This is a genomic window from Halobacillus ihumii, from assembly GCF_902726645.1.
GTDB classification, from domain to species: domain Bacteria; phylum Bacillota; class Bacilli; order Bacillales; family Halobacillaceae; genus Halobacillus_A; species Halobacillus_A ihumii.
On sequence record NZ_CACVAO010000001.1, the window covers coordinates 3,798,602 to 3,856,272 of the forward strand.

The following is a 57,671-nucleotide window of genomic DNA, read 5'->3' on the forward strand; positions in this document are numbered from 1 at the left end:
ATGCGGCCATGATTTTCATATGACGATTGCTCTCGCTGCTTTAGAGTCGTTAGCTCATCAGCCTGCGGACAATCATATCGTCTTTATGTTTCAGCCGGCAGAGGAGGGCCCTGGCGGCGCTGAGCCGATGCTGCGCTCAGAACCGATGAAACGATTTAAGCCAGACGTTATATTCGCTTTGCACATCGCTCCAGAATTGCCGGCAGGAGTCGTTTCGTCCCGGCCTGGATTGCTGTTTGCCAACACGAGTGAATTATTTATTGACTTAAAAGGCCAAGGCGGACATGCGGCTTACCCGCATTTAACGAAGGATATGATCGTGGCTGGAAGCTTTCTCGTGACACAGCTGCAGCAAATTGTCGCCCGCAGAGTTGATCCGCTTGATAGTGCTGTGATTACAGTCGGCAAGATTACCAGCGGCAGTGTGCAAAATATAATTGCCGAACAGGCCAGGCTTGAGGGAACGATTCGGACGATGTCACCGCAAGCCATGGATCGTGTGAAAGTTGAAATTGAAAAGATCGTTGCGGGCATAGAAATAGCTCATGATTGTTCCGCCACAATTGATTATGGTTCGAACTATTATCAAGTCGAGAACAACCCTGATTACGTTGATAAATTTGCAGCGATCGCAAAGGATTCAGGCGTAACTTATCGAGAAGCAAGTGCAGCGATGACTGGGGAAGATTTCGGATACTTATTAAAGGAGATTCCAGGTTTCATGTTCTGGCTTGGAGTGGATTCGCAGTCAGGACTTCACACGTCACACTTGGCTCCTAAGGAAGAAGCGTTAGCGATTGGAGCACGTCTTGTAGTCAATGGACTGCGTCAATTGTAACCCTCATGCATAATCACGGTTCTTTTGGCAATAATAACCACGTGATTCTTATAAATGAGGAGGATTTCGCGTGAAAAAAGTAGCCATTGAAGAAAATTTAAGCGACATTCGTGCTGCACTGCAGCAAAAAGGGTATGACCTTGTGACCTTACAAAACAGTCAAGATGCTGAAGGCTGTGATTGCTGCGTGATCTCTGGACAAGACCGCGACGTTATGGGAATCCAGAACGCTGCTACGAATGGTGTGGTCATTGATGCCCGCGGCCGTACAGCCGATGATGTGTGTCAGGAAGTAGACAACTGTTTTTCATCTTGACTATAGAGGGGAGGCCCCTCTATACATAGCAAACCCCGGACTCCTAAAAGTCCGGGGTTTTTAAATTAATTTGCTTTTGGCTGCTTGTCCACGTTGACCTGATGTGGATACGGAATATCAATGCCAGCTGCATCGAGTGCTTCCTTAATTGCTTTCCTCATATCTCGTTCAACGCCCCACTGTTCCATGTTGGCCGTCTTGCCTAAGATTCTAATAACGATATCAGATGTGCCAATGCTCTGAACGCCAAGTACGCTAGGACCTTCTTTAAAACGAGGATCCTCCGCAAAGTCTTCGGCCACTTTTGAGAGAACTTCAATGGCTTCATCCATGTCGTCTTCATAGCCAATGCCAATGTCAACTAGTGCGCGCATATTTCCGCGAGAATGGTTGCTGACTCCTGCGATATTGCGATTAGGAATGTAATGAAGGGTTCCATCAAAGCCTCGTAGTTTTGTCGTGCGAATTCCGACTTCTTCTACGATTCCATCATACCCCGCAGCGGTTACATAATCATCCACTTCGATTTGACGTTCTAATAGAATGAAAAAGCCTGTAACGATGTCTGACACTAGCCCTTGAGCTCCAAACCCAATCGCCAGACCAACAATTCCAGCACCAGCCAGAAGCGGTCCGATGTTAATGTTTATGGCACTTAATATCATTACGATTAAGACAAATAACAGCGCATAACTGAAAAGGTTCACCGAAATCTTCTCCAGTGTTTTCGTACGTGCTTCACTTAGTTTACGCTGTTTTCCCATTCTGCCAATCGCTGCTTCGATCGCTTTTTTCCCTAAAGGACTGATGATAGCAAATGCGATCAGAATAACTAGTATTTGCAACCCGCCTGTGATCAGCCATTCCACGACCACAGAAGGATTGAATTCAAATCCTTCTTCAAACAAATTCATAAGCAAACTCCTTTCATGGTCATCATGTTCTTTTTATATGATAGCGGAAAGTCACTAGCTGTTTCAATGATTTCCGTTTTTTATATGAGATTTTGTCGAAATGCTAGATAAGCTTATTATTTTACTTTCCTCAACAAATCATGTTTAATGAGAACTGGGAAGGCACATGTTAGTAATATATGTCTTTTTATTGGAGTTCTAAACTAGTTTAGATTTATTATTACTTTAGATTGACTCTAATAAAATATCTCGTTATACTATATTATGTGCTAGTTAGCAGAACATTTATATCAATGCTATAAAACATTTTGGAGGGATTTATAATGGCAGAACGCATGGTAGCAAAACAAGCACCTCGCTTTGAAATGGATGCAGTACTACCGAATAAGGAATTTGGAAAAGTTTCACTAGAAGAAAACATGAAGAACGATAAGTGGACGGTTCTATTTTTCTATCCAATGGACTTCACATTCGTGTGCCCGACAGAAATTACAGCTGTTTCTGATCGCTTCGATGAATTCGAAGATCTTGATGCAGAAGTAGTGGGTGTTTCCACAGATACAATCCACACTCACCTAGCATGGATTAACACGTCCCGTGAAGACAATGGTCTTGGCGATCTAGAGTATTCTCTAGCAGCGGATACAAATCATCAGGTTGCGAAAGACTACGGAGTACTTATCGAAGAAGAAGGGGTTGCACTTCGCGGTCTATTCATCATCAGCCCTGAAGGCGAACTTCAGTACCAAGTGGTGAACCACAACAACATCGGCCGTGACGTTGATGAAACACTTCGCGTCCTGCAGGCTCTTCAAACTGGTGGACTTTGCCCAGCAAACTGGAAGCCAGGTCAAGAAACTCTTTAAGTTGAAATAAGGTCCCAAAGGTCTAACTTAAGTGTTAGACCTTTTTCGATAAAAGTATAGATAGGAGGAAGAACAAATGCGTTTAAGAACACCAATGCCTGATCTTCCTGAAGCAACAGAGTGGTTTAACAGTGATGCTCTTTCTAAGGAAGACTTGACAGGTGATAAACCGACATTGATTCACTTCTGGTCTGTTAGCTGCGGACTATGTAAAGAAGCAATGCCTAATGTGAATGAATTTAGAGATGAATACAGTGATGATTTAAATGTGGTAGCTGTTCATATGCCTCGTTCTGAGAAAGATTTAGATCTTGAACAGATTAAAGAGGTCGCTGAAGAACATGGCATCACGCAGCCGATCTACGTGGATAATCAACACGCCTTAACAGATGCTTTCGAGAATCAATATGTACCAGCTTATTACGTGTTTGATGAAGAAGGTAACTTGAGACACTTTCAAGCAGGCGGTGGCGGCATGAAAATGCTCCGCAAGCGTGTGAATCGTGTACTTGGCGTCAATCAGAAATAACTGTCATAATGAGCAATTCCCTTCGTAAAATGGGGGAGTTGCTTTTTTTTATTGAGTTCTAAGTGGGTACGGTTTGGCCCGAGCGCACGTGAGCTCTTCCCCAAGTGAGTGCTATTCGGCCCAAACGCACGTGAGCTCTTCCCCAAGTGAGTGCTATTCGGCCAAACGCACGTGAGCTCTCCCCCAAGTGAGCGCGATTATGCCCAAACGCTCATGTAATCTCCCTCAAGCAAGTGAGATTCAGCCTAAACAAACATCACTCTTCCAGCTGGACAAAAAAATAAATTTGAAGAAATTTTCAAAAATTATCTCAAATAGGTGGAAATTTATTTCGATTGCCGATATATTATTAATTACGTAAAAAGAAAGGGAGGGACATTATGGAAACATTTAAAAAATTAAAGCAATTTTATTGGCCGTTTAAATCCTTCTTTTTATGGTCATTATTTGCCCTTCTATTTGTCACTGGTATAACCGTTGTTTACCCAATTGTACTGCAAATTACAATTGATGAAGTGGTACGAGGAGAAAGGTACAATCTTATCCCGTATATCGGGGCTGCTTTTATTTTACTAATGATTGTAAAAGGGGTCGCGACATACTTTCATCAGTACCTTGGTGATTACTTCGGGATCCGGTCCGTTTATACGATGCGTGATGAACTTTATAAAAAATTGCAGAGATTGTCGTTTAAATACTATGACAACGCGAAGACAGGTGACATCATGTCACGGTTAACAGCAGACGTAGAAGGATTTCGATTCTTTCTATCGGTCGGATTTTCCGAGCTTATCCGCATTGTGTTATTGATTTTAATCAGTCTAACTGTCATGTTTTATTACTCTGTTCCACTGGCTTTGGTCACGATGGCTGCCATGCCGTTCCTGACGGTGGTAGTGTTTAAGTTTGATAAGCAAGTCCACCCCGCTTTTCGTAAAATTAGAAAGTCATTTGGTAAGCTCAACACACGTGTTCAGGAAAACATTAGTGGTATGAATACGGTGAAATCGCTATCGAGAGAAGAGTTCGAAGTGGGACGTTTCTTAAACCGCAGCGATGATTATCGGAAGAAATACATTGATACGTCTAACATCTGGTCTCGTTACTTTCCGCTTATGGAATTTATCGGCAACGTGAGTGTTGTGGCGCTGCTGGCCTATGGCGGCTATCTCGTCGTTAATGGAGCCTTGCAATTAGGGGAGCTTGTCGCTTTCTTCAGCCTGGTTTGGTATATTTTAGGGCCGTTAATGAATTTTGGCTTCGTCATTAACCTTTTTTCTCAATCAAAAGCCTCTGGAGAACGTTTGCTCGAGATTTTAGAAGCGAAGGAAGACATTACAGAGAGAGATCAACCTCTTGTACTCGATCGATTAAAGGGACATGTGACGTTCGATGATGTCACTCTTACGTACACTGAAGATGATGATTCGGCTTTGAAAAATATTAGCTTCGATGCCCCTCCAGGTAAGACAATCGGACTTATTGGGGCAACTGGTTCAGGGAAAACGAGCATTACCCAGTTGATTACTCGCTTTTATGAACCGGAACAGGGAAGCGTACTAGTTGATGGAAAACCAGTCGCTGATTATGGATTAAAAACGCTACGCAAAAATATCGGTTTCGTTTTGCAAGAATCATTCTTATTTTCTACTTCCATTAAGGAAAACATATCATACGGTAACCCTGATGCGACCCTCGAGGACGTAATCGCTGCAGCTAAAAGGGCGCAGGCCCATGAGTTTATTATGGATATGCCAGAAGGGTATGACACCTTGCTTGGTGAAAGAGGAATGGGCTTATCCGGCGGTCAGAAACAGCGGATTGCCATTGCCCGGGCAATATTAATCGATCCTGCCATTCTCGTCCTTGATGATGCGACCTCGGCCGTTGATATGGAAACAGAATTTAAGATTCAACAAGCATTGCGTGAGGTGATGGAAGGCCGCACGACATTCATCATTGCACATCGAATCTCCTCGCTGAAACATGCTGATGAAATCATCGTGCTGGAAGACGGCTTCGTCAAAGAACGCGGCGTTCACGAGGACCTCCTCCTTAATGGCGGACCATATCAACGAATTTACGATATTCAGTATCAAGATAAAGAGAGAATCTTAAATTCATCCATTTCATAGTCTTCTTTCTAGAATGTAAAGATCTGTACTGTAATACTTTTCAAAAGGAGGGGAAAGCATGGCTCGCAAACCCAAGCATAGACCTGAAACGAATAAACATTTAAACCGGTTTAAATACACCCAAGACCAGGCGATTGAAAAACCGTTCAACTGGACGCAAATGCTTCGTTTACTCTCGTATGTTAAGCCGTACACAAGGCGTCTGCTGCCGATCTCGATTATAGCGATGTTAATTTCGACGATTGTACGGCTAGTGGTTCCTATTTTAATTGGTAAAGTCGCGATCGATATTGCAATTGCAGAAAACAATGTAAATTTACTTATTCAACTCGTAGTCGGCATTGCCATTATGTACCTGCTAAGTTATATCGGTAATGCGTTACGAATTAAATATGTTAATATTTTGGGGCAAAATGTGATTTATGACTTGCGCCAGCACTTATTTTCGCATGTGCAGCGTCTTTCTCATAAGTTTTTTGACTCTAGATCAGCTGGTTCGATTCTTGTACGGATTATGAATGATATTAATTCCTTACAAGAGCTTTTTACCAATGGGATTATTAATCTTTTAATGGATGTTGTCATGTTGACAGGAATTATCGTCATCCTGTTTGCACTGAGTCCGAAGCTTGCCCTTGCGATACTAGTGATCATGCCAATCATGTTCTATATTTCAACGAAGCTGCGGCGGAATATTCGCCGCTCATGGCAGCAGGTCCGTATTCAACAATCGAGGCTGAACTCCCATTTAAATGAAAGTCTTCAAGGCGTGCGGATTACACAATCCTTTTCACAGGAAAATGAAAATGCCGAATACTTCAATGGAGTCAACACTGACAATTTTCAGTCATGGAATACCGCAACACGAAAAAGTGCGATGTTCCGCCCGTTCGTAGAAATGAGTAATGCAGTTGGAACGGTCATCCTCGTGGCATACGGGGCACACCTTATTTTACAAGGCGACATTGAAATTGGAACATTCGTATCGTTCGCTTTTTTCCTAGGTATGTTCTGGGAGCCGATTTCCCGTCTTGGCCAGATGTATAACCAGCTTCTGATGGCGATGGCTGCCTCAGAGCGCATTTTCGAATTTCTCGATGAACAGCCAAATGTACAGGAGAAACAAAATGCCCACGAGCTTACGGATATGAAGGGGCACATCGAATTTGATCACGTTCAATTTGCCTATGATGAAAAGCGAATCGCCTTGCATGATATTTCGCTTGAGATGAAACAGGGAGAAACGGTAGCCTTAGTCGGGCATACAGGGTCGGGCAAATCAACGATTGCTAACTTGATCAGCCGTTTTTACGACCCTACTAAAGGGGCTGTGAAGATCGATGGAACGGACTTGCGCGATGCCACTATTGATAGTGTCCGCCAGCAGATCAGTGTTGTTCTGCAAGACACATTTATTTTCTCTGGTACGATCATGGAAAATATTCGATTTGGCCGCCCAACCGCTTCTGATCAAGAGGTGATGGATGCAGCTAAAGTTGTTGGAGCAGATGATTTCATCCAGCGCTTGAGTGATGGATATGCAACAGAAGTAGAGGAACGCGGCAATATTTTATCAGCCGGTGAACGGCAGCTGCTGTCCTTCGCGAGGGCTCTTCTTGCCAATCCGAAAATCTTGATTCTTGATGAAGCGACTGCAAGTATTGATACGGAAACCGAAATGAAAATCCAGCAAGCCTTGCAACGATTGTTGAAAGGCAGAACTGCTATTATCATTGCTCACAGACTGTCGACGATTCGGGAAGCGGATACGATTTATGTGCTCGAACATGGTAAGATTCTTGAGCATGGGTCCCATGATCAATTAATGGATCAAAAAGGCGAGTACTTTGAATTAGTGAAAGCACAGTTTCAAATGCTTGACGCCATCTGATTTTGTTAAGGTAGACAGCTATTTCCCATCACAGCCAAGCGGCCGTGATGGGTTTTTTGTGCTTCACTCATAAATCTTCGTCGATTAGGATTGACTGAGCCACAATAGGGTAATGTATAGGAGAATACGTCTACATAAAAGGAATTATTTTATGAAGGATTTTTAGAAAAGGAAAGTTTGTGAAGTTCGTCACAAAATCTTCATCAACCATCTACACAGGAACCGTTTGCACGATTTATAATTAAAGTAAGAATAAGTAACATTCACATTATTTTCGTTAGGGGGAAATCGCATATGTTCTTTGAAGACAGCGTCCTGATGAGCCGGCTGCTTACCTTCCTAACCCTCGGATTTCATGTCATCTTTGCAACTGTTGGTGTTGGGATTCCGATCATGATTTCGATCGCTGAGGGGATCGGTATCAAGAAGAAAGATCCGCATTACACCTTATTAGCGAGGCGGTGGACAAGAGGATTGACCATCACGGTAGCTGTTGGTGTCGTGACTGGAACGGCGATCGGTTTGCAGCTTTCCTTGTTATGGCCCAGTTTTATGAAACTAGCGGGAAATGTAATCAGTCTTCCATTATTTATGGAAGTTTTCGCCTTTTTCTTTGAAGCTATTTTTCTTGGGGCTTATTTATATACGTGGGATCGTTTTAAGAATCCGATTTATCACTGGCTGCTGTCGATCCCAGTCGTCATCGGGTCTACTTTATCTGCCTTCTTTATTACAACCGTCAATGCGTTTATGAATGCCCCGCAGGGATTTGAAACGGAAGGAGACAAGCTGATCGCTGTCGATCCGTTTGCGGCGATGTTCAACCCGGCCACACCGACGAAAGTAGCTCATGTGATCAGCTCGTCTTATTTAACGTCAGCTGCTATTTTAGCTACGATTGCTGCGTTTATTATGCTCGTTCGGAAAAGTACGATTTATCATAAAAAAGCGTTAAAACTAACCGTTGCGGCTACATTTATTTTCGCTGTTGCGACAGCCGTGGCTGGAGATTCGTCTGCTAAATACCTTGCCGAATACCAGCCGGAAAAACTGGCGGCCGGCGAGTGGCATTTTGAAACAGAGAAGAATGCCGATCTTATTATATTTGGTACGTTAAATGAAAATAATGAAGTGGAGAATGCGATCCGTATTCCCGGGGCTTTGAGCTTTCTGGCGCATGGAGATTTTAATGCTCCTGTGGAAGGATTGAATGAAACACCGGAAGATGAGCGGCCGCCGCTTTGGATTCATTACATGTTCGACTTTATGGTAATGATTGGGTTCTATTTAGTCGGCATCTCATTTCTATTCTTGATTTTCTGGAAAATGAAACGCTGGAATGAGTATAATAGGTGGCTACTAACAGGTCTTGCTGCCGTAGGGCCGTTAGCGATGCTCGCTATAGAGTTTGGCTGGATCTTTGCTGAAGTCGGACGCCAGCCGTGGATTTTACGAGGATTTATGACCGTGGCTGAAGGGGCCACCACTTCACCGCACGTAGGCTTAATGTTTTTACTATTTCTAGGGCTGTATATCGTCTTAGGTACGGGGTGTTTAGTTGTTCTCAGGAAAATATTTAAGAACAATCCAGCAGAACTTGAATTGGAAAGTCGCTACCCTCATGTAAAGGAGAGTGACAAGGAATGAGCTATGAATATATTGGAATCACAGTTCTTTGGTTGTTCTTATACGGATACTTGATTGTTGCTTCAATCGATTTCGGAGCTGGATTTTTTGCTTATTATGCTAAACTGACGAAGCAGGATCATATTATAAATAAACTGATTTCAAGGTACCTTTCGCCCGTCTGGGAAGTGACCAACGTCTTCTTCGTCTTTTTCTTCGTCGGTCTTGTCGGGTTCTTCCCGGACACCGCTTATTACTTTGGTCAATCCCTGCTCGTGCCGGGCAGTATTGCGATCGTCCTGCTTGCGATCCGGGGTTCCTTCTATGCGTTTGAAAGTTACGGGTCAAAAGATAACCACGTGTATATGTTTCTATATGGTGCCACAGGGTTATTAATTCCCGCTTCGCTGGCTACAGCGATGACCATCTCAGAAGGCGGGTTTATTGAGGAAACAGCCAATGGGGTTCACCTGATGATTGGCAAATTGCTGACCAGTCCGTACTCCTGGAGTGTCGTTCTGCTAGCGATTGTATCGGTTTTATATATAAGTTCGACATTTCTTACCTATTATGCACACCGTGCGGATGACGAGCCAGCACTGGACATCGTTCGCAAATACGCCTTGTTCTGGAGTTCGCCGACCATTATTGCCAGCTTAACGACCTTCATCGCGCTGAGTCAGCATAACTTTGACCATTTTCAAAAAGCGATTGAGCTTTGGTGGGTATTTGGGCTTTCGGTCGCCTTCTTTATGATCGGCTTATTTCTCATCTATCAAGGGAAATATTACGGATGGGCTTTCATTGCCGTCATGTTCCAGTTTTTCTTTGCCTTCTTCGGTTATGGGGCCTCCCATTTACCTTATATTATCAAGCCGTTTGTAACGATTACGAGCGGTGCTACGAATGAAACGATGGGCATCACCTTGATTATTGCTTTTATAGGCGGACTGTTGTTGTTAGTCCCATCACTAATCATGCTCATGCGCATGTTTTTATTCGATGCAGATTATGTTCAGGGGAAAAAATAGCATCTGGAAGGATCGTTTTTACATCGAAAAGAATTCGCTCTGTTCTTATCGATAAATTATGATAAAATATGGATACATTGAACTGAAAAGTTGGAGGATGAAGAATGAAAAAGGACTATGCAGTCGTAGGGCTGGGCCGCTTCGGCGGCAGTATCTGCCGTGAACTCAATAATGAAGGCATGGAAGTATTAGCCCTGGACTTGGATGAAGATAAAGTAAATGAGTATAGAGATATTGCTGCACATGCTGTTATAGCAGACTCGACAGATGAAAGTGTTTTAAAAGAACTCGGATTAGGTAACTTTGACCACGTGATTGTTGCGATTGGTGACAACATTTTATCCAGTATTCTAACGACGGTGATTCTTAAGGAACTAGGAATTGCCACTGTTACTGTCAAAGCACAAAATGATTATCATGAGAAAATTTTACGAAAAATAGGGGCGGACCATGTGGTTCATCCTGAACGTGATATGGGTAAAAGAATTGCCCATAACATCATCTCCAATAACATTCTTGATTACATTGAATTATCAGATGACCACAGTGTCGTAGAGGTAAAAGCTGGCGAAAGAATGAGTGGACAAACACTCGTTGACCTCGATATCCGCGCTGAATACGGCTGTAACGTTGTAGCAATCAAACGTGACAAAGACGTGATCGTTTCGCCAATGGCTACTGAGGAAATCCAGCATAGAGATGTATTAATTGTTATTGGTGCCGATAAGGATATCAGCCGATTTGAGAAAAATTTAGTTGTAGAAGATGAATGAGGGAATCTGCTTCAAATAACGTAGAGAAATAAGCATGAGGAAATCGAGTATGAATTCGCACAGATTTTATACTCGATTTTTTTATGGACAAAAATGGAGGGGTACATAGCTTTGGTGAGGTGAGCACACACTATAACCCTGGGAACTTCATCAGGATTTACTCGAAACTTTACAAAAAGGGTTAGTTATTTCAGAATCGCCCTCGTTATTTTAGAATCACCGGGCGATATTTAAGAAACACGAGTCGTTATTTAAGAATCACTCCTGGTTATTTCAGAATCTAAGGTGTGAGGAGCTTTCTGAAATACATAGAAGGGAAGGAATCAGCCTTTTTACAAAAGGTGGTTGCGAAAACAGAGCACCTATGGTTTACCCGCCGGTATTTTAGGATAAAGTGAGGTATAGCCTAACTTGGGAAGGATGATAGAATGTCTGCGCAACGAACAGGTCAAACATTAGTAGAACAACTCATAGACTGGGAAGTCAATCATGTATATGGTCTTCCTGGTGACTCAATAAACGAATTCATAGACGATCTAAGAAAAGAACAGGACCGAATCAAATTCTTTCAAGTACGGCATGAAGAAACAGGTGCCCTTGCAGCTTCGGCTTATGCGAAATTAACGGGTAAACTGGGAGTTTGTTTGTCCATTGCTGGTCCAGGCGGGATTCATCTTCTAAATGGTCTATATGACGCTAAAGGTGACGGTGCCCCTGTGTTGGCCATAGTTGGACAGGTAAGTAGTGAAGCAGTGGGAACGGGTGCCTTTCAAGAAGTGAACTTGGAGCGGCTGTTTGATGATGTAGCTGTCTTCAATGAACGCGCTGAAACAGAAACTCAGCTGCCTGATCTATTAAACCAGGCCATTCGTGAAGCCTACGCCAAAAAAGGGGTGGCTGTGTTAGTCGTGCCAGATGATATTTTCTCGAGAAAGCAGAAGAGCGAAGAAAGGCTGACGGCACAAGACTATTATAAGCCGACAATTACTCCAAGGGATGAGCAGCTCAAGGAGGCTCGACAATTGATCGAGCAGTCTGAGAATCCGGTGATTTTAGCTGGGAAGGGAACGAGTGCGGCGCAAACCGAACTTATCGAATTTGCTGAAACGATTAAAGCTCCAATTGTCCTAAGCTTACTTGCAAAGGGAATCATTCCTGATCACCATCCCTATTGTTTGGGACACCATGGACAAATTGGCACAAAACCAGCCTATAAAGCGATTAAAGAATGTGATCTGCTTTTATTAATAGGTACACAGTTTCCATATAGAGATTTCCTGCCAGATCATGTGCAGGCGATCCAAATTGATAACGAGCCCGAACATCTTGGGAAATATTATCCGATTGAACTCGGAATTGCAGGTGATGCCAAACAGACGCTCAGCCGTCTCACTAAATTGATGTCACCAAGAAATGATACTTCGAACCTTGAAAGGTATCAGGACATGATGAATCAGTGGAGAGTTTCTTTGCAAAAAGAAAAGCGATCTGAAGAAGATCCGCTGCATGCACCACAAGTTATGTTTGAATTGGAAAAACATATGAAGTCACAAGCTATCGTATCGGCAGATGTGGGGAATGTAACGGTGTGGGCATCACGGTTCCTGCCATTAGTTGATCAGAAATTCTTAATTTCAGGCTGGCTGGCAACGATGGGAGTTGGATTACCGGGAGCCCTTGCCGCTCAAATTGCTCATCCTGATCGTCAAGTTATCGGAATTTGCGGCGATGGAGGTTTCTCCATGGGAATGCAGGATTTTGTAACAGCTGTCAAGTATGAGTTACCGATTAAGATGGTCGTCCTAAATAATAGTAAAATTGGGATGATCAAATATGAGCAAGCTCAAATGGGCCACCTTACGTATGAAACATCGCTTGGCGAGATGGATTTTGCTAAATTTGCGGAAGCCTGCGGCGGGGAAGGTTATCGAATTGAGTCTTATGAGGATTTATCGACCCGGATGGAACAAGCATTTTTATCAGATAAACCGGCGATTATTGATGTGGCGATTGAAGAACAAGCTCCACTGCCAGGTCATATTGACTATCAATCAGCTGTTAACTACTCGAAATATGTGATTAAACATTTCTTCGAGACAGGTGACATGGACTTGCCTGACATGAGTAAATCCTGGGAACGTTTAAAATAAGTATATAAAAAGGTCCGCTAACTAGGTTAGCGGACCTTTTTTTGTTAAGTTGGCTAGCTGCAGCACCCAGACACTCGAGGTCTTATCCTATTCGTGTCTGCCAGGGCGCTTTCACTTATCGTGCCATCAAACTTCCATAATAATCGGAAGGATCATTGGACGGCGTTTCGTTTTCTCAAATAAGAATGGTGCAATCGTGTCAGTGATTTCATTCTTAATCTCAGACCACTGAGTAGTGCGGCGGTCCATAACTTTTTCTACATGTGTACTTACAAGCTTTTGTGCTTCTTTAATCAAGTCTTCTGATTCTCTCATATAAACGAAGCCACGAGAGATAATGTCAGGACCAGAGGCGATCTTGAATTCTTTCATGTTAATGCTAACGACTACAATAACGAGTCCTTCTTCGGAAAGAATACGGCGGTCACGCAGCACGATATTCCCAATATCTCCGATGCCGCTGCCATCTACATAAACGGACCCGGATGGGATTTTTCCGGCAACCATTGCTTCGTCTTTGCCAAGGGCCAGTACATCGCCATTGTCCATTACGAAGCAGTTGCTTGGATCGATGCCGCATTCTTCGCTTAACTTCACGTGTTCTTTTAACATCCGATATTCACCATGAATCGGCATGAAGAACTTAGGTTGAATTAAACGCAGCATAAGCTTCATTTCTTCCTGGCTTCCGTGACCGGACGTATGAATGTTATTTAATGGGCCGTGAATGACTTCGGCACCGGCACGGTAAAGTTTGTTGATGGTTCGTCCTACACTGATCGTGTTACCAGGGATTGGGGAAGAGGAGAACACGACCGTGTCGCCAGGCATAATTTGAATTTGACGGTGGGTTCCATTAGCAATTCGTGATAGAGCTGCCATTGGTTCACCTTGGGAGCCGGTACATAAAATAACAACTTCGTGTGCCGGCAAACGGTTAAGCTGCTGGGCGTCAATAAACGTTTCCTTGGGTGCGCGGATGTACCCAAGTTCCTGTCCAATTCGAATCGATGATTCCATGCTTCGGCCAAACACAGCCACCTTACGATTATTTCTGACGGCTGCTTCAACGACTTGTTGAAGGCGGTGGATATTTGAAGCAAAGGTCGCAAAGATTAGACGACCATTTTCACGCGTAAATATATCTTGAATGCTTTGTCCGACTACTCGTTCAGACTTGGTGAATCCTGGTACTTCACTATTCGTGCTATCAGATAGTAAAGCAAGTACACCTTCCTTGCCGATCTCAGCCATTCTTGCTAAGTTCGCCGGTTCACCTACAGGGGTGAAATCGAATTTGAAATCACCTGTATGGACGACGTTACCTGGCGGTGTTTTTACAACGATTCCATAAGAATCCGGGATACTGTGCGTCGTACGGAAGAACGATACAGATGTTTTACGGAATTTAATTACATCATCTTCCTGAATCGTGTGCATTTTCGTATTGCGCAATAATCCGTGCTCATCTAATTTGTTTCGTAACAGTCCTGCTGCAAGCTTACCTGCATAAATAGGGATGTTAATTTCACGCAGCAAATAAGGAATCCCGCCAATGTGGTCTTCATGCCCATGGGTGATGAAGAGCCCTTTAATTTTGTCCTCATTCTGGACTAAATAGGTGTAATCCGGGATAACATAATCAATTCCTAACAATTCGTCTTCTGGAAATTTGATTCCAGCATCAATGAGGATGATTTCGTCCTGGAATTGAACAGCGTATGTGTTTTTGCCAATCTCGCCGAGTCCGCCTAAAGCGAAAACAGCTGTTTGGTCATTTTTAACAAACTTCATCTGTTACACATTCTCCAGATGAAAATCTTCAGACTGTTTCTCATAAGCCAAGTGATCCTCATCAAGCACCTGGATATATTCAATATTTATATTTTTATCGGCCAACCTTTTACGGACTTCTCTCTCTTTTTCCGCTTCAACGTACATGGCCTTTGTACGTTCACGAACAGGAACTTCTTGTGCATGTTCCTGGTACAATACTTTAAAAATCATGTTTTTATCGCTCCTTACTAAGAATAGTTTTCTCGATCTTCTGTTGATTATGATAGCACGTTTATTATGAATATGGGAATTCATTCCAAGGTTGAATCAGTCACACTCCGCCATATGACTATTGGTTATTTACGCGTATGTTTTTCGTTCCAAAAGTTTTTTCCAACGTTTTCTAAGCTTTCTTCTAAGACGCTTCATCATGTGCAGCCATCTCCTTCCGTGATGAAGAAAGTCAGCAAAAAACGTTAAACCGCCCAATCCCTGTTATCTTTAGTATAATACGGTTTCGGTCAGAATGAAACAATTACCTTTCATCAATTTCAAATATGTTCCCGAAAGAAGTAACGAATTATGAATATCTTTCGTTTTTCTTCTCAATTATATCCACTCATGCTAAAGTATAGCCAGCGCAGAAAGTGGTTAAAAGTTAAATACGTATCTTGTATCTTTAATTTGTAGTGAGAGGAATGATTAGTATGGGAAAAATCGCATTTTTTGATATAGACGGAACGCTGTTAAATCATAAGAAAGAGCTGCCGGAGAGTACAGTTAAAGCAGTAAAGGATTTACAAAAACAAGGAGTGTACTGTGCGATTGCGACGGGGCGGGCCCCGTTCATGTATAAAGAATTGAGGGAAACCCTCGGCATAAATTCTTATGTTAGCTTTAATGGACAGTATGTGGTATTTGAAGGTAAACCAGTTTATAAAAATCCATTGTCGAAAGACCACTTAGAAAAACTCTACATGGATGCGGAAGAAAATAACCATCCGATGGTGTTTATGAATCAGGATGAAATGAAAGCATCTGATCGTGAACAAATGTACATTAAAGAAAGTCTTGCCACGTTACACTTTGACTATCCAGCAATTGATGCGACCTTTTACAATAATTCAGAGATTTATCAGTCGCTGTTGTTCTGTGAAGGGGACGAGTTAAATTACTATGAATCAAAATATGATGCTTTTGACTTTATACGCTGGCATCCTTATTCTTGTGATGTTCTGCCTAAAGGTGGCTCAAAAGCAGAAGGGATTAAGCAGTTAATTGACGCTGCCGGTCTTAAGATTGAGGATACGTATGCCTTTGGTGATGGATTAAATGATATTGAAATGATTCGTGAGGTGGGAACTGGCGTGGCGATGGGCAATGCCGTGGATGAAACAAAAGCTGTTAGTGATCATATCACTGCAGATGTTGACGATGATGGACTTGTAAAAGCGATCTATGATATCAACTTGTTATCTAAATAAAAGAAGGGCCGGGACATAAGTAAAGCAATGATTCCAAAAAACGAACATTAAAAAATAAATCGTATAAACGCAGACAATGAGCACAGTCAAAATGTGTAGACTCCTGCGGGAACAGCGCGAGTCGAAGATCCCACAGGAAAGCGCTTTTTGCTTTCCGAGGAAGCTCGACTTTTTAGAGGATGTTCGGTTAAGTTCGGCACGTCGTGTGCCAACACCGAACGACCCCACGTCCTGTGGGGCCGCGGAAAGCGAAACATTTTGACGGAGCGACGGTAGAAGCCTTTCTTGGTATGAAAATCCGGACAAATTCAAATGAAATTGTCCGGATTATTTTATGCATAATTCAGTTTTGTCCCGGGCGTTTCTTCTTTTACCTTAATATACCCTTATGCATCAGCCGGTTTGGCATTTTCAGGTTCTTTAAACGGTTGATCCTGATCAATGTGATCGTAAAACATGATGCCATGAAGGTGATCAATTTCATGCTGAAAAACAATTGCAGCATAATCTTTCAGGCGCAGCTTGACTTCATTACCTTCCAAATCAACGGCTTTTACCGTAATTCTTCGATATCTTGGAACATAGCCGGGAACTTCTCGGTCCACAGATAAACAGCCTTCTCCAGAAGAAAGGTAGGTGCGCTCCACAGAGTGACTGATAATGCGCGGATTAAATAAACCGTAACTGAAAAACTTATCATTTAAATCTGTGAAATGAACCGCAAGCATCCGTTTATTCACATTAATTTGCGGGGCGGCCAGCCCGACGCCCGGACGCAGACCGTAGCGTTCACAAACCTGTTCATCCTGACTATTTTTTAAGTACTCCAGCATATCTCCAAGAATTCGCTTGTCTTCTTCATTTGGCGGAATTTCTACTTCTTCGGTTTCTTTTCTAAGAGCGGGGTGCCCCTCGCGTATAATATCGTCCATTGTAATCATCCAATTCATCCTTTCTGAACACCAACATCTAATTCGTATTTTATTTTAACATAGAAAGATCAATGATTATGGGTATGACAAAACTGGAAAGAAAAAGAAGTCTTTCAATTTAATTTTATTTATTATACTATTGTACATATGATAAAAAAGTCAGCAAGACACCAGTAAGAGGGGGAGAAGTTGTGCGTTTCACTAAGGTTGTCTCGTTGCTAGCGGCAACGATTTTTATTTTGTCTGCGTGTTCTGGCCAATCGGCTCAGGAAAAAATATACGAGCATTTAGAAAAAGCAGTATCGCTAGAGGATGAGTTTCGGAAACAGCAAGAACCGCTAAAGAAATTAGAGGAACAAGAACAGGAATTATACAATCAAATCATTGACTTAAGCATGGACGAGTTCGATCAAATAAAAAAATTGTCTAAGGAAGCGGCAGCACTGGTTGAAGAGCGAGAAGAAAAACTGAAGCTTGAGAAAGAAAGCATTGACGCTGCCAAAGAGGAATTTGATAAGATTAAACCTTTGATTGAGGATCTGGACGAAGAGCAAGCTGAAGCTAAAAAAATAGCAGACCAGCTTGTAGATACGATGAATAAACGATATAACGCTTATCAGAATTTGTACGAGGCCTATCAGAAGGCGCTCGATTTAGATAAGAAATTGTATGAAATGCTTCAGCAGAAGGATTTAACGCAGGAAGAACTGCAGCAGCAAGTTAAAAGTATTAATGAAAGTTACAGCGCTGTAATCGAAGCCAACGAACAGTTCAATACCTATACAAAAGAGTATAATGAACTTAAGAAACAATTTTATGAAGCGGTTGGACTTGATGTCACTTATGAGGATTCCGCTGAAAGTGAATCAAAAGATAATAAAAATAAGTCAGAAGAAGCAGAATAGAAATAGCGGCCCTAACAAAGGGTCGTTTTTTTTGAGTAAAATAATTTGCATCCTCCATCTAAAAAAAGTAAAATTAATACAGCCTTAAAAAAATAATGGTACAGAATACATCATTCTTTTTTAAGGAACTTCAAGAATTAGGTAGTGAATGCTCAACATTAGTAACTATTCGTTGCAGAGTGTTTGACGAATCCCTTCCCCTTGAGCTAAACTACATATGAAAATATTATTGTACCAATAAACATTGCTTTGACAATATAACAGTTTGACTAATTTCGCGCTTATGATTAATCAAGATGTGTTCAGGGTAAAACGTAGTAGAGCAAATAGGTACAGTTTTTTTCGGAGTTTTGGGAATGCTACTCAACAGCATCTATTTTAAATGGAGAAAGGAAGAGGTGAGTGACTTTGAAACGAGTTCTTGATAATATCGAAGACCAGTTCGAAACGTTTCAAATCCTTAATGAAGAAGGTAAGATCGTAAACGAAGATGCGATGCCTGACCTATCTGATGAAGATTTAAAAGAAATTATGCGCCGCATGGTGTATACACGAATTTTAGACCAGCGTTCTATTGCCCTTAACAGACAGGGACGCCTTGGATTCTATGCACCAACTGCCGGTCAGGAAGCTTCCCAATTAGGAAGCCATTTTGCCCTGGAAAAAGAAGATTTCATTCTGCCGGGATATCGTGATGTTCCACAGTTAATCTGGCATGGCCTTCCGCTAACGCAGGCATTCCTATTTTCCCGTGGTCATTTCAAAGGGAACCAAATGCCTGAAGGAGTAAATGCTGTCAGCCCGCAGATCATCATTGGTGCCCAAATTACACAGGCAGCCGGTGTAGGGCTTGGATATAAGAAGCGCGGAAAAGATGCAGTCGCGATCACTTATACAGGTGACGGCGGTGCTTCTCAAGGGGATTTCTACGAAGGAATCAACTTTGCCGGAGCTTTTGGCGCCCAAACGATTTTTGTTGTACAAAATAATCGCTTTGCTATCTCTGTACCTGTTGAAAAGCAATCTGCAGCGGAAACCATTGCACAGAAAGCCGTTGCAGCAGGTATTGAAGGCATTCAAGTAGACGGCATGGATGTTCTTGCCGTGTATGCCGCTACTAAAGAAGCGCGTAAACGTGCGATTGACGGAGAAGGCCCGACGTTAATTGAAACGTTGACGTACCGTTATGGACCGCACACAATGGCTGGTGACGATCCAACAAGATATCGTACAGAAGATATGGACAACGAATGGGAAAAACAAGACCCAATCGTGCGTTTCCGTACATTCCTTGAAGAGAAAGGTCTTTGGTCTGAAGAGGAAGAAAACAAGGTGATTGAAGAAGCTAAAGATGAAATTAAAGCAGCTATCAAAGAAGCGGACAATACACCTAAACAAAAAGTAACGGATCTAATCGAAAACATGTACGAGGAACTTCCATCCAATCTTCAAGAGCAAATGGAAGAATATAAGGAAAAGGAGTCGAAGTAGATCATGGCACAAATGACAATGATTCAAGCCATCACAGACGCGATGCGCACAGAACTTAAGAACGACGAGAACGTGCTCGTCTTTGGTGAAGACGTTGGCCAAAACGGCGGCGTATTCCGTGCAACAGAAGGTCTTCAAGATGAATTCGGCGAAGACCGTGTGTTCGATACACCACTAGCTGAGTCAGGAATCGGTGGTTTGTCCATTGGTCTTGCACTTACTGACTTCCGTCCCGTTCCTGAAATTCAGTTCTTCGGATTTGTTTACGAGACGATGGACGCTATTAACGGTCAGATGGCTCGTTATCGTTACCGTACAGGAAACACAAAAAACATGCCGATCACAATCCGTTCTCCTTTTGGCGGCGGTGTTCATACACCAGAACTTCACGCTGACAGTCTGGAAGGATTAATGGCTCAACAGCCTGGTTTGAAAGTTGTAATCCCTTCAAACCCATACGATGCTAAAGGCCTGCTAATCCAATCCATCCGTGATAATGATCCGGTCATTTTCTTAGAGCACATGAAACTGTACCGTTCATTCCGTGAAGAAGTTCCTGAGGAAGAATATACAGTGGATCTTGGAAAAGCTAATGTGAAGCGCGAAGGCACAGACGTGACCCTTATTGCATACGGCGCAATGGTACATTCTTGCCTGAAAGCGGCTGACGCATTGGAAGAAGACGGCATTAGTGCAGAAGTCATCGACTTGCGTACAGTAAGTCCTGTAGATTACGAGACTATTCTCGCTTCTGTTGAGAAGACTAATCGTGCCGTTATGGTTCAGGAAGCTCAGAAGCAAGCTGGTATTGCTGCAAATGTTGTTTCTGAAATCCAAGAAAAAGCTATTCTGCACCTTGAGGCACCAGTTCTGCGCGTGACTGCACCTGATACTGTTTATGCGTTCACCCAAGCGGAAGAAATTTGGCTTCCAGACCACAACGACATTGTTGAAAAAGTAAATAAAGTAATGAATTTTTAAACATCTCTACTAATAGGAGGTAATAACCGTGGCGTTCGAATTTAAACTGCCCGATATCGGTGAAGGGATCCACGAAGGTGAAATCGCCAAGTGGTTCGTCAAACCCGGTGATGAAGTAAAAGAAGACGATGTACTTTGTGAAGTGCAAAATGACAAAGCAGTAGTAGAAATCCCTTCCCAAGTTGATGGTACTGTAAAAGAACTGCATGTTGAAGAAGGCGAAACAACAACTGTAGGAACAGTTATTATTACCATTGATGACGGTTCAGAAGACTCAGGCGATGATTCTGGGGAAGAATCGAAAGACGAATCCAAAGAGGAATCCAAAGAAGAACCTAAGAAAGACAAGCAAGAGTCTTCAAAAGAAGAGAAAAAGGAAGAGAAGTCCGAGCAGCCTGCTGCACAAACTGATGACAGCGATGCAGATGACGATAAACGTGTTATTGCCATGCCGTCTGTTAGAAAATATGCACGTGATAACGATGTTGATATTCGTAAAGTACAAGGCTCAGGGAAAAATGGCCGCGTCTTAAAAGACGATGTGGACAGCTTCCTTGATGGTGGACAAACACAAGCATCTGAAGACAGTGCTGACGAAACGGCTGCAGAAGAAACAACAACTCAAGAAGCACCGGCAGCTGGTGAAGCTTATCCTGAAACTCGTGAGAAGATGAGCGGTATGCGTAAAGCGATTGCTAAAGCAATGGTCAACTCTAAACATACAGCTCCACATGTTACGCTAATGGATGAAGTGGATGTATCAGAGCTTGTTGCTCACCGTAAAAAATTCAAAGCTGTTGCAGCCGAGCAGGATATTAAGCTGACATACCTTCCTTATGTAGTGAAAGCATTAGTGTCAACACTGAAGAAATATCCAGTCCTAAATACTTCTTTAGATGATGAAACGGATGAAATTATTCAAAAACACTATTATAATATTGGTATTGCAGCTGATACAGATAAAGGATTACTTGTGCCTGTTGTTAAAGATGCAGATCGTAAATCGATCTTCTCCATTTCAAGTGAAGTAAATGAGCTAGCTGTGAAAGCACGTGACGGCAAACTTTCTTCCGCTGAAATGAAAGGTGCATCTACAACGATTACAAATATCGGTTCCGCTGGAGGACAGTGGTTTACTCCAGTTATCAACCACCCAGAAGTAGCGATCCTTGGAATTGGCCGTATTGCCGAAAAACCTGTTGTACGCGACGGAGAAGTTGTTGTCGCTCCGGTACTAGCTATTTCATTAAGCTTTGACCACCGTATGATCGACGGTGCTACAGCACAGCATGCAATGAATAACATCAAGCGTTTACTGAACGATCCACAATTAATCATGATGGAGGCGTAAAGTATGGTAGTAGGAGATTTTCCAATTGAATTAGACACATTAGTTGTAGGTGCGGGGCCTGGCGGTTATGTAGCCGCCATCCGTGCCGCACAAACAGGTCAAAAGGTGACCATCGTAGACAAAGGAAACCTAGGCGGTGTTTGTCTTAACGTTGGCTGTGTACCTTCTAAAGCACTTATTCAAGCAAGTCACCGTTTTGAACATGCCAAAGGTGCAGAAGACATGGGGATTCAGTCTGAAAACACAACTGTTGACTTTTCCAAAGTTCAAGAATGGAAAGGCGGCGTTGTTGAGAAGCTGACTGGTGGTGTAGAAGGCTTACTTAAGGGCAATAAAGTTGATATCGTAAAAGGCGAAGTTTACTTCGTGGACAAAAACACAGTTCGCGTCATGGATGAAAAGAACTCTCAAACGTACACGTTCAATAACTGCATCATTGCGACAGGTTCTCGTCCAATCGAGCTTCCATCCTTTAAATTCTCTGACCGCGTATTAGACTCAACAGGAGCTCTTGATTTAAAAGAAGTTCCTAAGAAGCTGGTTGTAATCGGCGGCGGATACATTGGTACAGAGCTTGGTACGGCTTATGCTAACTTCGATACAGAAGTAACCATTCTTGAAGGCACAAAAGATATTCTTGGCGGTTTCGAGAAACAAATGTCTACACTTGTTAAACGCCGTTTGAAGAAAAAAGGTGTCGAAGTCGTAACGAACGCAATGGCTCAAGGTGTTGAGGAAACTAAAGATGGTGTGACTGTTAAATATGAAGTGAAAGGCGAGGAGAAATCCATTGAAGCCGATTACGTTCTTGTCACAGTCGGACGTCGTCCAAACACTGACGAGATTGGTCTTGAGGAACTAGGTATTGAAATGAGTGACAAAGGAGTCATTCAAACCGATAAACAATCCCGTACAAACATCGATAATATTTATGCGATTGGTGATATTGTTGAAGGATTGCCGCTTGCTCACAAAGCTTCTTATGAAGGTAAAATTGCCGCTGAAGCGATTGCTGGAGAGAAATCTGAAATTGATTACTTAGGAATCCCTGAAGTGGTATTCTCAGATCCAGAATTAGCTTCTGTAGGTTACAGAGAGCAAGAAGCGAAGGATGCAGGATATGATGTACAAGCATCTAAATTCCCATTCGGAGCTAATGGACGTGCGCTATCTCTTAACGACAGTGACGGCTTCTTGAAGCTGATTACTCGTAAGGATGATGGTTTGGTCCTTGGCGCGCAAATTGCAGGTCCAAATGCCAGTGATATGATTGCTGAACTTGGTCTTGCCGTTGAATCAGGCATGACTGCTGAAGACTTGGCTCTAACCATTCATGCTCATCCAACACTAGGAGAGATTACAATGGAAGCAGCTGAGGTGGCAATGGGACAGCCTATTCATATCGTTAAATAAATAGACATTATCAGCTCCTAACTCTTCATTGAGGGTTAGGAGCTTTTTATGGTAAATATGTTCGTGTGAGTATCTTTATGGAAGGGCGAGCTATGTTTAGTTTACGCATTCCAAGAGTCCAATAACTCTCTGTAGCCATACCCTTAGTGAGGGTGTGTGAGATTGATACATGTCCAACAAGACGTGCCCATATCGAGCACGAATCTTTTTACTTGCCGTGTGCCCTTGGTTATCTATTTCTATTAAGGGTTGCACTTTTGTTCAAAAGAGGGATTATGCTATTTGATCCAATTGATATACGCAAAAAACCCCCGTATCACGCTTTAGTGTGATACGGGGGTTTTACTTAGCTGCTATACCTGAAAAGCTGTTCACGTCTACTTTTTATTTTTTAGACCTATATCTTTTGCTTCCGACTTAAATTCTTTCATTAATGAGAAGCACATGAGAATCATAATGAAGGTGAACGGAAAGGCTGAGATAATAGCTGCAGTCTGTAACGCTGTTAGGCCGCCTTGCCATAGCAGTACGGCAGCAGCACCTGCTTGAATTAGTCCCCATACAAACTTCACTTGATTGTTCGGGTTAAGACTGCCGTTTGTCGTCTGCATTCCTAGAACGAAGGTGGCAGAGTCGGCAGATGTAATAAAGAAGGTACTAATAAGCAGCAATCCGATCACTGTCATAATTCCGCCAAGTGGAATATGTTCCAGCATGGAGAAGAGAGCTACTTCTGTTCCAAGGCTTTGGACATCTGAGATAATGTCAACCCCATCAAAGAACTCTAATGAAATGGCTGTACCGCCAAATACAGAGAACCATAACGCCCCAAAGATTGTTGGCACTAACAGGACGCCTGTAATGAATTCACGAATCGTTCTACCTTTGGAGACCCTGGCGATAAAGGTACCAACAAATGGTGCCCAGGAAATCCACCAAGCCCAGTAGAAGATGGTCCAGCCTTTAATCCAAGTGTCGTCTTCTACAAATGGTGTCAATCTAAAACTCATATAAGGAAGATCCCGTACATAAGAACCAAGTGTTGTTGTAAAGTAGTCCATGATGAATCCAGTAGGACCAATTAATAACAGTGAGAACATAAGTAATAAGGCTAACACGATATTAGCATTACTTAAATATTTGATCCCTTTATTCAAACCGGTCATGGCCGAAGTCATAAATAATACGGTAACAACGATAATTATGATCAGTTGCAGACCGAACGTGTCTTCTAGTCCTTCGATCGAATAGGAAAGGCCGCTTGAAATCTGTAAAGCACCTAATCCAAGAGATGTGGCTACACCAAAGATTGTAGCAAATACGGCGATAAAGTCGATGAATGTTCCGAGTCCGCCTTTAATTCGCTTTTCACCTAGAAGAGGAACGAGAGCAGCACTGATTACACCTGGAGCTCCTTTTCTAAACTTGAAGTAGGCAAGAGCTAGTGCCAGTACAGCGTAAATTCCCCACGGGTGTAAGCCCCAGTGAAAGAAGCTGTATTTCATGGCAGCTCTGGCAGATTCCTGCGAAGCTGGTTCCATGCCAGGAACTGGGGTTGTATGGAAATGGGAAAGAGGTTCAGCTGCTCCCCAGAAAACAAGTCCAATCCCCATACCTGCACTAAATAACATAGCAAACCAGGTAATGTACGAATATTCAGGCTCATCATCCGGTTTTCCTAATTTAAGCTTTCCGTACTTTGAAAAAACTAAATAAATGGCAAATATTAAAAAGCCGGTAGCTGATAATAAATAGAACCATCCAAATTTGTCAGTAATAAAGGCCTGGACATTTGAGGTTACATTGGATAAATTCCATGTTGGCAATACGTCTTTAGGAATTACTCCCCAAATGATAAAAAGACCAGATACAACTAAAGAAATATAAAATACTTTAGATGCCTGTTTCAAAATAATCATTCCTTTCTTTAATTAATTTGTCTTACGTAGAACCACTTGTCGCTACAGCCTTCTTGTACTGGGAACACATTCTCTCTAGTTCCTTCAGCACATCATGGAAACAAAGTAATTCATACATAAGAATAGTTTGTGGCGGAAGCTGGTGTTGAGTTTTGTCGGAGTATTCCACATGTAACTCCTTCCACTTCCAGAATAGATGATCGAGCTTCTCAACTTTTTTATATTGGTCTTCGCCTATTTTGTGTTCCTGATCTTCCAATGTCTCCGCAAAGCACTGGACAATTTCCTTAAGGAGCGTTCTCTCTTCTGGACTAAAATCATCAGGTTCAACATGTGCATACTGTAAATTCCCAAGGTGGTAAGCTATTTGTTGAAGAGCAGCCAGCTTTTTTTGTGAAAGCTGAAAGGCACTCATTTGCTCAATCGTATGACGGTGATATTTCCACTCTTCCCTTTGATACTGTGACAATTGAAACGCTTTTTCCAGTTTTGCAGTTAACTGACGATAAGAGCGTGAAATATTTCGGGTCTTTTCGTTAGAATTTCCTTTATTGCTTGAAATTATGCGAATCGTTAACTGTGACGCATGAGTAAAAAGATCGTTTATAGTCTTATCAATAATAGGAAAATAGTTAGGCGGCATAAGGAAAAAATTAACAAAAGTTGAGACGACGATACCAATAGAAGTAGTACCCAGTCTGGTAAGAAATGAAACAAAATAATGATCATGAAATTCCGGAATCATGGCTGTAGCAGTAATAGTAGCAACAATAATTCCATCATCCAGCTTAAGTTTGTGACAGATGGCTATCGTTAGCATAGCCGCTAAAGCATAGGTTATTGCTTCTTTTCCCAAGAGAGCATAAAAACTTGTCGCTAATAAAGCTCCTATTGCTGATGCAGGAAAACGAACCGTTGCTTTTTTGATTGAGTCTGCAGCTGTATGTTCGATTGTTACAATCGCAGTTATGACTGCAAAAACGACCGGAAAATTAAAAAAACCACAAATAAGTGCGGTTATAAACACGGAAACACCTGTTTTAATTGTACGACCGCCTAATAAATTGAAATTCGTAAAGGGTTTGAGCATCCTTATCACCTTTAGCTTTCAAGTGGTTACTGAGTCACAATTTGTTATTATATCTTAAAATTTATCAAAACGATAGTAAAAATGGAAAACAATATACTATAATATAGAAAGTGGAAATACATAACAGCTTTGGGGGGCTTTTTTATGAAACAAATGATAGGGGTATTGTTGTTGGCCATGTTACTTGCGGCTTGTGCGGGAGGACAGGCCGAAGAAACACAGGGAAGTAAGCAGCAGGAGACGTCAGAAACAGACGAAATTGCGGCTGAACAACGTGATGAGAAGACTGATAAAGAATCTGATAATGAATCTGGAGAGAAAGAGAACTCCCAACCGGAAGAGGATGAGAACACAGAAGATGAAACAGTGGTAGCAAATGCCGTAGAACCAGAATACGAAATTACAGAAGTTTATTCTTTTAAACCTATAAATGATGCAAATGAACAAGTTGCTTTGTTAACATTTGATGACGCTCCTGATGAACATGCTTTAGAAATAGCCAAAAAGTTAAAGGAACTGGACGCACCTGCAATATTTTTTGTGAATGGACACTTCTTAAGCAGTCCAGAGGAGAAAAAAGTATTAAAGCAAATCCATGAACTTGGTTTTGCCATAGGAAATCATACAGCAACTCATGCAACATTACCAGAATTAACGAAGGAGCAACAGAAGAAGGAGATCAGCGGGCTTAATGATAAGGTGGAGGAGATTATCGGGGAGCGACCTGAATTTTTCCGTGCTCCACACGGTATGAATACTGAGTATTCAAAGCAACTTGCTGCAGAGGAAGGGATGCTCGTTATGAATTGGACATACGGGTACGACTGGAAAGCTAAATATCAAGACGCTGAGGCTATAGCTGATATTATGGTTAATACGAATCTTCTCAATCCAGGAGCAAATTTATTAATGCATGATCGGGAATGGACCGCGAAAGCAGTGCCGGAAATTGTGAAAGGCTTGAGAGGAAAAGGGTATGAACTATTAGATCCTTCCTTAATCAAAACTCCTTAAATCAAAGTAAGAACCAGAGACGAAGGTTGTCTTTGGTTCTTTTTTAATGCGGAAATTCGTAAACTTAAAGGGGAGCTTATTAGTATGACACATTTAATAAAAAGTTATACTTTTGGGGTTGATTTTTTTAATGTGCCATATTAAAATAAACATACAGTGAAACCGATTACAAAAAAAGGTGGGGATACAATATGGGTACAATCGTATGTCAGAACTGTCAAAAGGTTATTGAGCATTTTGAGAATGAGAAGGTATCAACCCTTTACAGTAAGTGTCCTTCTTGTAATAAAGCGAAGAAAAAGTAACAGCAGCAAAATCCACCCTCCTCTAAAATATAGAGGAGGGTGGATTTTTTATTGAAAAATTCGAATTGGTAGCAGACAGGGGTGGGCTCTATTCGGCCGCACTGGAAGGAGATTCGGCCCTGCTGAGAGATTATTCTGACCAAAGGAGCGTTTATTCTACCCAAAGTCTAAACTTTTCTGACCCAACAGGGCTTTTTTCTACCCAATAACGGATAGATTCTTACTTAATGAAATATATTCTGCCTTTCACGTATGAAAAAACGTGCCCGCTCACCCTGAGCGGCACGTTTCTTTAATAGATCGCTTTGTGTTCTTTAATAACCCGCAGTGTTTCTAGTGTATCATCCTCCGGTCCCTGTACAGGCAAGCCGGCTTTGACATTTTCACGAATATAGTGGAGGTTATCGTCTGTAATAATTTCACCAGGAATAAAAATTGGGATCCCAGGCGGGTAGACCATAATGAATTCAGCACTGATTCTCCCGACCGATTCTGCAAACTGCACAATTTCTGTTGCTGCATAGAAAGCATCACGTGGAGTTAAAGCCAGTAACGGGATCTCGGGCACTTGAACAGGAACATGCTTGTACTCAAATGATTGCGGATGGCTCGTTACAAGTTCTTCTAAGGCCGCTATGAGGCGGCGGATCTCCTGTTCCTGATCTCCCGGAGTTATGATGCATAGAATGTTATAAAGATCTGATAGCTCCACTTCAATATGATGATTTTCCCTTAGCCACACTTCAACATCATATCCTGAGAGTCCAAGGCTCTTTACTGAAATAATCAGCTTAGTCGGGTCGAAATCAAACGTGGCATCACTTCCTAACAATTCTTCCCCTGGACAATGGAGAGGTGTGAGTTTGTTGATCTCATTTCTTGCGTAATCAGCGAGCCGAATCGCTTCTTCCAGCAGTTCCTTCCCTTTTACTGCTAACTGACGCCTTGCTGTATCAAGGGAAGCAAGTAACAAATAGGAAGTGGAGGTCGTTGTCAGCATAGAGAGCACAGCTTGGACGCGTTCACGAGAAACGAGTCCTTCGCGCAGGTTGAGGACAGAACTTTGGGTAAGTGCCCCTCCGAGCTTATGAACACTTGTCGCAGCCAAATCAGCACCGGCTTGCATCGCTGAAGCTGGGAGCCGTTCGTGAAAATGAATATGAACTCCATGGGCTTCATCTACCAGGACAGGTATATCAAAAGAGTGGGCGATTTGCACAATTTGAGTTAAGTCCGCTGATATTCCAAAATAGGTTGGGTTGATTACGAGCAAAGCCTTTGCATCCGGATGCGCATCACACGCCTTTTGAACGGCCTCGGGTGTGATTCCGTGTGAAATTCCTAACTGCTCATCCAGTTCAGGATGAATAAAAATTGGCGTTGCGCCAGAAAAAATGATCGCAGTCGTCACAGACTTATGAACATTGCGCGGTACAATGATTTTGTCACCCGGCTGGCACACACTCATAACCATCGTCATGATCGCTCCAGATGTCCCTTGTACAGAGAAAAAGGTGTAGTCAGCCCCGAAGGCTTCAGCAGCAAGAGTTTGGGCCTCATCTATAATTCCTTGAGGGTGATGTAGATCGTCTAATGGTTCAATATTTATTAAATCAATAGAGAGCGCAGGGTCTCCCATAAAGTGGGCAAATTCCTGATCCATTCCTTTTCCTTTTTTATGACCAGGGATATGAAATTGAATGGGGTTCTTATCAGCGTGCTGCTTGAGCCCGGTAAATAATGGCGTAAGATTTTGATTCAAGATGATCACCTCTTTAGTAAGCATGAAAGCAAATGAATTATAGCAGAGGAAAGCAGCTGTGGCTAGTTTAATTATGTCGAGACAGGTCGATGAAAAGAAAGGTCGCTTTCTAGAAAGTCTGATTCCATACGTGGTAAGATAAGACGAGGAGGGGATGAAATGATGGAATGGAATAATCGTGTAACTGAAACATTAGGCATTACTTATCCTATTATTCAAGGGGGGCTGGCGCATTTAGCGTACGCTGAATTAGCGGCTGCTGTTTCCAATGCAGGAGGACTTGGCCAAATTACAGCTATGAGCATGGGCCAGCCTGCAGAACTTCGTGATGAAATACATAAATTAAGACAGTTGACTCGTCAATCGTTTGGCGTCAATTTCGCTATTGGCCAGCATGGTCGTCCTTTTGAAGAAATGGTACAAGTCGCGATCGATGAAAAAGTACCGGTTATTTCTGTGACTGGGGGAAATCCTAAACCTGTCATTGATATGGTGAAAGACACACCCATTAAAGTATTAGTGTTAGTTGCTGCAAAACGTCAGGCTGAAAAAGCGGAAGAACTCGGAGCAGATGCTGTGATGGTGGTAGGTCACGAGGGTGGTGGACACTTAGGAAGGTCAGACACGAGTACGCTTATCCTCACCCCGCAAGTTGTGCAAGCTGTATCCATTCCCGTGATCGCTTCAGGCGGAATCAGTGACGGGAAAGGTTTAATGGCTGCCCTGGCATTAGGTGCTGAAGGAATTGAAATGGGGACTCGGTTTATTGCAACGAAAGAATGTGTGCATGCTAATGAAGCATACAAGCGTGCTTTAGTTGAATCCAATGAAAGTTCTACCGTTGTCATTAAGCGTTCACTCGGAGCACCGGCACGGGCGTTGAAAAATTCCTGGACAGAGCAAATTTTAGAGTTGGAAAAAGACAACCGTGGTTATGAAGGGTTAAGATCGTACATTAGCGGAGAAGCAAATAAACGCTATATCCATAAAGGCGAAGAGGATGGTTTTGCCTGGGCCGGCCAGGTGGCTGCTCGTATTGAAGATGTGCCTTCAGTTGCAGAATTAATGGACAGAATCATAGCCGAAGCAGAAGCTATTCGGGGCAAATGGTCTAAATAGAAAGGGGGCCTGACCGTGAGTTACAACTACCCTATAGATGAAGTCTATTGGTCAAAAGAAGAAATCATTGATGTGGTCAATTTTTACTCATTAGTTGAACAGGCTTACGAGTCTAGTGTTAAGCAGGATGAGTTGTTACTTGCTTATACGAGATTTAAGCAAATTGTGCCATCCAAAAGTGAGGAAAAACAACTTTGTGGCAAGTTTGAGAAAGAGTCTGGCTATTCCTGTTATCGAACTATAAAACGGGCTAAGTCATCGTCAGCAGGCGAGAAAATCAACATGTCATAGTAATCATAAAGAACGGCGAGGGATAAAGCTGCCCCCGCCGTTCTGTTCGTTTAATAAGAGTCTTTAGCATATTGATAAAGCGGCTGCAGTGTCTGGAATGTATCACGGCATAGGTGGATAAACGCATCGGGATCTGTAATGTGGTCATCATCTCGGCTAAGCTGAAGCCCACAAAGAATTTCAGCTTTTTTCACCTGCTTCAGCCTTGTAAACATCTCATCAAATTTTTCATCGGTTATGTCCTCTTGTACAAAAGCATCCGGTTTTGTATGGTCAATTGACCAGACGAAATGATCGGGGATAATGCTTCTGATCTCCTTTTTATGTTGAAGCAGCTTTTCGCCAAATGCTTCTTTTATAGGACTTTCGTAAATCACTGCAAACCAAATAAACACATGACTTTCCCACATTCCAATTTGAAAGTGGGGAAGTTTCTTGTACCCTCGATTATTTGAAGCAAGGGCTGCCCACGTATCATTTGGCGGGTTTGTTGTCCTTCTGGCATGTTTAGCAACGTGAACGAACATTTCATCACCAGTCATCGCAGTAACATCAGGCGCTAGCTCCGTAGCAATGGTATCAAGCTTAGGTGATATTCTTTCCCTTAACGCTTCCATCCGATCTTCCAGACCTGGAATGGAAAATACGTCAAAATCTTTTTGATTAAACCCTGTAAAGTCACTCATGTTTTTCACTCCTCTATATTCTAATGGAATTTTATCATATAAGCGGAAGATGTCTAAGCAAAGCGTTTAAATGGTTTGGATTATAGTAAATTGGGTTATTTATAGAGTAAACTTACAGTACTTGTGGACATATATATAATTAAGGATTAGAAGGGGAGGAAAGAGCAATGAAACATGTAATGGAAGCGTTGCGTAAAAAAGAAGCTGAAGAAAGGCTCCCAGTCATCCGTTTAGAAATTGATTATGAATTAGTTACCTTGCATGATGCGATGCTTGCTCAAGACCAAGAGCAGATTGATGCATGCAAAGTGAGACTAGCTAAACTGCGTCAACAGTTACTGGATTGGTTATCTTAAAAAAGAGCATTGGAGCAGTTGCTCTCAGCTTGTAGAGAAACTCCTCGTTTTCTCTACAAGCTTTTTTGTGTGTATGCTCGGGATAAAGGGCTTTCTAGACTTTTTCAGCCATCCAGATTCATCAAATGATAGAGAGCACTTTTATCTTCGAAAGATGACTTCTAGTTTTTGCTAATTATGTGCAGTTCATGCATGGATCTGATACGATATAGGGATACTACCGTTTGAAGGAGTTTTCCAAGATGGATAAATTACAACGAACAAACTTATATAAGCAGGCTGAAGAATGGGTACTTGAAGCAGGTCAACGCATACGAGAAAAGATTGATGATCCGAGAACGATTCAAACAAAGTCCAATGCCAACGACCTTGTGACAGAAATGGATCAGCAAACAGAGCAATTCTTCGCTGAGAAGATAAGGAAACAATACCCTGATCATTTTGTGTTTGGAGAAGAAGGCTTTGGGGATGACATTACCAGTTTAGATGGGACGATTTGGATCATTGATCCGATTGATGGAACAATGAATTTCGTTCATCAGAAACGGAACTTTGCCATCTCTGTTGGAGTTTATGTGGATGGAGTAGGCGAGATCGGTCTGATTTACAATGTAATGGAAGATACGATTTACACAGCTGTTCGTGGGGAAGGGGCGTATAAGAATCATCATCGTCTTGCCCAGCTGCCTAAGGAAAAGCAGTTAAATCAGTCGATCTTTGCTTTAAATACAACGTGGATGCTGCCTGAGAACCCTTATATTTCACATAAAGGTGTCCACGATTTTGTCAAAACAATAAGAAGTACGCGTACTTACGGATCCGCTGCATTAGAGTTCGCCTTTGTGGCCGAGGGAATTATCGATGGCTATCTGACAATGACGCTCATGCCGTGGGATATCGCAGCAGGGGTGGTTATTTTAAAAGAAGTCGGAGGTGTGGTGACAACAGCCGATGGTCAGGATATCGATATGCTTCATCAAACGACGGTCTTAGCCTGTCATCCTGAACTCCATAATGAAGTCATTGAAAATTTTGTTGATTTGAAACAATAGAAAAAGCTGCCCGTTCAGGCAGCTTTTTCTTATGCGTTTTGTTGCTTTCTTTTTTTCGATAAGCCAAAGCCCATGATGGCAAAGCCGGCTAGAAACAATAACACGGCCAACCAAAATAACTGCTGGCCGATGGCGAAACCGACCAGTACAAAAGATAAAATGACCAAGAAGGCAAGTCCAAACATATTCCAATTCATGATCTATGTTCACCCCATTCTCTCTCATTATAATAGAAAACGGAGGGAAAGAAAATGATTGAGGAAATGAAACCTTCGAGAAAAGAACAGTGGCATTGATAGGAATGATTTAGTATGATGGATGTGGAGAAGAGAAAGATGGTAAAGGGGGTCCATCCATATGGAGAAAACGTCCACTTTAACGGTGCCAGCAGATTTATGGCCGGTGGCTGACTTCTTTTTTAGAGGACTGGGAAGTGAAGTGAATTTGAATAACGAAGCGGAAGTGGCTGTATTGTTTCGCTCGTTTTTTCTCTTATATTTAACGGTTGTAGTCTTAGCGATTGTTACGTTTAAGCTGGGTTTTGCCAGAAAACTGCCCCTCGCAAAATCGATTGTTGTTTACGCGGTGCTTGTTGTAGGGACATTCATACTTACCTTGATTTTAGGATTGAATTTGCCGATTGCCGAAAGTCTAATGGTGGCAGCGTTAATTTTAGGTACTTACCGAGTGCGGCTTCATAAAGAACGGAGCGGCCGTGAAAGCCGCCAATCATAAACAAAAGCCCTGACTATTTGGAGTCAGGGCTTTTGTTCTATCTAAGATTATGATAAATGTTTTTCGCGTTTTCTTTCTCGATTGAAACGGAAGTCACCTGTTTGCAAACGTTTCTCTGTGTTTTCTTTAATTCGATCGTGGCAGGACGGACACATATACGTGTGAATCCTGCGGTTTCGTAATCGCTTCGCCTGTAAAGAATAACTGTCAATTTTCTTAATTGTATCGCATAGTACACATTTTACACGCATGTCCTCACCTCAAGTCCTTTTCACTATGCCTTTATCATAACATGTTAAGCTCGATCACGCATTTTTCTGAATCTATATGTTTCAATTAAATAATTTGAGGGAACATAAGTGCTAGTAGAACATGAAAGGATGATTTGATGAAGAAACGTTGGTTATTTACTGCAGTAGGAGCAGCGGCTGGAGGAACATTAGCTTATTTTATGAAAGACGAGGATAATCGTCAGCGAGTAAAGGATAAAGCAAAGACGGTGCAGGCTAATTTCATGCAGGATGGTCAAAAGGCTGATATGCCTGTAGAGGAAGCCGGCCAGCCAGAAGAAGTTTCTAACATGGAAAATTCCAAAATGGTTTCTGAGGGATCCCAGTTTGGCGTCCAGTACTACAATGAACTGACTGAAAAAGAGCGGGAAATTCTAGAAAAAAGTAACAGCTAAATCCTTATGGATTTAGCTGTTTTTGGTCATGAACTGACTTGTGAGGTGATTTACTGTTCTTTGGACTGTTCCTTTTCAAGTTGTTTAAGCTTTTCCTTATCTTTTTCAGGAATAGACCCTTTGTTTGAATCCTGAGATTCAGGCTGGTCCTCTATCGGTCGCTCCGGCATATAACGGGCAACAATTTGACTCAGTTCTTCGGTTACGGCCTGGACCGGGTGTCCTTGTGAAATTTTTTCACCGATGCCGCGCAAACGTTCGACCCCATCTGCATCTGCAATGATAACGGCTTCTTTTCCGTACGGGTCATGTTTCAAGGCTTCAGCTACTGAAAATTTAATCATCCCAACACGTCCACGGTCCAGGTCTTTATCGACATCGATGCCGACAGCTGCATATTGCCCAAGAACAACTGCTGTCGCATCATGCACGCCAGGTTCTTCCACAGCTATTTTAGCTAAATGACTAGCTGTTTTCTGGTTTGACATGTTCGGTTCCTCCACAGGGTCTGAATCGGTTACATATTTCATTTCCGAGTCGTTGCCCTGACCTTCTTGAAGCAGTTGTTTTTCACCTGTTTGCTGACATGCCGTCAAGCAGAGCAGGCCGATTACTAATAGTATTGTTTTCATACGAAACACTCACTTTTTTTAATTAGCTTGTGGATAATGTGAGTGTTTTATACAAAAAAAGGACAGCTTGTCTGCTGTCCTTTAGCCATCATTCAAAAATAATTTTTTTAATCCCTGTGATAGGGGCATCTTTGTTTGATCCGTCCTTGAAATACAGGTGGACCGGTCCATCTTCTTTTAATGGCTTTCCTGATTTTGAGAATAATAATAGCGACTCGCCTAATTCGTCAGCATCGATCGAATAATCGCCTTCATCAGTTACTAACACGGCTGAAGTCACCTTCGGATCCGGTTCACTCGTATGAATAAATGGTTTGATCGGCATTAAAAATGTTTCTGTTTTAATGAGTTCTTTCTCCGCTCGAGTGAGACTTTTGTTTACCGGCGGATTGATTTTCTGCTGATACATTTCGCGATCGAAGCGAAGTGATTTTCTTTTTAACTCGTCTTCCGCTTCCTCTTTACGGGAAGAAGCTTGTGAATTATGGAACACTTCATCATAAGTAAGTTTTCGGTCATCGAAAATCCAGACGGTTGGATCAAGGGTTATTGGGAATTTCACCTGACCTGATATTTGTACTATCAAGTGATGCGCCACCTTTCCTATTAAAAATCTTGCCTTATCAATCATAGCAAAAAATGAGAATGTTTTCATTGCTGGGAGGTTTACTTATGGATGAAAAAATATCAACGACTACATTGGAAGAATGGCTGGAGAACGTCAAACCGTTCGCTTATGATGGTCAGATTGCTGACTATATACCGGCGCTGGCTAAACAAAACCCGGAAGATTTAGCTGTTTCGATTTTTTATTTAGACGGTGATTGTGTCCATGCCGGCGATGTGGATACATGCTTTACCTTGCAAAGTATATCGAAGGTCATTGCACTTGCTCTAGCATTAATTGATAACGGGGAAGATTATGTTTTCGAACGGGTAGGCATGGAACCGACTGGTGACCCGTTTCATTCGATTTACCGGCTGGAACAGCATCGGCCTTCAAAGCCGTTGAATCCGATGATTAATGCTGGAGCGTTAGCGGTGTCGAATATGATTCACGGTCAGACTCCGGACGAGAAAGTGGGCAGGCTGCTGAGTTTCATTCATGAAATGACAGATGATCATTCAATTCGTTTTAATAGTGAAGTGGCATCCTCCGAATTTGAAACAGCGTTCTTAAACCGATCCTTACTTTATTATTTAAAGCAGCATAAAGTTGTCACAGGAAGTGTAGAAGAGACCCTCGATGCCTATACAAAGCAATGCTCGGTTGAACTGAATGTGCTACATCTATCAAAGATTGGCGCATTGTTTGCAAATGAAGGCAGAGATTTGAATTCAGGCAGGCAAATTATTCCTAAACATTTTGCCAGAATATGCAAGACCTTCATGGTCACATGTGGGATGTATGATGCGTCCGGTTCATTTGCGATTAAAGTGGGTATACCAGCAAAAAGTGGGGTATCTGGCGGAGTAATGGGTTCTCTAAATGGTTTTGGGGGCATTGCCGTTTATGGTCCTGCTCTTGATTCAAAAGGTAATAGTGTCGTTGGATTAAAGTTGCTTGAAATGTTGTCGAACCGCTACGACCTTTCGATTTTTTAGTCAAATCCCTAATAGTTTGTTGCAATTTTTCAAATGAAACGATACTATTAATAGAAGAAAGTTTGTTACTGGAGGGGATCTTAATGTTGTCTGATGTGGCTGTGGATCATCGTGAAAAGGCCTACGCCCTTCTAAAAGCTGATGCTGATAAAATTTTACGATTAATAAAAGTACAAATGGACAACTTGACTATGCCTCAGTGTCCTTTATATGAGGAAGTTCTAGATACTCAAATGTTTGGGTTGTCACGTGAGATACATTTTGCTGTGCGCTTGCACTTAATCAGTGAAGAGGAAGGCAAAACAATACTGGATAACTTAGAAAAACAACTCAATGTTTTACATGAAGCTGCTCAGAATTCGTGACGGAAGAACTCAAATTGCGACGTACTTGTTGTAATTTGAGTTTTTTTATACCCGTTAGCGCTTTCATATAGCTTTAAGTATGTAAATAATCAGAATTGTCATATAAGAAGGAATTGTGACAACTTTTATAGAAAATATACATAGTAGGGATGAATGATATGTTACAACGATTGAAAACCTATGACTTCACATTACTTTTTGCCCCTATTGCTTTAGTATCTTTTGGCACTGTCATGGTTTATAGTGCGAGTATGGTATACGGGCCTGTTGTTCTTGACGTATCCAGTAATCATTATTTGGTCAAGCAGCTACAATGGATGGTTCTAGGAATTATCCTTTTATTCTTTATGTCCGCTTTCCCATATCGTCACTTTAAACGATTGGCCAAAGCGACCGTACTGCTAATGGTCGTTTTATTAATCGGGTTGTTCCCCTTCGGGATGGCGGTCAATAATTCGTTATCCTGGTATGACCTTGGGCCGTTAAGTTTCCAGCCTGCAGAGTTCGTCAAAATTGGCATTATTATTTACCTGTCATCTGTGTATGCCAACAAGCAAAAGTATATTGGGAATTTTCCTAAAGCTGTACTGCCGCCCCTAGTGATCATTTCAGTGCTGCTCGGTTTAATTATTATGCAGCCAGATATTGGTTCTGCGGCGATTATTGGAATGCTGGCTAGTGTCATTATTATGTGTTCAGGGATCAAAGGGAAACATATCCTGCTGCTCGTTGTAGTGACAGCAGGTATTCTAATCATGGCAGGTTCACAACTCGTAACAGATGAAAGAATCAACCGGTTTACTGGTGCTTATCAGCCATTTGAAGCCCCGCAGAGTGACGGATATCACTTGATCCAATCATATGTTGCGATTGCGACAGGCGGGCTAACGGGTGTTGGACTGGGACAAGGTGTTCAGAAACTGGGTTATCTACCAGAACCGCACACCGATTTTATTATGGCAGTTATTGCGGAAGAACTGGGTTTTATAGGTGTTGTGATCACAGTGGGGTTATTGGCTACCATTGTATTGAGAGGATTGTACATATCGTGGCGATGTAAGGATGCATTTGGATCTTTACTTGCCCTCGGAATTTCATCGTTATTTGCTATTCAGTCCTTCATTAATTTAGGAGCTATGAGCGGTCTCTTGCCTATTACAGGTGTGACGCTGCCGCTTGTAAGTTACGGGGGATCTTCGCTTGTTATTATGATGATTTCTTTAGGGATTCTTAATAACATTGCAAGAACGGTAAAAGTCAAAGAGGAAGAAAGGGCAGAAACGTACGAACCAGAAAGGGAGCCCTTACATCGGACTAGACAACAAGGAGTGAGATCATGGAACTAAAGAAAATTGATAAGGTTTTAGTAGCCAATCGTGGAGAAATTGCTATTCGTGTTTTCCGTGCTTGTACTGAGTTAAATATCCGTACAGTAGCTGTGTACTCACAAGAAGATACAGGGTCCTACCATAGGTATAAGGCCGATGAAGCTTATTTGATCGGGGAAGGGAAAAAGCCGATCGATGCTTACCTTGATATCGAAGGGATTATTGAAACAGCTAAAAGTGTCGGAGTAGACGCTATCCATCCTGGTTACGGTTTTCTGTCTGAGAATATAGATTTTGCCAAAAGGTGTGAAGAAGAAGGGATTATCTTTATTGGGCCGACAAGCGAGCATCTCAATATGTTCGGTGATAAGGTCAAAGCAAGAGATCAGGCAGTCCAGGCGGACATTCCAGTCATCCCAGGAAGTGATGGTCCGGTGGCGGGCCTCCAGGAAGTTAGGGATTTCGGTGACCAGAATGGCTATCCATTAATGATTAAAGCAGCGATGGGAGGCGGAGGCCGCGGAATGAGGATTGTCCGTAGTGCCGAGAACCTTCAAGATGCCTATGACCGTGCTCGTTCGGAGGCTAAAGCAGCTTTTGGCAGTGACGAAGTTTATGTTGAGAAGCTTGTGGAAGAACCTAAACATATTGAAGTGCAGATCCTTGGTGATTTCGAAGGGCAGATTGTTCACTTATATGAACGGGATTGTTCTGTACAGCGCCGTCATCAGAAGGTTGTAGAAGTGGCGCCTAGTGTATCACTTCCCGAAGGATTACGAGAAAAAATATGTGATGCTGCTGTTACCCTTATGAAAAACGTAAATTACGTTAATGCGGGAACCGTAGAGTTTCTCGTCTCCAATGATGAATTTTATTTCATTGAAGTTAATCCGCGTGTTCAAGTCGAACATACGATAACGGAAATGATCACAGGTGTTGATATAGTTCAGACCCAAATTTTAATTGCAGAAGGTCATCACCTTCATAGTAAACAAGTAGGGATTCCGGGTCAGGAAGATATCCGTACACATGGCTATGCGATTCAATCACGTGTAACGACAGAGGATCCGCTTAACAATTTCATGCCGGACACCGGGAAAATTATGGCATACCGGACTGGTGGTGGATTTGGCGTACGTCTTGACGCTGGTAATGGGTTCCAAGGGGCAGTTATTTCACCCTATTACGATTCCTTGCTTGTGAAACTATCAACATGGGCTCTGACTTTTGATCAAGCTGCTCATAAAATGGTACGTAACTTGAAAGAGTTTAGAATTCGCGGGATTAAAACGAACATCCCGTTTTTACAAAATGTCATTCAGCACAGCCAGTTTCAATCAGGAGTATACAATACGACGTTTATTGATCGTTCACCGGAACTGTTTGTTTTTCCGAAGCGGAAAGACCGCGGGACGAAAATGCTAAGCTATATTGCTGATCGCACAGTCAATGGCTTTGAAGGTCAGGGAAGCAGAAAGAAGCCGACTCTTCCTAACCCGCGAATTCCACAGGTCAAATATTCAAATGACATTCCTGGAGGAACGAAACAGATTTTAGATGAAAGAGGCCCGGATGGTCTGGCAAAATGGTTGAAAGAGCAGAAAGAAGTCCTGCTGACAGATACAACCTTCCGTGATGCTCATCAATCACTGCTGGCAACAAGGGTAAGAACAAAAGATTTACAAACAATCGCAGAACCAACATCGCGTTTGCTCCCTGACTTATTCTCACTCGAAATGTGGGGCGGGGCGACCTTTGATGTTTCGTATCGATTTCTAAACGAAGATCCGTGGGAGAGATTGCTGACATTACGGAAGAAATCTCCTAATGTACTTTTCCAAATGCTGTTGCGTGCTTCTAATGCAGTAGGATATAAAAATTATCCGGATAACCTGATTCGCGAATTTGTGGAGAAGAGTTCCAACGCTGGGATTGATGTCTTTAGAATCTTTGATAGTCTAAACTGGGTTGAAGGAATGAAACTAACCATTGATGCGGTGCGGGAAAACAATAAGATTGCTGAAGCAGCGATGTGTTATACAGGTGATATTTTGGATTCATCCAGACCTAAATATGATCTGAAGTATTATCAAAACTTAGCTAAAGAACTTCAGGACGCCGGGGCCCACATCCTTGGCATTAAAGACATGGCCGGACTGCTTAAGCCTGAAGCAGCTTATCAGCTTATCTCGAGCCTGAAAGAGACGATTGATATTCCGATCCATCTTCATACCCATGATACGAGCGGCAATGGTATCTTTACTTACGCACGTGCCGTTGAAGCAGGAGTTGATGTAGTGGACGTGGCAACAGGCTCCATGGCCGGACTCACCTCTCAGCCTAGTGCCAATACGCTGTACTATGCACTGGAAGGCAGCGACCGCAAACCGAATGTCGATATTGATGCGTACGAACAATTAGGACATTATTGGGAAGACATAAGGAAGTACTATACTGACTTTGAAAGCGGCATGAAGGCGCCGCATACCGAAGTTTATCATCATGAAATGCCTGGCGGTCAATATAGTAACCTGCAGCAGCAGGCAAGAGCCGTTGGTTTAGCAGACCGCTGGGATGAAGTTAAGCGAATGTACCGCAGAGTAAATGATATGTTCGGGGATATTGTTAAAGTTACACCGTCTTCCAAAGTGGTCGGCGACATGGCCTTATTCATGGTTCAGAACGAGTTGAATGAAGATGATGTTTATGAAAAAGGTGAATCACTAGCTTTCCCAGATAGTGTTGTGGAACTATTTCAGGGCTATTTAGGGCAGCCTTATGAAGGATTTCCTTCAGAGCTGCAGCGAATTGTATTAAAAGGCAGACAGCCGATTAACGAACGCCCAGGTGAGCTGTTGGACCCCGTCGATTTCAAGGATTTAAAGGAAACGTTGTTCCATAAGCTAGATCGTCAGGTTACTAGTTTTGATATGATCAGCCATGCTCTGTATCCTAAAGTGTTCATGGATTATCACAAATTTACTGAACAATATGGCGACATGTCAGTTCTGGATACACCAACATTCTTCTACGGGATGCGTCTTGGGGAAGAAATTGAAGTGGAGATCGAACAAGGGAAAACGTTGATTGTCAAACTCGTTTCGATTGGTGAACCCCATGCCGATGGAACGAGAACGGTCTACTTTGAATTAAACGGCCAGCCCCGTGAAGTGGTTATTAAAGACTTGAATGTAAAAGCTACGGTCCAACAACGGCCAAAGGCAGATAAATCAAACACTAAACATATTGGAGCGAGTATGCCGGGAACGGTCATTAAGGTTCTTTCCGAAAAAGGTGACAAAGTTCAAAAGGGCGATCATCTCATGATTACCGAGGCCATGAAGATGGAAACGACAGTTCAAGCACCATTTGATGGTGTGATCAAAGAAATTTATGTCGGTAATAATGAAGCGATCCATGTAGAGGATTTACTCATCGAATTTGAATAGTATAGTAAAGACCTGGCACCTGTAATAAGTGTCAGGTCTTTTTCTAATAAAACAATATGATTACTTTGTCAAGCCCTTGCATTGTCGCTCGTAATTTGCTAGAACTATAAAGGTGTCAGTTTATTTTTTCCTAGATAGAAGAAGAGGTAAGCCTTTGCAAAAAAAGTGTCACATATTTGTCACATTTAAATAAAATTGTAAAGGAAAAATAGATTGAAGTGAAATTCCATGATACAATTATTTTGATGTTTCCATGAATTGCTTACTTTTGTGGAAAATGATGACTGATTTATAGCTAACTTGCCAATGCTATAAAAGAAAGAAGGAGGGAAGATATTTCGATGGACAACCCTAGAACAGTTGAACCTGGTGCTTCACATGTTGTGAACAATTCAACTGTCCGTGAAACGTCAATGATAGCTGATATAAAAAGCTTAATTAAAGTCGGAATAATAAACTCCAATCTGATTACAACGTTTACAGGGTTCTGGCTTGCCATGTATTTTACCGGTACAGGCTTCGCCGGTCATTGGCTGACATTCATATTGACCATGTTCGGAACCGCTTTCTTAATTGCGGGTGGATGTATTATTAATAACTGGTATGATAGAGATATCGATCACATTATGACACGAACGGTCAGCCGTCCCACTGTTACGGGGTCTATTCCATTGTCTGTAATTTTATGGATGGGGATTGGCACTTCGAGCCTTGGTTTTATTATTCTGTTATTCACAACCTTAGAAGCTGCCCTCTTTGGAGCATTTGGCTGGTTTGTTTATGTTGTGCTGTACACCATGTGGTCTAAGAGAAAATACACAATCAACACGGTAATTGGAAGTTTTTCCGGTGCTGTTCCGCCATTAATTGGCTGGGCTGCTGTTGAACCGGGACTACGGTTAGAAGCAGTTATCCTATTTTTAATTATGTTTATTTGGCAAACTCCTCATTTTTTAGCTTTAGCCATGAAGAAAAAAGAGGATTACAAAGCAGCTGGAATACCAATGCTTCCGGTTGTACATGGTTTTAAAATGACCAAACGGCAAGTAGTTGTTTATGTAGCTTGTTTATTGCCATTACCGATATACTTAGTTTCTTTGGGAGGAATATTTCTAACTGTGGCCTTCGTCTTGTCATTTGGCTGGTTGATACTGGGTTTAGCCGGATTCTTAATGAAAGATGATTATAAATGGGCCAAGTGGATGTTTGTTTATTCCTTGAACTATTTGACAATCCTATTCTTAACGATGGTGCTTGTCACATTGCCAGTTTCTTTTTAAGGTAACTGACTCTTTCTAAGAGCTAGTTCCAATAATATAATTCAATCAAAAGAGAAAGAGAGGTATCACTCAATGAGAGGTTGGATGGGAAAGTTCCGTTCCTTGATCTTGTTTGGCGCATTAACCCTTTTCCTATCGGGATGCGGGGTTGAGAATATGACTGCACTAAAGCCAGAAGGATATGGAGCGAATTTATTATTTGATCTTATGATGATCAGTATTGCGATAATGCTTTTTGTATTTATTATCGTAATGGCGATCTACACGTTTGTGTTAATTCGTTATCGTCAGAAAAAGGGACAGGAAGATTATATCCCTAAACAAACAGAAGGTAACAAAGCTTTAGAAATAATTTGGACAGTGATCCCAATTATTTTACTTCTAGTACTAGCTGTTCCTACTGTACAAGCTACGTTTGACTTAGCAGATACTGGAGCTAAGAATGATGAGGACGCATTAACCATTGAGGTTACTGGTAATCAGTACTGGTGGCACTTTAATTATAAAGGACAGGAAATCACAACAAGTCAGGACCTTTATATTCCAACTGGTGAACGCGTATACTTAGATTTAAAGTCGAGTGATGTAATTCACTCATTCTGGGTCCCTTCCATCGCAGGTAAGATGGACACAAATCCGGGCGAAAATGTTAATACGATGTACTTAGAAGCTTTTGAAGAAGGCGTTTACTGGGGACAATGTGCTGAGCTTTGTGGTCCGTCGCACTCCTTAATGGACTTTAAAGTAATTGCCGTCAGTCCTGAAGAATTTGACCAGTGGGTTGAGGATATGAAAAATGTTGATCCTGAAGCTCAACCAGAGACAGCCTCTGCACAAGAGGGTCAAGAATTATTTAATAACAACTGTATGAGTTGTCACGCGATTGGAAGCGGCGGTGCTGGTATTGCACCAAACCTAACCAATTTTGGAAACCGTACAATGATTGCAGGAATTCTTGAACCGACGAAAGAGAACCTGGTTGATTGGATTGTGAACCCTGATGAAATCAAGCCTGGCAACCAAATGCCGGCCAATTTAGTTTCTGAAGAGGAAGCAAGCAAAATTGCAGACTACCTGCTGCAGCTTAAACATTCAGAAGTGACACCTGATTCTGCAGGTAAAAACAACCAAGAATAATTTATAATTACGAGAAAGAGGTTTTAAGGGAGGTTAAAGCGTGAGTACTGCTGTTGCTCAAAATCGTGGACTCGGCGCTGCGATTTGGGATTATTTAACAACGGTTGACCATAAAAAGATTGCCCATCTTTATTTGGTCTCCGGTGGTCTGTTTTTCCTGATCGGCGGGCTTGAAGCGATGATAATTCGAATCCAGCTTATGGAGCCTAGTAATAACTTCATATCCGCTGGACTGTATAACGAAATGATAACGATGCATGGTACAACAATGATTTTTCTGGCAGCTATGCCGATTATATTTGCTTTAATGAATGCCGTCGTACCATTGCAAATTGGAGCACGAGATGTAGCTTTTCCATTTTTGAACTCACTAGGTTTCTGGCTGTTTTTATTTGGTGGGTTATTATTAAACATATCTTGGTTTACTGGCGCTCCAGATGCGGGCTGGACGAACTATGCACCACTTTCGACCACCTCGCCAGGCCATGGAGTGGACTATTATGTGATGGGTCTGCAAATTGCCGGAGCCGGAACGTTAATAGGGGGTATTAACTTTCTTGTTACGATCGTTAATATGCGTGCCCCTGGTATGACATATATGCGTATGCCGTTGTTTACATGGACTGTCTTTGTAACGAGTACATTGATCCTGTTTGCCTTCCCGGCATTGACTGTTGGTCTTTTCCTTATGATGTTTGACCGCATGTTTGGGTCTGCATTCTTTGATGTTGCTCTAGGCGGTAACGCGATGATCTGGGAGCATTTATTCTGGATCTTTGGACACCCGGAAGTATATATCTTGATTCTTCCTGCTTTCGGTGCTTTTAGTGAAATCTTTTCTACCTTTTCTAAAAAACGCCTGTTTGGTTATTCAGCCATGGTATTTGCAACGGTATTAATTGGCTTTTTAGCTTTCATGGTATGGGCTCACCACATGTTCACAGTAGGATTGGGGCCGATTGCTAACTCGATCTTTGCCGTAGCTACAATGGCGATTGCTGTTCCAACCGGTATTAAGATATTCAACTGGCTGTTTACAATGTGGGGCGGTAACATTAAGATGAATTCGGCAATGCTTTGGTCGGTTGCTTTCATCCCAACTTTCACCATCGGAGGTATGACGGGGGTTATGCTGGCTGCTGCAGCTGCTGACTACCAGTACCACGATACTTATTTTGTAGTCGCTCACTTCCACTATGTTATCGTGGGTGGCCTCGTGTTCGGTATTTTCGCTTCCCTCCATTACTGGTGGCCGAAAATGTTCGGGCAGGTTTTAAATGAAGCTTTAGGCAAGTGGACATTCTGGCTCTTCTTCATTGGATTCCACATGACGTTTTTTATTCAGCATTTCTTAGGCTTGATTGGAATGCCACGTCGTTACTGGACTTATCAGGAAGGGCAGGGACTAGAAGTAGGGAACATGATCAGTACAGTCGGAGCATTTTTAATGGCGATTGGTACGCTTGTTTTCATCTATAACATTGTTCAAACTGCCGTAAAAGGTAAGAAAGTTAGCGGTGACCCTTGGGATGGCCGTACGCTTGAATGGTCAATTCCATCACCACCGCCACATTATAATTTCAAACAAACTCCGCTTGTCCGCGGTCTTGACGCGCTATGGGTTGAGAAAAGTGATGGTAAGAAAGGGATGACCCCTGCTGAACCGCTTGGTGATATTCACATGCCAAACAACTCTATTCTTCCGTTCTTAATGTCATTAGGGTTGTTTATTGCAGGATTTGGATTTATCTATCAAGTGGATGATAAAATGTGGTTAACTCTCGTATTTATCGGAATGGGTATTACCCTTGGATCTATGTTGACACGTTCAGTCAAAGATGATCTTGGACACCATATTCATAAAGAAGATCTTGAGAAGGGGGCTGGCGAGTAATGAGTAATGAGGATGTACTGAATCCAAAAGAAATGCCACATGAGCCGGAAAAAGCCACCCTTGAAGGTAAGAATAAATTCGTAGGCTTTTGGTTCTTCCTTGGCGGAGAAACCGTATTGTTTGCATGTTTATTTGGAACATATCTTGCATTAAACGGCTCAACAATGGGGGAGAATACTCCTGAACACCTGTTTGGCTTAGAGCTGGTGTTTATTATGACGATGCTGCTGTTAACGAGTTCTTTGACAAGTGTGTACGCGATGTACCACATGAAGAACAATGATTTCGGCAAAATGCAGTTATGGCTTGGTGTTACTGTCGTGCTTGGGCTCGGATTTCTAGGCTGTGAAATTTACGAATTCGTACACTACATTCACGAATATGAATTCACATTCCGTTCTTCCGCATTCGGATCTGCTTTTTATACGTTAGTTGGGTTCCATGGTGGTCATGTTCTATTTGGTTTATCATGGATCACGGCGCTAATGATTCGTAATTCAAGACGTGGCCTGAACTTGTATAATGCACCAAAGTTTTATATTGCAAGTTTATACTGGCACTTCATTGATGTTGTATGGGTATTTATCTTTACTGTCGTATATTTGATGGGAAAGGTGGGGTAATGGATGGCGAATCACTCTAAATCACCTAGTCAGCAAATGGACTTTGAGAAGCGGCAGCATAAGGAAGAAATGAAACAGCAAGTAATTAGTTTTGTGATGATGATTCTATTTACAATCATCGCATTTAGCATGGTGCTGCTTGAGGTTAACTCGTATTTTCTCATCCCTACATTGATCATATTGGCAGTTGTGCAAGTCCTTTTCCAACTGTACTACTTCATGCATATGAAGAATAAAGGTCATGACATGGTGGCCATGATGATGTACGGAGGAATTAGTGTTGCCATATTGACGATCATTACCTTTACGACTATTATTTGGTGGTAAAGAAGACAAAAGACCGGGCGCTCCGGTCTTTTTCTTTTATGTCCAATTTATGAACATTAAAAAAGATCTTGGACAAGGCTCGTGTTTTAGGTGAAAATTAGTTAAAATAGAGAGGTAACAAGTCTATACAATCTGAGGTGAGACACCCATGTGGTTAGAACTTCAAATATTCGGATTTCGAGCGCTATGGAGTCCTTATTATTTGCTTTTTGTTTTAGTACTTTCGTTCCTATACTTTATGATAACCGGACCTTGGCGTAAAAAAGGGGAAACAAGACCTGAAGCGCGTCAGCAGGTAATGTTTTATATTGGGATGGCATTGTTATATGTTATCAAGGGTTCACCAATCGACTTACTGTCCCATATTATGTTTACCGCACATATGATACAAATGGCACTTTATTACCTATTGTTTCCAATCCTTATTATTAAGGGGATTCCTGTTTGGATTTGGCAAAAAGTTTTTGAAGTGCGAGGACTAAAGTCAGTTCTTAGTTTTTTAACAAGACCGTTGCTTGCCCTGTTATTATTTAACGGATTTTTCTCGATTTATCACATGCCACAGGTGTTTGATTATGCTAAATCGAGTGAATGGACTCATGCACTAATTACTACCGGCATTTTATTTACCGCATTTTGTATGTGGTGGGCCGTTTATTCCCCGTTAGATAAAACAGATCGTTTAAGCCCTATTTTAAAAATTGGCTACATATTTGCTAACGGTGTTTTAATTACACCAGCATGCGGTTTGATTATTTTTGCAGGCGCCCCTATTTATGAAACGTATTCCCAAGCAGGTGCATGGCTGCAGGCGATGAGTTTATGTGTGCCTACAGATGTTCTGACAGGCATCTCAAGTCAATTAAGTGGTCCTAGTTTCTTTACTCCAATGCCAGTGCTGCATGATCAGCGGTTGGGCGGAATCGTCATGAAAGTTTCGCAAGAGATCATTTTTGGCTACATTATTGCTCAGATCTTTTTCAGCTGGTTTAATCGCGAGCGTGATACCATTGATCCACTTCCAAGCCAAATGCAAACGGATTCGTAATGCCGAGAGCTTATCCTCACCTATGAAGTTTGTCGTAAGATTTATCGAAAAGGAGAACGCACATGCCATTATTACCCACACTAAGTACTTTTTTTATAGTACTAAGCGCGATATTAATTGCTATTGGCTGGCGGTTAATTGTTGTAAATAAACCTCAAGCACATAGAAAGGCTATGATAGCTGCATCTATCAGTGCATTGATCTTTTTCATTATTTACATGAGCCGCACGATCTTCGTCGGGAATACCAGCTTCGGCGGTCCTGATGATATTAAAATTTACTACACTGTTTTCCTGATTTTTCACATTATCCTTGCTACAGTAGGAGCGGTGTTTGGAATTGTGACCTTGACGTTAGCTTTTAAACGAAATTTAATAAAGCATCGAAAAGTTGGTCCAGTTACGAGTATCATCTGGTTTTGTACGGCAGTCACCGGTGTAATGGTGTACCTGTTGTTATATGTGATTTATGAAGGTGGAAAAACGACCAGCATGCTAAAGGCAATTTTTGGATTTTAAGCGGACAGCAATTAGATGAATCAGTCTAATTGCTGTTTTTATAACAACTAAAGGAGAGGATTAGGTGGAACATGCCACGGAACGAATCAGGTTTATGCCGATAACTGTTCAAGCGGCCCAGCTTTTAATGAAAAACCCCATCGGTTTTTATACGTCATATGGTTACCCGCGTAATAAATCCTGGCCTCATGATGGATTAAAAGTGATTTTGCCTTTGTATGTGGAGTTGTTAGAAAACGATAGGTCTGAATTCGGGTTTGGTCCGTGGATGATGGTGGATCGTAAAGTCGGAGAAATACTCGGAGACATAGGGTTTAAGGGGCAGCCCAAGGATGGCATAATCGAAATTGGCTACTATGTGGTTGTTTCCAAGCGAAATCAGGGTTTCGCCACGGAAGCTGTAAAATCGATGTGTGACTGGGCTTTTCAGCAGCCGCATGTTCAGACTGTACAAGCCCAATGTGACAAACGTAATATATCTTCTCAACACGTTTTGTTCAACAATGGATTTATCCAAGTTTCTGAAAAAGGCTCTATCATTACTTTTATGAAAGAAAAATACAGTCGTGCTGTAAAGTCTGGTACAAGTCTGGACCAGCATCAATAATCCCGTGAGTCGGAAGCCATCGACCACGGGATTTGTGCTGTTTATAGCTTTAAATTCCACTTAATAATCCCGGCTTCTTTAGCCGAGTTAAAAGCGATTAGAGTAAGCGGGCCTAGGATAAAGCCTGTAAGCCCGATGAGCTGTAAGCCGAGATACATGGCAATCAGAGTGGCTAACGGAGACAAACCAATGTGGCTGCCCATTACTTTCGGTTCAACTGTTCTACGTATAGCAAGCAGGATAATTGCTAATACAGCCAGTTGTGTTCCGAGTGGAATATCCCCTGTGATAAACATGTACAATGACCATGGCCCTAAGATCACAATTGAACCTATAATTGGAATGAAGTCAATCACCCAGATGATCAGCGCCATGACGATAGCTACTTCTGGGGCGATCCACAACAAGCCGATAAGCGAAACGATAAAGATGATAATACTAACAAGGAATTGTGCTTTTAAAAATCCAAAAACAACATAAGATAAGCGGGCATTCATGAATTTTACTTTTTCAGAAGTAGCTTCGGTTAGCTGGTTATGTAGATTTTCTCTGAGGCGTGGCATTTCCAGCATAAATAAGAATAAAGCAATCAGATACACAAGAAAACTCACAAGGTATTCAGGAATTTTTGCTGCTAAGACAGCGATATTGCCTAGCTGTAACCTCTGACTTATTGCTTGGGTGGTCGAATCGAGTGTACTCATTAATTCGTTTGTTACTTTTTCTACAAATTCCGGTGGCATATTCTTTGTGAAGTTATCCATATTATTTTCCCAGTGAATAAACACATTGTTAATCTGATTAATGTAGGTAGGCGCATTGTCTGCCAGATGAATGATTTGAGTGACTGCTCTGGTTACAGCATATGTTCCGAGTAACCCGATAAAAAGAAGAAAAAGCAGAAAGACCATAATTACCGCCATCTTCCTATTTACTCGAAGCCGAAACTGGATCCAGCGTATGGAAGGGTTTAAAAACAAGGCAGTGACGAGTGCGGCAATTAGCGGAACAGAAATCGGTAATATAAAATACCCAATAACGATGAGTACTATCGTAAGGAGGATAAGTGTCCATTGACGCTTAGTAAGATAGCTGAACAATTTATAAGGTGGCTCCCTTCTAACTTTGTATTTTTAATTATAACGAGGAAAAGAGTCGCTCACCAGAGTGGGTGGGCGACTCTTGAATAAGTTTCAGCTAGTCTTTGAAGTTGTTATGTGGTTTGATGTGCGGCTACATGCTCTTGCAATTTTTTAATTAAATTGTTCGCTTTATCAATAATACTTGAAGAAAATCCTTCTTGTTCTCCGTATTCTACCCCATGTGGATAGTGGTGTTTTCCTAACAGCGGTGTCAGCAGATGGATCACAGCATTTCCTTTATCCACGTCACCCTCCAGCGCATATCCTTGAATGCGGATGTAGTACGTTTTGTTTTTCTCTGGTGAGTCAATTCTGTAATCATAACTAACTCTTTCATAATCCCAGGATCCGCCTAAAATAAACCCATTACTTTCCATGATCATAGTGAGTCGTTTAATGTCAATTACTAATCCGTCGATTCCAGTACCTTCTAATCTCATTGCATACACCTCACAAATTTTATGTATCTTACCTCATTTTAGTATGAAAAAGAACAAGTTGCAATTCGCTGTGAACAGCCTTGCTATTACTATACATACTTTACCAACAATAACTTAATTATACTATAAATTGCCTAGCCGTGCATGTAATAAATTTAGGAATTCGGGAACAATACATATCGACGGCTGAATTAAAGGAGGATATTCATGAAGACCGTTAAAGACGTAATGACGAGTGATGTATCTGTGTGTCAAACGAGTGATACCTTATTCGATGCAGCATCTATGATGAAACAGGAAAATGTTGGAGCCGTGCCTATATGTGATGAAAGTGGGCATTTAATGGGTATGGTAACCGATAGAGACTTAGTTATCCGAGGATATGCTGATAAGAATCCAGATTCTACCCCTATTCAACAAGTGATGAGTGAGCATCTGTATCACATCAGCCCAGATACGACCCTTGAGGAAGCCGGAAAGAAGATGGCCGAGCACCAGGTACGCCGACTGCCTGTCGTTGAAAATGGAAAACTGACAGGTATTATTGCGCTTGGTGATTTGTCACTTGATCAGAAATCAGATCATGCTGCTGGTGTAGCTTTGCACGACATTTCAGAGCGTCCAGAGCTTCATTAAATGCAACGAAAAGACGGCCCATTGCCCTGGGTCGTCTTATTTGTTCAGCCCACAACTTATTAAAAGAGTTTCAGCAATAAAAGCTGAAATTCTATAATAAGCCGAGAAATGGAACTTCCCTTGAATTCCAATCTTAGACGACTTCCTCTATAACTCCATCTTTATCCAGTAGTGCTCATCCTCTACCATATATATCAGTTTTGTTCTAGAAACGAGAAGTCTAGCTTATAGTATAGTAAGAAGGTTAATAGGAAGGAGTTGGGCGATGAGGAATTCGATTGCTGTGGGATTGCTATTTATTCTATTAAGTGGGGCGTGCTACTTGTTTTTAGATCATACAGACCCTCCGGAACCTCAATCATCAGCCGAGTCCATCATAGACACAGCGCCACCTGAGCAGGCTGTTACGAAAAATAGTCAGGCAAAGCAGGAAGAACAGAAAACATTCTTCTCCTGGCTTGGGGCTTCAAGTGAGGAAATTCTATCACAGTTTAAGGAGCCGGATCGAATTGATCAAAGTCCATACGGGTATGAGTGGTGGGTGTATTCAGGAAAAGATCGTTATTTTCAAATAGGTGTTCTCGATGGGGAAGTAGTTACGGCAGTTACTTTTAGCGAAAATCCAAATGAACAGCTAGTTATTGGGACAAGTTATCGCCAATTAAACCAGGCTTACAATTTCCAATCAGATGTGTCGATCCAGAGTGGAATGTATGCCTTTCAACTTACCGAAAAAGATCTAGAAACAAGGCCGCTTATTCCATTAGAGGATGGATGGTCTGCACAGCTTTATTTTGATACATTTACCGAAGAGCTATCAGCTGTTCGTGCAGTTAGAAATGATATTTTATTGGAACAGCAGCCCTATCAACTTACGTATAGAGGGGATCTGCCGACACCTCAGATCCTTACAGCAGAGGAGTGGGAGGAGATCAATCAGGGCGCTGAGCAGCAAATCTTCGAGATGACCAATTATATCCGTCAGAGACATGAAGTGGACTCATTGAAGGTTCATCACAAGGCAGCAAAGGTAGCGTTTAGTCATAGTAAAGATATGAATGAACATAATTATTTCTCTCATCATTCAAAAAATGGAGATGGGGTGGGGGAACGGCTGATGGAAGCAAATGTTCCCTACACGAGAGCAGGCGAAAATATCGCGGCTCAGTATATCGACTCAACTGCTGCTATCCATGGATGGATAAATAGTAAAGGCCACCGTGAATCCTTGCTTGATGAACGATACACCCATTTAGGTGTTGGGGTGGATCAATTGTATTACACCCAGAATTTCCTCGCCTTGCCTTGAACATATTATAGGCAAAATGCATAGGCTGAAGAGTAGTTTTCTATAGTGAGGTGTGTACACATGAGTGAAAAGATCTTGCACCCAAGCGTCCAGCAATTTAAGGATTTTGTAGATGCCAATCCTAATGTGAAAAGTCAGCTAAGGAAGAACCATAAACTTATCCAAAGCTATTATGAAAAGTGGATGATTCTAGGAGAAGATGATCCTTTCTGGACATCCTTACCGAAAACAAAAGCAAAAAATGATGGGAATAAAAAGGATTGGATGAAGCAATTTGGAGATTTGATGCAGGATGTCAATTGGGAAGATGTTTCTAAGCATATCGATGAACTAAATGGAGCGATCGGACAGATTCAACAGCTGATTACGAACATTCAACAGGAAAACAAACAAAACTCAAGGCAAGAAACCATCGGCTATCCTTATTATTAAGCCTGCACATATTTCTTGATATGTCAAAAAACCCAGGGGTCTCTCCTCTGGGTTATTGCTGTTGTACACGATTACATATATTTCAGCCGTTCACATCAATGCAAATAGCCATAAAACAAATATGGAGTCTTTAAACACGTTTACGCTACAAAATTGGTTTGTGGGTTTTACATATACACATACGGGGTATATGTATATAAATAAAGCGGATAGATATGAACATAACTAATGGATAATAGGAGGTTAGTTACAGTGCCAAACGAAAGTAATCATCATCAAGAACATAGAAGTCATAAGCATAAACAAGCCCATGGAGATCATTCTTCACATGAAAACCATGACGAGCAGGTGCATCACGCTCATCACTCACATGAACACCATCACGACCAAGAACATCACGGTCATCACGATCATAATAGTCATCACAAACATATGGTAGCAGATTTTAAGAAGCGTTTTTATATTTCTCTTCTATTTACAATTCCAATCTTGATCTTATCTCCAATGATCCAGAATTTTGTTGGTCTCGAATTTACTTTTCCATTTGATCAGTATGTGTTATTTGCTTTGGCTACATTTGTATTCTTTTATGGGGGCTGGCCCTTTTTAATTGGGGCTGTGGACGAGCTGCAAAATAAAAACCCAGGGATGATGACACTGATTGGCCTTGCCATCGTCGTCGCCTATGGCTATAGTTCTCTGGTCGTTTTCGGCTGGGAGGGGCGTAATTTCTTCTGGGAGCTTGCCACGTTAGTCGATATTATGCTGCTTGGTCATTGGATTGAAATGAAGTCAATCATGGGAGCCTCGAATGCTTTACAGGAACTGGTTAAACTAATGCCAAATGAGGCGCATCGTGTCAACGAAGGTGGGGAAACAGAAGATGTGCCGATTCATGAGCTGAGTCATGAAGATCATGTGTTAGTGAAACCGGGTGAAAAAATACCTGTGGACGGTACAATCCTTGAAGGGAAGTCAGCGATCGATGAATCGATGTTAACAGGGGAGTCCGTTCCTGTTGAAAAGACGCAGGAAGATGAAGTGATTGGCGGTTCGATTAATAAAGAAGGCAGTCTGACTATTGCCGTGAAAAATATTGGTGAGAACACTTACCTTTCACAAGTCATTAACCTGGTTCAAGAAGCACAAAGCTCGAAATCTCGTGCCCAGGATTTGGCTAACCGGGCTGCGAAATGGCTGTTTTACTTGGCATTAGCGGCAGGAATCGTGACGTTTATCGTTTGGATTGCGATCGGAGCGGCCATTGATGTAGCGGTAGAAAGAATGGTCACAGTTATGGTAATTACTTGTCCGCATGCATTGGGACTGGCTGCACCATTAGTCGTCGCTGTTTCAACCGCTATATCTGCAAAAAAAGGTTTGTTAATTCGAAACCGTACCCAATTCGAGAACGCGCGCCAGTTGGATGCTGTTATTTTTGATAAAACCGGAACTCTCACCAAAGGCGAATTCGGGGTTACGGATATAATTCCTGCTGGAAGCTTTGAGGAAAAAGATGTGATCTACTGGGCAGCAAGTGCTGAACAGAATTCAGAACATCCGCTTGCAAGAGGAATCATCGAAAGGGCAGAGGAACTTGATGTTTCTCTGGATGCGGTCGAGAACTTTGCATCCTTGACGGGAGAAGGACTGCAAGGAGAGGTCGCGGGTAAACAAGTAGCCGTTGTCAGCCCGCGATATGTAAGAGATGAAGATATATCCTACGATACTACATCATTTGAAAAGCTTTCGGAAGAAGGAAAAACGGTTGTGTTTGTTCTGCTCGATGGACAATTGGCTGGCATGATAGCCCTGGCTGATATGGTGCGGGATTCAGCGAAAGAGGCGATTACTGCTCTTAAGGAAAAAGGAATTCATTCGATCATGTTGACTGGTGACAATCAGAAAGTGGCCGATTGGGTTGCTGGCCAGCTGGGCATGGATGAAGTGTATGCAGAAGTCCTGCCTGATCATAAAGCAGACCAGGTAAAGAAAGTCCAGGGTGATGGAAGAAAGATAGCTATGACAGGGGATGGAGTCAATGACGCCCCAGCGTTGGCGACAGCTGATGTTGGGATAGCGATCGGCAGCGGAACAGATGTAGCTGTTGAAACCGCTGATATTGTTTTAGTTAAAAGCAATCCAAAAGACATTGTATCGATTGTTGAATTATCCCAAAACACATACAAAAAAATGGTTCAGAATTTATGGTGGGCCGCAGGATACAACATCGTCGCTATTCCATTAGCGGCAGGGATCCTGGCACCGGTTGGAATAGTTCTGAGCCCGGCCGTTGGGGCTATCCTCATGAGTCTGAGTACGATTGTGGTAGCGATCAATGCCAAGTTACTCAAAGCTTAACGCATAGGTAAGGGGGGAGAAAAATCCGGTGTCATTAAAATTCCTTCTAGAAGAATAGCGTGCTTCTTCATTTTATTCTACTTGTATATTTGGTACAATATAGGAGGAGGTGACACCAACTATGTTAGCCACAATGGAAATTGTCGATATATTAGACCAGTCTGAATCGATTGGTAAAATGGTAATGGATTCAGAGGTCATGCAAAACTATCAACAAGCTAAACAAGAGCTTGGGTCCGATGCAGATGCACAGAGGCTGATTCAGGATTTCACGAATATGAAAGATCAATATGAAGACGTGCAGCGCTTTGGTCGTTACCACCCTGATTATAGCAACATTATGAAACGTGTCAGAGGTGTAAAGCGTGAGATGGACATGCATGAGAAAGTGGCTCGTTTTAAGAAAGCAGAACGTGAAGTGCAAAAGCTGTTGGATGAAATAAGTCAGAGTGTAGCCTTTAGTGTAAGCGAACAGATTAAAGTTCCGAGAAATGGAATGGTGTTTACAGACTCAGGATGCGGATGTGGATCTGGCGGAGGCTGCGGTTGTGCTTCGTAACATAATATAAGGAACTGACAGGTGCTCGAACATCTGCAGCAGACATAAAGCGCCTGATTCTCTTTTTTTAATATATGAGAGTCAGGCGTTTCGTTTCTATTCTAGCTTTTAACTTAACGAAGATTGAAGAAAAGTGATTCATTTGGTAAAATCATCATAAATACAGTACAAAGTAGGGAATTATATGAGGGTGAAACGACAAGGAATCATTGTATATTTTCAACATATGAAGAATATCCGCCAAATTAAAAAACATGGTCATTTAATCCATGCTTCTAAAAAGCAAAAGTACGCCCTTCTTTATGTGGATCATGAGGATGCAGAGTTTAAGATGGAAAAACTGGAGCGTTTACCATTTGTCTCGCGTGTTGATCTTTCCCATAAGCCGGCCATTCGAACGAACTTTGAGAATGCTAAACCGGATAAAGCCAAGCAATATGATTATAAGATGGGAATTTAACAGGCGTTTGTTTCATAACAAACGCCTGTTATTTTTTTTGAATTCTCTTCTGCTCATGATAAAGGCGCTATAAACTTATTGGTTCTTAAAATGCCGATTAAGTATTGGTAGTACAAGTCTGTCTCAGGAAAAACATTCGATGGCTTAACGGTAAATTCGCTGACTTGTTTTTGATGATTTTCTACCATATCTTTAAACAGCTCATAGCGTTTATTAGGCTGTTCATGTGGATTAGGAATGCCCTCTCTGCAAAGGTAGATCGGCTGAAATTTTTGTTCGGGAGTAGGTTTCATAATTAAGGCTAAGGAAGCGACGGGACGGTTTGATTTTTCACTAAAGAAAGCAATGGCGTGCTGGATGCGCTCAGGCATAAGTCGCCCCAGTTCCACAAGTTCATAAATATCTGCATATCCTTCGCCGAGTTCAATAAATTTTTGAATCAATGGGTATCGTCCTTTCCAATGGTCTTCCCCTTACTTTAGCATGGGACAGGAAGTCATGGGAAGTGATTACAAGTTATGGAGAAGGAAAGAAGTTTCTTTTAAGTGTTACAGACAAAAAAACAGGGCTGCCCCACTAAGGGACAGCCCTTCTTTTTGCTTCTATGATATGGAAACAAAAAGCAAAGGGAGAGGAGAAACCGGAAGAAGGACCTATGGGGAATTAAGTCTCTTCCGTTTTCCGAAGCAGATAATCTGCTTCACAACTAAGTATCACCACTTCTAAAATGATTTATACGAACAATAGGGATTATTTTCTGAAAAAATCGCTTCATGTATGAAACGTTTTCAGCTCTTGACGATTTGTGGTAGGATTATGTTGAATGTGGATGAAAGAGGGGTGCAAATGATGCGAGTCATTGCGGGTGTACATAAAGGCAGACAGCTTAAGCCTGTACCGAATCATAAAACAAGACCCACGACGGACAAAGTGAAAGAGTCTTTGTTTCAAATCATCGGTCCTTTTTTTGACGGCGGACAAGTTCTCGACCTATTTGCTGGCAGCGGAGGGCTCGGCATTGAAGCTTTAAGCCGTGGTGCTAAGCATTGTGTGTTTGTCGATCAGCAGCACAAGGCAATTCAGGTCATTCATGAGAATCTGGA

General features: G+C 42.0%; 58 protein-coding genes (2 of these 58 running past the window's edge). 43 read left to right on the plus strand and 15 right to left on the minus strand.

What is annotated here, in order from left to right; all coding sequences use genetic code 11:
• Window positions 1–838, plus strand: partial view of an N-acetyldiaminopimelate deacetylase gene (locus tag G6R08_RS19020; RefSeq protein ID WP_163530278.1) — the 3' portion only. 281 nt of this gene lie to the left of the window's left edge; only the last 838 of its 1,119 coding nucleotides appear in the window; its start codon lies off the left edge, out of view; its stop codon occupies window positions 836–838.
• Between the two features lie 70 nt (window positions 839–908).
• The gene (locus G6R08_RS19025) at window positions 909–1,154 is read left to right on the plus strand and encodes a YkuS family protein (RefSeq protein WP_163530280.1); all 246 of its coding nucleotides are present in this window, start codon (window positions 909–911) and stop codon (window positions 1,152–1,154) included.
• Window positions 1,155–1,219: 65 nt separating this feature from the next.
• Here the strand turns inward: G6R08_RS19025 and G6R08_RS19030 are convergent, their stop codons facing one another.
• On the minus strand, window positions 1,220–2,068 hold the full coding sequence (locus G6R08_RS19030) for a mechanosensitive ion channel family protein (RefSeq protein WP_163530282.1): 849 nt from the start codon (window positions 2,066–2,068) through the stop codon (window positions 1,220–1,222).
• Between the two features lie 323 nt (window positions 2,069–2,391).
• On the opposite strand from G6R08_RS19030, the gene G6R08_RS19035 reads away from it, so the two are divergent.
• The 8 genes from G6R08_RS19035 (at window position 2,392) to G6R08_RS19070 (ending at window position 13,069) form a co-directional block, all read left to right on the plus strand.
• Window positions 2,392–2,934 carry a peroxiredoxin gene (locus tag G6R08_RS19035; RefSeq protein ID WP_079529683.1) on the plus strand — a complete coding sequence of 181 codons (543 nt, stop codon included), beginning with the start codon at window positions 2,392–2,394 and terminating at the stop codon, window positions 2,932–2,934.
• Between the two features lie 76 nt (window positions 2,935–3,010).
• On the plus strand, window positions 3,011–3,463 hold the full coding sequence (locus G6R08_RS19040; RefSeq protein ID WP_163530284.1) for a redoxin domain-containing protein: 453 nt from the start codon (window positions 3,011–3,013) through the stop codon (window positions 3,461–3,463).
• Window positions 3,464–3,843: 380 nt separating this feature from the next.
• Window positions 3,844–5,598: an ABC transporter ATP-binding protein gene (locus G6R08_RS19045; protein ID WP_163530285.1), complete on the plus strand. Its 1,755-nt coding sequence runs from the start codon at window positions 3,844–3,846 to the stop codon at window positions 5,596–5,598.
• Between the two features lie 58 nt (window positions 5,599–5,656).
• Entirely contained in the window at window positions 5,657–7,489 is a 1,833-nt protein-coding gene (locus tag G6R08_RS19050) for an ABC transporter ATP-binding protein (protein ID WP_163530287.1), read from the plus strand.
• Between the two features lie 294 nt (window positions 7,490–7,783).
• Window positions 7,784–9,136 (plus strand): cytochrome ubiquinol oxidase subunit I, encoded by a 1,353-nt coding sequence (locus tag G6R08_RS19055; protein ID WP_163530289.1) that lies wholly within the window; start codon window positions 7,784–7,786, stop codon window positions 9,134–9,136.
• A complete protein-coding gene (locus G6R08_RS19060) occupies window positions 9,133–10,146 on the plus strand; it encodes a cytochrome d ubiquinol oxidase subunit II (RefSeq protein ID WP_163530291.1) in 1,014 nt (337 codons plus the stop codon). The genes G6R08_RS19055 and G6R08_RS19060 overlap by 4 nt, the downstream gene beginning before the upstream one ends.
• A gap of 104 nt (window positions 10,147–10,250) precedes the next feature.
• Window positions 10,251–10,919, plus strand: coding sequence for a potassium channel family protein (locus G6R08_RS19065; RefSeq protein ID WP_163530293.1), 669 nt, complete (start codon window positions 10,251–10,253; stop codon window positions 10,917–10,919).
• 428 nt (window positions 10,920–11,347) lie between these two features.
• Window positions 11,348–13,069, plus strand: a complete 1,722-nt coding sequence (locus G6R08_RS19070; protein ID WP_163530295.1) for a pyruvate oxidase — start codon at window positions 11,348–11,350, stop codon at window positions 13,067–13,069.
• Between the two features lie 126 nt (window positions 13,070–13,195).
• Here the strand turns inward: G6R08_RS19070 and rnjA are convergent, their stop codons facing one another.
• Together rnjA and G6R08_RS19080 are read right to left on the minus strand one after the other, a co-directional pair.
• The gene (rnjA, locus tag G6R08_RS19075; RefSeq protein ID WP_079529693.1) at window positions 13,196–14,863 is read right to left on the minus strand and encodes a ribonuclease J1; all 1,668 of its coding nucleotides are present in this window, start codon (window positions 14,861–14,863) and stop codon (window positions 13,196–13,198) included.
• Window positions 14,864–14,866: 3 nt separating this feature from the next.
• The gene (locus G6R08_RS19080; protein ID WP_163530297.1) at window positions 14,867–15,076 is read right to left on the minus strand and encodes a DNA-dependent RNA polymerase subunit epsilon; all 210 of its coding nucleotides are present in this window, start codon (window positions 15,074–15,076) and stop codon (window positions 14,867–14,869) included.
• 476 nt (window positions 15,077–15,552) lie between these two features.
• On the opposite strand from G6R08_RS19080, the gene G6R08_RS19085 reads away from it, so the two are divergent.
• A complete protein-coding gene (locus G6R08_RS19085; protein WP_163530299.1) occupies window positions 15,553–16,329 on the plus strand; it encodes a Cof-type HAD-IIB family hydrolase in 777 nt (258 codons plus the stop codon).
• A 386-nt stretch (window positions 16,330–16,715) separates the two neighbouring features.
• Here the strand turns inward: G6R08_RS19085 and def are convergent, their stop codons facing one another.
• Complete coding sequence (gene def, locus G6R08_RS19090) at window positions 16,716–17,270, minus strand: peptide deformylase (RefSeq protein ID WP_163531401.1); 555 nt, start codon at window positions 17,268–17,270, stop codon at window positions 16,716–16,718.
• 182 nt (window positions 17,271–17,452) lie between these two features.
• Between def and G6R08_RS19095 the strand changes: the two genes are divergently transcribed.
• The 5 genes from G6R08_RS19095 (at window position 17,453) to lpdA (ending at window position 23,402) form a co-directional block, all read left to right on the plus strand.
• On the plus strand, window positions 17,453–18,166 hold the full coding sequence (locus G6R08_RS19095; protein ID WP_163530301.1) for a YkyA family protein: 714 nt from the start codon (window positions 17,453–17,455) through the stop codon (window positions 18,164–18,166).
• Window positions 18,167–18,574: 408 nt separating this feature from the next.
• Window positions 18,575–19,657 carry a pyruvate dehydrogenase (acetyl-transferring) E1 component subunit alpha gene (gene pdhA / locus G6R08_RS19100; RefSeq protein WP_163531402.1) on the plus strand — a complete coding sequence of 361 codons (1,083 nt, stop codon included), beginning with the start codon at window positions 18,575–18,577 and terminating at the stop codon, window positions 19,655–19,657.
• 3 nt (window positions 19,658–19,660) lie between these two features.
• Window positions 19,661–20,638, plus strand: coding sequence for an alpha-ketoacid dehydrogenase subunit beta (locus G6R08_RS19105; protein WP_163530303.1), 978 nt, complete (start codon window positions 19,661–19,663; stop codon window positions 20,636–20,638).
• Window positions 20,639–20,666: 28 nt separating this feature from the next.
• A complete protein-coding gene (locus tag G6R08_RS19110; RefSeq protein WP_163530306.1) occupies window positions 20,667–21,989 on the plus strand; it encodes a dihydrolipoamide acetyltransferase family protein in 1,323 nt (440 codons plus the stop codon).
• A gap of 3 nt (window positions 21,990–21,992) precedes the next feature.
• A complete protein-coding gene (gene lpdA, locus G6R08_RS19115; RefSeq protein WP_163530308.1) occupies window positions 21,993–23,402 on the plus strand; it encodes a dihydrolipoyl dehydrogenase in 1,410 nt (469 codons plus the stop codon).
• Between the two features lie 377 nt (window positions 23,403–23,779).
• Here lpdA and G6R08_RS19120 read toward each other — a convergent pair whose 3' ends face one another.
• Together G6R08_RS19120 and G6R08_RS19125 are read right to left on the minus strand one after the other, a co-directional pair.
• The gene (locus G6R08_RS19120; RefSeq protein ID WP_163530310.1) at window positions 23,780–25,312 is read right to left on the minus strand and encodes a glycine betaine uptake BCCT transporter; all 1,533 of its coding nucleotides are present in this window, start codon (window positions 25,310–25,312) and stop codon (window positions 23,780–23,782) included.
• 31 nt (window positions 25,313–25,343) lie between these two features.
• Window positions 25,344–26,411 (minus strand): aromatic acid exporter family protein, encoded by a 1,068-nt coding sequence (locus tag G6R08_RS19125; RefSeq protein ID WP_163530311.1) that lies wholly within the window; start codon window positions 26,409–26,411, stop codon window positions 25,344–25,346.
• Window positions 26,412–26,555: 144 nt separating this feature from the next.
• Here G6R08_RS19125 and G6R08_RS19130 point away from each other — a divergent pair, with 144 nt between their 5' ends.
• Complete coding sequence (locus tag G6R08_RS19130) at window positions 26,556–27,425, plus strand: polysaccharide deacetylase family protein (RefSeq protein WP_163530313.1); 870 nt, start codon at window positions 26,556–26,558, stop codon at window positions 27,423–27,425.
• Window positions 27,426–27,616: 191 nt separating this feature from the next.
• Window positions 27,617–27,730: a GapA-binding peptide SR1P gene (locus G6R08_RS19135; protein WP_163530315.1), complete on the plus strand. Its 114-nt coding sequence runs from the start codon at window positions 27,617–27,619 to the stop codon at window positions 27,728–27,730.
• 292 nt (window positions 27,731–28,022) lie between these two features.
• Here the strand turns inward: G6R08_RS19135 and G6R08_RS19140 are convergent, their stop codons facing one another.
• Window positions 28,023–29,492, minus strand: coding sequence for an aminotransferase class I/II-fold pyridoxal phosphate-dependent enzyme (locus tag G6R08_RS19140; protein ID WP_163530317.1), 1,470 nt, complete (start codon window positions 29,490–29,492; stop codon window positions 28,023–28,025).
• Between the two features lie 162 nt (window positions 29,493–29,654).
• Between G6R08_RS19140 and G6R08_RS19145 the strand changes: the two genes are divergently transcribed.
• Window positions 29,655–30,611, plus strand: coding sequence for an NAD(P)H-dependent flavin oxidoreductase (locus G6R08_RS19145; protein WP_163531403.1), 957 nt, complete (start codon window positions 29,655–29,657; stop codon window positions 30,609–30,611).
• Window positions 30,612–30,626: 15 nt separating this feature from the next.
• Window positions 30,627–30,902: a UPF0223 family protein gene (locus tag G6R08_RS19150; RefSeq protein ID WP_163530318.1), complete on the plus strand. Its 276-nt coding sequence runs from the start codon at window positions 30,627–30,629 to the stop codon at window positions 30,900–30,902.
• Between the two features lie 50 nt (window positions 30,903–30,952).
• On the opposite strand, the gene G6R08_RS19155 is transcribed toward G6R08_RS19150, so the two are convergent.
• Complete coding sequence (locus tag G6R08_RS19155; RefSeq protein WP_163530320.1) at window positions 30,953–31,588, minus strand: YktB family protein; 636 nt, start codon at window positions 31,586–31,588, stop codon at window positions 30,953–30,955.
• 167 nt (window positions 31,589–31,755) lie between these two features.
• Here G6R08_RS19155 and G6R08_RS19160 point away from each other — a divergent pair, with 167 nt between their 5' ends.
• Complete coding sequence (locus G6R08_RS19160) at window positions 31,756–31,944, plus strand: hypothetical protein (RefSeq protein ID WP_163530322.1); 189 nt, start codon at window positions 31,756–31,758, stop codon at window positions 31,942–31,944.
• Between the two features lie 242 nt (window positions 31,945–32,186).
• Window positions 32,187–32,996 (plus strand): inositol monophosphatase family protein, encoded by an 810-nt coding sequence (locus G6R08_RS19165; RefSeq protein ID WP_163530324.1) that lies wholly within the window; start codon window positions 32,187–32,189, stop codon window positions 32,994–32,996.
• Window positions 32,997–33,025: 29 nt separating this feature from the next.
• Here G6R08_RS19165 and G6R08_RS19170 read toward each other — a convergent pair whose 3' ends face one another.
• Window positions 33,026–33,193 carry a DUF5325 family protein gene (locus G6R08_RS19170; protein WP_163530325.1) on the minus strand — a complete coding sequence of 56 codons (168 nt, stop codon included), beginning with the start codon at window positions 33,191–33,193 and terminating at the stop codon, window positions 33,026–33,028.
• A gap of 160 nt (window positions 33,194–33,353) precedes the next feature.
• Here G6R08_RS19170 and G6R08_RS19175 point away from each other — a divergent pair, with 160 nt between their 5' ends.
• Window positions 33,354–33,731 (plus strand): YlaH-like family protein, encoded by a 378-nt coding sequence (locus G6R08_RS19175; protein ID WP_163530327.1) that lies wholly within the window; start codon window positions 33,354–33,356, stop codon window positions 33,729–33,731.
• A 47-nt stretch (window positions 33,732–33,778) separates the two neighbouring features.
• On the opposite strand, the gene G6R08_RS19180 is transcribed toward G6R08_RS19175, so the two are convergent.
• Window positions 33,779–33,982: a YlaI family protein gene (locus G6R08_RS19180; RefSeq protein WP_163530329.1), complete on the minus strand. Its 204-nt coding sequence runs from the start codon at window positions 33,980–33,982 to the stop codon at window positions 33,779–33,781.
• 137 nt (window positions 33,983–34,119) lie between these two features.
• On the opposite strand from G6R08_RS19180, the gene G6R08_RS19185 reads away from it, so the two are divergent.
• Window positions 34,120–34,416, plus strand: a complete 297-nt coding sequence (locus tag G6R08_RS19185; RefSeq protein WP_163530331.1) for a hypothetical protein — start codon at window positions 34,120–34,122, stop codon at window positions 34,414–34,416.
• Window positions 34,417–34,466: 50 nt separating this feature from the next.
• Here the strand turns inward: G6R08_RS19185 and G6R08_RS19190 are convergent, their stop codons facing one another.
• Window positions 34,467–35,048, minus strand: coding sequence for a YhcN/YlaJ family sporulation lipoprotein (locus G6R08_RS19190; protein WP_163530333.1), 582 nt, complete (start codon window positions 35,046–35,048; stop codon window positions 34,467–34,469).
• Between the two features lie 88 nt (window positions 35,049–35,136).
• Complete coding sequence (locus G6R08_RS19195) at window positions 35,137–35,634, minus strand: hypothetical protein (protein WP_163530335.1); 498 nt, start codon at window positions 35,632–35,634, stop codon at window positions 35,137–35,139.
• Between the two features lie 86 nt (window positions 35,635–35,720).
• On the opposite strand from G6R08_RS19195, the gene glsA reads away from it, so the two are divergent.
• From glsA to G6R08_RS19255, 12 genes are all read left to right on the plus strand, one after another.
• Window positions 35,721–36,653, plus strand: a complete 933-nt coding sequence (glsA, locus tag G6R08_RS19200; protein ID WP_163530337.1) for a glutaminase A — start codon at window positions 35,721–35,723, stop codon at window positions 36,651–36,653.
• Window positions 36,654–36,736: 83 nt separating this feature from the next.
• Complete coding sequence (locus G6R08_RS19205) at window positions 36,737–37,018, plus strand: Fpa/YlaN family protein (RefSeq protein ID WP_163530339.1); 282 nt, start codon at window positions 36,737–36,739, stop codon at window positions 37,016–37,018.
• A gap of 158 nt (window positions 37,019–37,176) precedes the next feature.
• Window positions 37,177–38,364 (plus strand): FtsW/RodA/SpoVE family cell cycle protein, encoded by a 1,188-nt coding sequence (locus G6R08_RS19210; RefSeq protein WP_163530341.1) that lies wholly within the window; start codon window positions 37,177–37,179, stop codon window positions 38,362–38,364.
• Complete coding sequence (gene pyc, locus G6R08_RS19215; RefSeq protein ID WP_163530343.1) at window positions 38,355–41,795, plus strand: pyruvate carboxylase; 3,441 nt, start codon at window positions 38,355–38,357, stop codon at window positions 41,793–41,795. The genes G6R08_RS19210 and pyc overlap by 10 nt, the downstream gene beginning before the upstream one ends.
• A gap of 341 nt (window positions 41,796–42,136) precedes the next feature.
• The gene (gene cyoE / locus G6R08_RS19220) at window positions 42,137–43,075 is read left to right on the plus strand and encodes a heme o synthase (protein ID WP_163530345.1); all 939 of its coding nucleotides are present in this window, start codon (window positions 42,137–42,139) and stop codon (window positions 43,073–43,075) included.
• Between the two features lie 72 nt (window positions 43,076–43,147).
• Complete coding sequence (gene coxB / locus G6R08_RS19225) at window positions 43,148–44,212, plus strand: cytochrome c oxidase subunit II (RefSeq protein WP_163530347.1); 1,065 nt, start codon at window positions 43,148–43,150, stop codon at window positions 44,210–44,212.
• Between the two features lie 40 nt (window positions 44,213–44,252).
• Entirely contained in the window at window positions 44,253–46,106 is a 1,854-nt protein-coding gene (ctaD, locus tag G6R08_RS19230) for a cytochrome c oxidase subunit I (RefSeq protein WP_163530349.1), read from the plus strand.
• Window positions 46,106–46,729 (plus strand): cytochrome (ubi)quinol oxidase subunit III, encoded by a 624-nt coding sequence (locus G6R08_RS19235; protein WP_163530351.1) that lies wholly within the window; start codon window positions 46,106–46,108, stop codon window positions 46,727–46,729. Before ctaD ends, G6R08_RS19235 begins: the two co-directional genes overlap by 1 nt.
• A gap of 3 nt (window positions 46,730–46,732) precedes the next feature.
• On the plus strand, window positions 46,733–47,056 hold the full coding sequence (ctaF, locus tag G6R08_RS19240; RefSeq protein ID WP_163530353.1) for a cytochrome c oxidase subunit IVB: 324 nt from the start codon (window positions 46,733–46,735) through the stop codon (window positions 47,054–47,056).
• Between the two features lie 148 nt (window positions 47,057–47,204).
• Complete coding sequence (ctaG, locus tag G6R08_RS19245; protein ID WP_163530355.1) at window positions 47,205–48,104, plus strand: cytochrome c oxidase assembly factor CtaG; 900 nt, start codon at window positions 47,205–47,207, stop codon at window positions 48,102–48,104.
• Window positions 48,105–48,166: 62 nt separating this feature from the next.
• On the plus strand, window positions 48,167–48,622 hold the full coding sequence (locus G6R08_RS19250; protein ID WP_163530357.1) for a DUF420 domain-containing protein: 456 nt from the start codon (window positions 48,167–48,169) through the stop codon (window positions 48,620–48,622).
• 64 nt (window positions 48,623–48,686) lie between these two features.
• Window positions 48,687–49,229: a GNAT family N-acetyltransferase gene (locus tag G6R08_RS19255; RefSeq protein ID WP_163530359.1), complete on the plus strand. Its 543-nt coding sequence runs from the start codon at window positions 48,687–48,689 to the stop codon at window positions 49,227–49,229.
• Between the two features lie 41 nt (window positions 49,230–49,270).
• Here G6R08_RS19255 and ytvI read toward each other — a convergent pair whose 3' ends face one another.
• A complete protein-coding gene (ytvI, locus tag G6R08_RS19260; protein WP_163530361.1) occupies window positions 49,271–50,329 on the minus strand; it encodes a sporulation integral membrane protein YtvI in 1,059 nt (352 codons plus the stop codon).
• A gap of 113 nt (window positions 50,330–50,442) precedes the next feature.
• Window positions 50,443–50,811, minus strand: coding sequence for a YugN family protein (locus tag G6R08_RS19265; protein WP_163530362.1), 369 nt, complete (start codon window positions 50,809–50,811; stop codon window positions 50,443–50,445).
• Between the two features lie 207 nt (window positions 50,812–51,018).
• Here G6R08_RS19265 and G6R08_RS19270 point away from each other — a divergent pair, with 207 nt between their 5' ends.
• From G6R08_RS19270 to G6R08_RS19295, 6 genes are all read left to right on the plus strand, one after another.
• Window positions 51,019–51,447 carry a CBS domain-containing protein gene (locus G6R08_RS19270; protein ID WP_163530364.1) on the plus strand — a complete coding sequence of 143 codons (429 nt, stop codon included), beginning with the start codon at window positions 51,019–51,021 and terminating at the stop codon, window positions 51,445–51,447.
• A 265-nt stretch (window positions 51,448–51,712) separates the two neighbouring features.
• Window positions 51,713–52,756, plus strand: coding sequence for a CAP domain-containing protein (locus G6R08_RS19275; protein ID WP_163530366.1), 1,044 nt, complete (start codon window positions 51,713–51,715; stop codon window positions 52,754–52,756).
• 60 nt (window positions 52,757–52,816) lie between these two features.
• Window positions 52,817–53,188, plus strand: coding sequence for a spore coat protein YlbD (gene ylbD / locus G6R08_RS19280; RefSeq protein ID WP_163530368.1), 372 nt, complete (start codon window positions 52,817–52,819; stop codon window positions 53,186–53,188).
• 228 nt (window positions 53,189–53,416) lie between these two features.
• Window positions 53,417–55,549 carry a copper-translocating P-type ATPase gene (locus G6R08_RS19285; RefSeq protein ID WP_163530370.1) on the plus strand — a complete coding sequence of 711 codons (2,133 nt, stop codon included), beginning with the start codon at window positions 53,417–53,419 and terminating at the stop codon, window positions 55,547–55,549.
• Window positions 55,550–55,670: 121 nt separating this feature from the next.
• Complete coding sequence (locus G6R08_RS19290) at window positions 55,671–56,108, plus strand: YlbF/YmcA family competence regulator (protein ID WP_163530372.1); 438 nt, start codon at window positions 55,671–55,673, stop codon at window positions 56,106–56,108.
• A gap of 184 nt (window positions 56,109–56,292) precedes the next feature.
• Window positions 56,293–56,568 (plus strand): YlbG family protein, encoded by a 276-nt coding sequence (locus G6R08_RS19295; protein ID WP_079529734.1) that lies wholly within the window; start codon window positions 56,293–56,295, stop codon window positions 56,566–56,568.
• Between the two features lie 53 nt (window positions 56,569–56,621).
• Here G6R08_RS19295 and G6R08_RS19300 read toward each other — a convergent pair whose 3' ends face one another.
• Window positions 56,622–57,011: a DUF7147 family protein gene (locus G6R08_RS19300; RefSeq protein ID WP_163530373.1), complete on the minus strand. Its 390-nt coding sequence runs from the start codon at window positions 57,009–57,011 to the stop codon at window positions 56,622–56,624.
• A 373-nt stretch (window positions 57,012–57,384) separates the two neighbouring features.
• On the opposite strand from G6R08_RS19300, the gene rsmD reads away from it, so the two are divergent.
• Window positions 57,385–57,671: the beginning of a 16S rRNA (guanine(966)-N(2))-methyltransferase RsmD gene (gene rsmD, locus G6R08_RS19305; RefSeq protein WP_163530376.1), read on the plus strand. 310 nt of this gene lie beyond the right edge of the window; only the first 287 of its 597 coding nucleotides appear in the window; the start codon lies at window positions 57,385–57,387; its stop codon lies beyond the right edge, outside the window.

Coding starts and splice junctions, on each gene's coding strand:
- G6R08_RS19030 (WP_163530282.1), bottom strand. CDS start 2,068: ATGAATTTGTTTGAAGAAGGATTTGAATTCAATCCTTCTGTGGTCGTG.
- G6R08_RS19035 (WP_079529683.1), top strand. CDS start 2,392: ATGGCAGAACGCATGGTAGCAAAACAAGCACCTCGCTTTGAAATGGAT.
- G6R08_RS19040 (WP_163530284.1), top strand. CDS start 3,011: ATGCGTTTAAGAACACCAATGCCTGATCTTCCTGAAGCAACAGAGTGG.
- G6R08_RS19045 (WP_163530285.1), top strand. CDS start 3,844: ATGGAAACATTTAAAAAATTAAAGCAATTTTATTGGCCGTTTAAATCC.
- G6R08_RS19050 (WP_163530287.1), top strand. CDS start 5,657: ATGGCTCGCAAACCCAAGCATAGACCTGAAACGAATAAACATTTAAAC.
- G6R08_RS19055 (WP_163530289.1), top strand. CDS start 7,784: ATGTTCTTTGAAGACAGCGTCCTGATGAGCCGGCTGCTTACCTTCCTA.
- G6R08_RS19060 (WP_163530291.1), top strand. CDS start 9,133: ATGAGCTATGAATATATTGGAATCACAGTTCTTTGGTTGTTCTTATAC.
- G6R08_RS19065 (WP_163530293.1), top strand. CDS start 10,251: ATGAAAAAGGACTATGCAGTCGTAGGGCTGGGCCGCTTCGGCGGCAGT.
- G6R08_RS19070 (WP_163530295.1), top strand. CDS start 11,348: ATGTCTGCGCAACGAACAGGTCAAACATTAGTAGAACAACTCATAGAC.
- rnjA (WP_079529693.1), bottom strand. CDS start 14,863: ATGAAGTTTGTTAAAAATGACCAAACAGCTGTTTTCGCTTTAGGCGGA.
- G6R08_RS19080 (WP_163530297.1), bottom strand. CDS start 15,076: ATGATTTTTAAAGTATTGTACCAGGAACATGCACAAGAAGTTCCTGTT.
- G6R08_RS19085 (WP_163530299.1), top strand. CDS start 15,553: ATGGGAAAAATCGCATTTTTTGATATAGACGGAACGCTGTTAAATCAT.
- def (WP_163531401.1), bottom strand. CDS start 17,270: ATGATTACAATGGACGATATTATACGCGAGGGGCACCCCGCTCTTAGA.
- G6R08_RS19105 (WP_163530303.1), top strand. CDS start 19,661: ATGGCACAAATGACAATGATTCAAGCCATCACAGACGCGATGCGCACA.
- lpdA (WP_163530308.1), top strand. CDS start 21,993: ATGGTAGTAGGAGATTTTCCAATTGAATTAGACACATTAGTTGTAGGT.
- G6R08_RS19125 (WP_163530311.1), bottom strand. CDS start 26,411: ATGCTCAAACCCTTTACGAATTTCAATTTATTAGGCGGTCGTACAATT.
- G6R08_RS19130 (WP_163530313.1), top strand. CDS start 26,556: ATGAAACAAATGATAGGGGTATTGTTGTTGGCCATGTTACTTGCGGCT.
- G6R08_RS19135 (WP_163530315.1), top strand. CDS start 27,617: ATGGGTACAATCGTATGTCAGAACTGTCAAAAGGTTATTGAGCATTTT.
- G6R08_RS19145 (WP_163531403.1), top strand. CDS start 29,655: ATGGAATGGAATAATCGTGTAACTGAAACATTAGGCATTACTTATCCT.
- G6R08_RS19155 (WP_163530320.1), bottom strand. CDS start 31,588: ATGAGTGACTTTACAGGGTTTAATCAAAAAGATTTTGACGTATTTTCC.
- G6R08_RS19160 (WP_163530322.1), top strand. CDS start 31,756: ATGAAACATGTAATGGAAGCGTTGCGTAAAAAAGAAGCTGAAGAAAGG.
- G6R08_RS19165 (WP_163530324.1), top strand. CDS start 32,187: ATGGATAAATTACAACGAACAAACTTATATAAGCAGGCTGAAGAATGG.
- G6R08_RS19170 (WP_163530325.1), bottom strand. CDS start 33,193: ATGAATTGGAATATGTTTGGACTTGCCTTCTTGGTCATTTTATCTTTT.
- G6R08_RS19175 (WP_163530327.1), top strand. CDS start 33,354: ATGGAGAAAACGTCCACTTTAACGGTGCCAGCAGATTTATGGCCGGTG.
- G6R08_RS19180 (WP_163530329.1), bottom strand. CDS start 33,982: ATGCGTGTAAAATGTGTACTATGCGATACAATTAAGAAAATTGACAGT.
- G6R08_RS19185 (WP_163530331.1), top strand. CDS start 34,120: ATGAAGAAACGTTGGTTATTTACTGCAGTAGGAGCAGCGGCTGGAGGA.
- G6R08_RS19190 (WP_163530333.1), bottom strand. CDS start 35,048: ATGAAAACAATACTATTAGTAATCGGCCTGCTCTGCTTGACGGCATGT.
- glsA (WP_163530337.1), top strand. CDS start 35,721: ATGGATGAAAAAATATCAACGACTACATTGGAAGAATGGCTGGAGAAC.
- G6R08_RS19205 (WP_163530339.1), top strand. CDS start 36,737: ATGTTGTCTGATGTGGCTGTGGATCATCGTGAAAAGGCCTACGCCCTT.
- G6R08_RS19210 (WP_163530341.1), top strand. CDS start 37,177: ATGTTACAACGATTGAAAACCTATGACTTCACATTACTTTTTGCCCCT.
- pyc (WP_163530343.1), top strand. CDS start 38,355: ATGGAACTAAAGAAAATTGATAAGGTTTTAGTAGCCAATCGTGGAGAA.
- cyoE (WP_163530345.1), top strand. CDS start 42,137: ATGGACAACCCTAGAACAGTTGAACCTGGTGCTTCACATGTTGTGAAC.
- coxB (WP_163530347.1), top strand. CDS start 43,148: ATGAGAGGTTGGATGGGAAAGTTCCGTTCCTTGATCTTGTTTGGCGCA.
- G6R08_RS19235 (WP_163530351.1), top strand. CDS start 46,106: ATGAGTAATGAGGATGTACTGAATCCAAAAGAAATGCCACATGAGCCG.
- ctaF (WP_163530353.1), top strand. CDS start 46,733: ATGGCGAATCACTCTAAATCACCTAGTCAGCAAATGGACTTTGAGAAG.
- ctaG (WP_163530355.1), top strand. CDS start 47,205: ATGTGGTTAGAACTTCAAATATTCGGATTTCGAGCGCTATGGAGTCCT.
- G6R08_RS19250 (WP_163530357.1), top strand. CDS start 48,167: ATGCCATTATTACCCACACTAAGTACTTTTTTTATAGTACTAAGCGCG.
- G6R08_RS19265 (WP_163530362.1), bottom strand. CDS start 50,811: ATGAGATTAGAAGGTACTGGAATCGACGGATTAGTAATTGACATTAAA.
- G6R08_RS19270 (WP_163530364.1), top strand. CDS start 51,019: ATGAAGACCGTTAAAGACGTAATGACGAGTGATGTATCTGTGTGTCAA.
- G6R08_RS19275 (WP_163530366.1), top strand. CDS start 51,713: ATGAGGAATTCGATTGCTGTGGGATTGCTATTTATTCTATTAAGTGGG.
- ylbD (WP_163530368.1), top strand. CDS start 52,817: ATGAGTGAAAAGATCTTGCACCCAAGCGTCCAGCAATTTAAGGATTTT.
- G6R08_RS19285 (WP_163530370.1), top strand. CDS start 53,417: ATGGATAATAGGAGGTTAGTTACAGTGCCAAACGAAAGTAATCATCAT.
- G6R08_RS19290 (WP_163530372.1), top strand. CDS start 55,671: ATGTTAGCCACAATGGAAATTGTCGATATATTAGACCAGTCTGAATCG.
- G6R08_RS19295 (WP_079529734.1), top strand. CDS start 56,293: ATGAGGGTGAAACGACAAGGAATCATTGTATATTTTCAACATATGAAG.